This is a genomic window from Mixta intestinalis (assembly GCF_009914055.1).
GTDB lineage: Bacteria > Pseudomonadota > Gammaproteobacteria > Enterobacterales > Enterobacteriaceae > Mixta > Mixta intestinalis.
Genome location: NZ_CP028271.1, coordinates 57,672 through 115,342, shown reverse-complemented (window position 1 = coordinate 115,342; position 57,671 = coordinate 57,672). Strand labels below are relative to the sequence as shown.

Genomic DNA, 57,671 nt, shown 5'->3' with positions numbered 1-57,671 from the left:
TGTTCTCCACCAGCTCACCGCTCTGGATAATGCCGATATTGCGACACAGCATTTCCGCCTCCTCCAGATAGTGCGTAGTGAGGATAATGGTGGTGCCCTGCTCGTTAAGTTCTTTCAGGAAGACCCACATGGAACGGCGCAGTTCGATATCCACCCCGGCGGTTGGTTCATCAAGAATCAGCAGCTTAGGCTGGTGCATTAACGCCCGCGCAATCATCAGACGCCGCTTCATACCGCCGGAAAGCATACGCGCACGTTCATTGCGTTTTCCCCAGAGATCGAGCTGGGTAAGATATTTTTCCGCGCGTTTTAGCGCGTCACGGCGTTCAACGCCATAATAGCCCGCCTGATTCACGACAATCTGCAACACAGTTTCAAACGGGTTAAAGTTAAATTCCTGCGGCACCAGCCCCAGCTGGCGCTTGGCGTTAACCACATCTTTTTCCAGGTCATAGCCGAAGACGCGAACGCGACCGCCGCTTTTGTTCACCAGCGAGCTGATGATGCCGATGGTAGTGGATTTACCGGCGCCGTTCGGCCCCAGCAGCGCATAGAAATCGCCCGCCTCAACCGCCAGATCGATCCCTTTCAGCGCCTGCACGCCGCCGGGATACGTCTTGGTGAGTTTTTCAAGTTCCAGTGCATACGTCATAGAGAAGTTGCTTACCCTGTTTTGTTTACCGTTATTTTTACCGTTTGAAATTGCCAGACGTTGTCCTATAGTACGTCAACGCATATTTGCCTGTTACAGATCGATAACCATCATGAAAGATATTGATACACTCATCAGCAACAACCGCGAATGGTCCAAATTACTGGTTGAGGAAGATCCCGGCTTTTTCGAGCGCCTGGCACTGGCGCAAAAACCCCGCTTTCTGTGGATTGGCTGCTCTGACAGCCGCGTTCCCGCAGAACGCTTAACCGGGCTTGAGCCTGGCGAGCTGTTTGTTCATCGTAACGTTGCAAACCTGGTGATCCACACCGATCTCAACTGCCTCTCCGTCGTACAGTACGCCGTAGAAGTCCTGGAGGTGGAGCACATCATCATTTGTGGACACTATGGATGCGGCGGCGTACAGGCGGCGGTTGAAAACCCCGAACTGGGGCTGATCAACAACTGGCTGCTGCATATTCGTGATTTGTGGTACAAGCATAGCTCGTTACTGGGTGAACTGCCGCCAGAGAAACGATTTGATAAGCTTTGCGAAATCAACGTTATGGAGCAGGTTTATAACCTGGGCCACTCAACTATTCTGCAATCGGCGTGGAAACGCGGACAGAAAGTCACGATTCATGGCTGGGTTTACGGCATCCATGATGGCTGCCTGCGCGATCTGAAGGTTACCGCCACCAGCCGCGAACTGCTTGAGCAACGTTACCGTCACGGCATTGCTAACCTGCTGAATCATCCGGAAAGCCATCGTTAATCAGCGAGCGGCATCATAGCCCGTCACGCAATGGCGATCTTTAATCGATTGTGCTGTCTGAGACAGCACAATCCTGCACCATTACTCTTCCAGCATCACAACTTTGCCAATATAAGGCAAATGGCGATAGCGCTGGGCGTAATCGATACCGTAACCCACCACGAATTCGTCGGGAATAGAAAAGCCGATATAGTCTACTTTCACATCCACTTCACGGCGTGAAGGCTTATCCAGCAGCGTACAAATCGCCAGCGATTTTGGCTCGCGCAGGCGCAGAATTTCGCTTACCCGGCTCAGCGTATTACCTGAGTCGATAATATCTTCCACGATCAGCACATCCTTACCGCGAATATCCTCATCCAGATCTTTCAGGATTTTCACATCGCGCGTGCTGGACATGCCGCTGCCGTAGCTGGAAGCAGTCATAAAATCGACTTCATGAGAGACATTGATTGTACGGCACAGATCGGCCATAAACATAAAGGAGCCGCGTAACAGGCCCACAAGCACCATATCGCTACCGCTGTCGCGGTAATGTTCGGTGATCTGCTGGCCCAGTTCAGCGATACGATTGCGAATCTCCGCTTCGGAGATCATAACTTCAACGGTGTGTTTCATAGCTTCAGGCTTCGTCATCTGTCGAAAGCAGCGAAGTCTATCACATTTTCGGGGCGGGATACCGCAGTCAGCTCATCGGATCGCTCTGGCAAAGCCAGACATATAGACTGCTGAACGTCTAAAAATCCCTATTTAATTATGCATTTGGTTTTAAAGTTAGAACGTTAAGTCATTTATCAGCGGCTATAGCGATATGGTAGCGTAAAGGCACGTGATGTTACCGGAACGCCAGGAGAAACGATGAGCGCCGCCCATACGAAAAAAACCCATATCGGTAATCGCCCTTTGCAGCCGGAAACCCAGATGCTGAATTATGGCTACGATCCCGCGCTGTCGGAAGGCGCGGTGAAGCCGCCAGTGTTTCTGACCTCAACGTTCGTATTTAAAAGCGCGGAAGACGGGCGCGATTTCTTCGATTACGTTTCCGGACGCCGCGAACCGCCCGCTGGCCTTTCCGGTGGCCTGGTCTACTCGCGCTTTAACCATCCCAACAGCGAAATCGTTGAAGATCGTCTGGCAGTTTATGAACGCGCCGAAAGCAGCGTGCTGTTCTCTTCCGGCATGTCGGCTATTTCCACGACGCTGCTGGCCTTTGTGAAACCGGGCGACGTGGTGCTGCACTCGCAGCCGCTGTACGGCGGTACGGAAACGCTGCTAAGCAAAACCTTTCTTCGTCTCGGCGTGGCGGCGGTCGGCTTCAGCGACGGGCTGCATGAAGAAAAGGTGCAGGAAGCCGCCGGGCAGGCGATGGCTGCCGGACGCGTTGCGGTGATTCTGATCGAAACGCCCGCTAACCCAACCAACAGCCTGGTAGATATTGCTCTGATTCGCCGCGTGGCGGAGAAAATCGGCGCGCAGCAGGGCTATCGCCCAATTATCGCCTGCGATAATACCCTGCTGGGGCCGCTTTTTCAGCGCCCGCTGGAACACGGCGCGGATATTTCGCTCTATTCGCTGACTAAATATGTCGGCGGTCACTCTGATTTAATCGCGGGCGCGGCGATGGGCAGCAAAGCGCTGATGACACAGGTGCGCGCCCTGCGCAGCGCTATTGGCACCCAGCTCGATCCGCACTCCAGCTGGATGCTGGGCCGCTCGCTGGAAACGCTGGCGCTGCGCATGGAGAAAGCTAACCGCAATGCTGAAGCGGTCGCTGATTTTTTACGTCACCATGAGAAGGTGGAAAAACTGCATTACCTGTCGTTTCTTGACGCCAGCTCCGCAGCAGGCAGAACCTTCCAGGCGCAGAGCAGCGGCGCTGGCTCAACGTTCTCGTTTGATATTCGCGGCGGCCAGGCGGCATCGTTTCGTTTCCTGAATGCGCTACAGCTGTTTAAGCTGGCGGTGAGCCTCGGCGGTACCGAATCGCTCGCCAGCCATCCGGGCAGCACTACGCATTCCGGCGTTCCCGCCGAGGTACGCCAGCGTATCGGTATCAGCGAGGCGACGATTCGTCTGTCCATCGGCATCGAGAACAGCGATGACCTCATTGAGGATTTACGGCTGGCGCTGGAGCAGGCATAGCCTGACGCGTTCCAAAAGGCTGCGTTAACAGAAAATAACAAAACTGCTGACCTGCTAAACCGGCTGGCAATATCGCACAGCTCATCCGGCAGGCCAGCAATCATCGTGGAAACGAACCAATTTCTAAATTAACATTACCGTCTGGTTATCTTAATTATACGAAGTCAACATCGATAACCTGATAGAACGCATTGCCAGTATCAGCAATTTCCCATACGGCCAGGATGACATGATAGCCGCTGCGCTGCGGCAGTTTCATTTCATGCACTGTCGGTGACGGCGGCGTCAGCTCTTCATTTTTTTCCCAGAAGGGATGAGCAGTAAGTTCATGCTGATAAAAAGGCGTTGCTTCAAACTGAGCGCGGCTTAAAGGCTGTTGCGGATTCCAGTCCTCACGGGTAATAAAATAGTTCCAGCGACGGGTTAAATGTTTAGCGCTGTAGTCCCAGGAGATCGTCATTTTTTCACCGGCATGAACCGTATGTTTTTTCCAGTGCGTACCGGGTTCATCAAGGAACTGACCAACGTCCTGGCCCGCGCTGGCAATTTTACCATCAGCTGGTGGCATATTATTCACAACATCATCGCTGACCAGGCTGTCGCGTAACCCGGCTTTGGTGGCCGGAAAAAATTTACCGGCTTCACGCTGATTTAATGCACCGTTATCCAGTTTACCTTCTTCCCAGGCAAAATAAGCGCGAGATTTCGGAGAAAAGACATGACCGTGCATAGGCATAATACCGTTAACAGTTTTATTTTTATTTTCCATTATTGAACCCTTATTAAATAAAAAATTATTTTAGTCACTTATCAAGCAAGAATTGAATTCATCTTTCATTCCGCTTGCCAAGTAAAATCCCATATTTAATTACCGGCTTCAATTTTAATAAGTATGCTAATACAAACAGAAATTATGAATAGCGCTTTCTGACTGGCATGAGTCTGGCTTTACTGGATAAAAATTATTACTCTATCTTCAGCCGTGTTTATATTGCGGCATTTTGTTTGACCCACTACAAATAAAATCCACTGTTAAAAACAAATTCTGTTTTTCTGGCAATAAGCGTTAGCAGTTACGGCGAATATTCTCTTGTGCTTCGCTATCTTCCCGCTACAGCAGCGGGAAGATAACAGACAGCGATCCCGTTTCAGGCAACGGTAAAGCCCAGCATCATGCCGGTATCCTCATGCTCCAGCAGATGACAGTGTGCCATATACGCCTGCTGTGCGCTGGCCGTATGGTTAAAGCGGATCAGCACCTCGCTGCGCCAGCCCTCAACGTGCACCATATCTTTCCAGCCCTGACGATGTGCGGCGGGCGGCTTGCCATTTTCAGAAAGAATGCGGAACTGCGCGCCGTGAATATGGAACGGGTGCAGCATCATGTCGCCCTCACCGGATATCGTCCACTTCTCCAGCTGCCCTCGTGGCACGCTGAACGCAGGTTTCGCCATATCAAACGCAACGCCGTTAATTTTATTACCGTTATGGAAATCATAGCCGGATGACTTATCCGCAGGCATACCGGCCATAGCATGAGCGCCCATGGCGTGATGTGATGAATGCGCGCCAGCCGGAGCGGACATAGCATGTCCTGCCATAGCGTGCCCCATCATTTTATGGCCCGCCATCGCCCGCTCGCCGTAACGCTGCTGTAGCGCCTGCATCCCCAGCCGATCCAGCTGCGGATCCATTGACAGCTGTAGCCAGCGCGTCGGCAGATTATCGCTGGCGGGCAGCGGCGGCAGCGTCATCAGACGATCCGGCAGCGTACCGCTGGCCATCACCCGCAGCGGCATAATATGCAGCACCGACAGCGGCACATCGAAAGGCGCGAGCGTCATCCCCATCTGTTTCACCGGCAGCGTCAGTAAATCAAACGCCTTGCCGTTGCTGGTATCCACCATCACCTCAAAGCGTTCGCCCGGCAGCAGCATCAGCGTATCAACCCTGACCGGCTCGCTCAGCAGGCCGCCATCGCTGGCGATAACATACATCGGGCGCCCATCGCTGGTGGTCAGGTTCAGCGATCGCGCATTGCAGCCGTTAAGCAGGCGCAGGCGCAGCCAGCCACGCGGCACCGCATGCTGTGGACAGGGCACGCCGTTGGTCAGCATTACATCGCCAAACCAGCCAACCGCCGCGCGCATTATGTCAAGCTGATAGTCAATGGCGCTGCCGTCTGCGGTTAGCTGCTTATCCTGCAAAATTACCGGTATATCATCCACGCCCCAGCTTTTTGGCAGCAACAGCTTCCCCGATTCATCATCACGCAATATCACCAGCCCGGCCAGCCCCTGTGCCACCTGGTAACCGGTCTGTCCGTGCTGATGTGGATGAAACCAGCAGGTCGCCGCTGGCTGATCCGGGGCGATCGCTATCCGGCGTTTTGCACCGGGCGCGATAATTGCCTGCGGGCCACCATCCACATCGCCCGGCACTTCCAGCCCGTGCCAGTGAACCGTTGTCGCCTGCGGCAGGCGATTTTCCAGCTCCACGTTCAGGGTTTTGCCGCGCGTCATCTCAATGGCCGGACCGAGCAACGCACCGTTATAACCCCAGCTGTTTACCGCTTTGCCATTCCAGCGGCTGACGCCAGCCTGCGCAATTAAACGCACCGTGCCATGTACATCAGGCGTCAACAGATCGGGAATCGGCAGCGCGGGGCGGCTTTCCGCCGCTATCGCCCGGCTGTGCCAGAAAGGAAACAGGCCCGCCGCGCTCAGCGCGGCAGTGAGTTTGAGAAAGTCGCGGCGTTGCATAATGATGGTGTCCTTTATCGCATCAAAGGACGTTATGCTAAACCCTGCCCTAACGGCAAGGTCAAGCTAAGATAATTTACTTAACCAGACAGAATACGTTGAATTTCGCCGGAAACGTCCGTAAAGCATAAAAATGGCCTGAAGCACTTCCATAACTGTGCTAACGTCAGGTGACTGCAATTTTAAGAGAATGATTATGAAGAAAGGCATCCAGGCTCTGTTGTTATCGGGGCTTCTCGGCTTCTCCTCTGCCAGCTTTGCGCTTAGTGAATCCGAAGCGGAAGATCTGGCGGATCTGACCGCCGTATTTGTCTATCTTAAAAACGACTGCGGCTATCAGGATCTGCCAGACGCTCAGATCCGCAAGGCGCTGGTCTTTTTCGCCCAGCAGAACCGTTGGGATCTGGCTAACTACGCCAGCTATAACATGAAGGCGCTGGGTGAGGATAGCTATCGCGACCTGAGCGGCATCGCCGTTTCCAACGATAAAAAATGTAAGTCGCTGGCGCGTGATTCGCTCAGCCTGTTAGCTTACGTTAAGTAATGGTTAACCTGAGACTCTCCTGATGTAAAGTTGGCCGTGCATCACCCGCCGGAGTTAGCTATGATGTGCCGCCCAATTTTCATGGCTGTTCTGAGGAGAGTCCCAACATGGCCCAAAATGAAATTTGGTATGAAACCCTTCATGCCGGCTTCGGACAATATTTCACGGTAGACAAGGTGCTTTACCGTGAGAAAACCGAGCATCAGGATCTCATCATCTTCGAAAATGCCGCCTTCGGACGCGTAATGGCACTGGACGGCGTGGTGCAGACCACCGAGCGCGACGAATTCATCTACCACGAAATGCTAACGCACGTGCCGCTGCTGGCCCACGGCAACGCCAAAAAGGTGTTGATCATCGGCGGCGGTGACGGCGGTATGCTGCGTGAAGTCAGCCGTCACACCGGGCTGGAGCAGATCACCATGGTTGAGATCGACGCAGGCGTGGTCGAGTTCTGCCGCCAGTATCTGCCAAACCACAGCGCGGGTGCCTATGACGATCCCCGTTTCCGTCTGGTGATCGATGACGGCGTGAATTTCGTCAGCCAGAGCGACGAAAAGTTTGATGTGATCATTTCCGACTGTACCGATCCGCAAGGGCCGGGCGAAAGCCTGTTTACCTCGGCGTTTTATGCAGGCTGTAAACGCTGCCTGAATGAAAACGGGATTTTCGTGGCGCAGAATGGCGTCAGCTTCCTGCAACAGGACGAAGCGGTCGGCAGTCATCGCAAGCTGAGCCACTACTTTAGCGATGTCAGCTTCTACCAGGCGGCAATCCCTACCTATTACGGCGGCATTATGACCTTCGCCTGGGCCAGCGATAATCCCGCGCTGCGTCAGATCGATCACGCCACATTACAGACGCGTTTCGCCACCGCGAACTTAACCTGCCGCTACTATAATCCGGCAATCCACACCGGCAGCTTTGCTCTGCCGCAATATCTGTTGAATGCGCTGTCGCCAGCGACCGGGCATTGATAAGGAGGTGAACTAAATTGCAAAAGTTGAAACTGCATGGCTTCAACAATCTGACAAAAAGCCTGAGTTTTTGTATCTACGACATCTGCTATGCGCACAGTGAGGCCGAACGTGACGGCTATATTGCCTATATTGATGAGCAATATAATGCCAACCGCCTGACTGAAATCCTCAGCGAAACCTGCTCAATTATCGGCGCTAACGTGCTGAACATCGCACGTCAGGATTATGAACCGCAGGGCGCGAGCGTCACCATTCTGGTCAGCGAAGAGCCGATCGATCCAAAGGATATCGATAACTCTGAGCACCCAGGCCCGCTACCAGGCTCGGTGGTCGCCCATCTTGATAAAAGCCATATCTGCGTTCACACCTACCCGGAAAGCCATCCTGAAGGCGGGCTCTGTACCTTCCGCGCCGATATCGAAGTCTCTACCTGCGGCGTGATCTCGCCGCTGAAGGCGCTGAACTACCTGATTCATCAGCTGGAATCGGATATCGTTACCGTCGATTATCGCGTGCGCGGCTTTACGCGTGACGTTAACGGCGTGAAGCACTTTATCGATCACGAGATCAATTCCATACAGAACTTTATGTCGGAGGATATGAAGGCGATGTATGACATGGTCGACGTGAACGTGTATCAGGAAAACATCTTTCACACTAAGATGTTATTGAAAGAATTCGATCTTAAACATTATCTGTTCAATACCCGACCGGAAGCGTTAAGCCCGCAGGAACACAAGCGGATTACCGATCTGTTATGGAAAGAGATGCGTGAGATCTACTATGGTCGCAATATCCCTGCCATCGGCCTGAGAACGCAGTAAACGGCGTTAATGTTGGGGGCGGTATTCGCCGCCCCGATTCATCTACAGCGCGCCAGACGCGGCTAACGTTAGCTGAAACGGTTCTCTGCTCAACCGCTCCTGCGCCTCCTCGCTTAGCCGCCGATCGGTAATCACGTCGGTTAACGTCTGCAACGGCGTTGCGCAAAACAGCGACCAGGAACCATATTTACTGCTGTCTGCCAGCAACACGCGCCGCTGGGCGTTGGCCAGCAGATCCTGCTTCAGCCCCGCTTTCTCTTCCGTCGGCGTAGTGATGCCCTTCTCCAGACTCCAGGAGTTACAGCTGACGAAAGCGATATCGGGATGGATGGCGCGCAGCAGGCGACGTCCATGTTCACCAATGCACGACTGGCTGGAATCATCGATGCGCCCGCCGATAATGGTCACCTCTATCTGGCGAAACCCAGAGAGAAACAGCGCGATATGCAGATCGGCGGTAATCACGCGCAGCGGCAGATGCGTCAGCTGGCGCGCCAGCTCCAGCATGGTGGTCCCCGCATCCAGCACTACCGCATCGCCCGCTTTTACCAGCGCAGCAGCTTCATACGCAATCGCCTGCTTTTCTGCCAGGTTGCGCTGAATTTTTTCTGAAGTCGTGGGCTGTTCAGGAATAAAGCGATTCAGCGTGACGCCGCCGTGTGTCCGGCTGATAACGCCCTCGCGATCCAGCTTGATCAGATCGCGGCGGATGGTCGCTGGCGAGGCGCAAACAGCCGTTACCAGCTGATCAACGGTAACCAGATTATGGCCTTTTAAATAATCCATAATCTGGTCGAGGCGACTTTGTCCTTTCATCTTTCCCTATGCAAGTTGCATCGCAAGTTGAATCGAGGTCGCCATGCTCTCAGACTTCGCTTTACCTGTCCAGGCAATATCAAACGCGGTGCCGTGGTCAGCCGAGGTGCGGATAAAGGGCAGCCCGGCGGTAATATTGACGCCATCGTAAAAGCCCAGCAGCTTCAGCGGAATGTGGCCCTGATCGTGATACATCGCCACCACCATATCGTACTGCCCTTCGTGACATTGCAGGTAAACGGTATCCGGTGGACAAGGACCATAAGCATCGATGCCTTTCGCCTTCATCGCTTCAATCGCCGGACCAACGATACGGATTTCTTCATCGCCGAACAGCCCGTTTTCGCCCGCGTGCGGGTTAACGCCCGCCACTGCGATACGCGGATGGGTATAGCCAACGCGACGCAGGAAAGTATCCGCCATACCGATTACCGTTTCCACGCGCGACTGGCTGAGGGTATCGAGGAACTTACGCAGCGCAATATGGGTAGACACGTGAATCACTTTCATCCGATCGGTATAGAGCACCATCGCATAATCTTTACTGCCGGTCAGCTGTGCCAGCAGTTCGGTGTGACCAGGATAGAGATGCCCGGCGGCGTGCAGCGCTTCCTTATTCAGCGGCGCGGTGGCGATAGCGTGAACCTCGCCCGCCATTGCCAGCTCGGCGGCACGGCGCACGCAGCGCCAGGCAAGATCGCCCGCCGGTGCCTGTACTTTACCGGCAACCAGCGACGCCGGATCGGCCAGCGGCTCATTGAGCACGTTAATCACGCCCGGCGTAAATTGCGCGTCGGCGACGCGATTGATTTCCCGCAGCTCAACGGGCGGCAGGTTGGCCTGCGTCATAATGCGCTTCAGCGTCTCCAGGCATCCCACCACCACCGCGGGCGCACCGTTTAATTCCCCCTCAGAAAGCGCTTTGACAATAATTTCCGGGCCGATACCGGCGGGATCGCCCATGGTTACGGCAATTGTCTTAGTGGTCACTGTACATCTCCTCAATAAACGAGAGCGCGTCACAAAGCGTACTCTCTGAACCAAAACCCCCGGCTTTGGTAATCACCGGCAGATCGTCAAGCTCGCTGTTAATAAAGCGGCCACATGGAATACAGGGCGCAACCTCCTGCTGGATGCGATAGCCCTCAGCGCCCAGCGCCTGCGCCACCGCAATAGCAATATCGCCGCCGGTCAGAAACAGGCCGCCGATGCGGGCCTGGCCGATAATTGCCAGCGTCAGTTCGCCCAGCCGCTGGCTGAGCCGTTCGCCCAGCGCCGCGCGGCTGTACCGAAACTGCTGGCTCAGCGCCTCTATTTGATGGCGATCCGTCGTGTTGCGGCTGGTGCGTAAAATACAGTGCTGTCCCACAGCCAGCTGCGCGCACGCCTGGCGCGCCAGCGCCTGAATCGCGTCCTCATCGGCCTGCAGCAGCTGCGCCGCATCCAGCTCAACCACCTGCGCGCGCTGGCTGCGCAGCGCCAGCTCAACCTGACGGCGGGTGGCTTCGCTCATCGAACCGGCAACCACCAGCACCGGTAAGGTTTGCTGCGCGGGCAGCCAGGCGCTAACCGGCAGCGCGCTGGCCAGTCCGGCTGCCCCTACCAGCAGCGGCGTTTGCGATAACGACAGCGCTACGGTGGCAATGTGGGTTAAATCCTGCTCCGTTAACGCATCCACCACTGCGATGGTGGGCGTACCTTGCTGATACTGACGCAGCAGCGCGGGCAGCTCGCCGTTGTGCAGCGACGCCAGCGTAATTTCCGTTACCGGCAATGCGCTTTGCTGCGCCAGGATAGTTTTAATCCGTGAAGCAACAATGGGCGTGCGCGGATCGCTGGCAAACTCGGTTTGTGCCAGCGGCGTGCCGTTAACCAGGCATTCGCCCTCCAGCGTGGTACGGCCCGCGCCGGGAATAGCCGCCGCCACCAGCGCCAGCGATTTGCCGCTGGCAAGCAGCGCCGCTTCGATTTCCGCGCCAACGTTGCCGCGAAAAGTGGAATCAATTTTTTTGTAGATCAGCAATTCTGGCTGCTGCCAGTTAGCCAGCGCCGCCGTTACCGCCTGTGCCGCTGCTTCAGCGTCACAGGCGCGGCTTTCGGTATTCACTACCAGCACATCGGCGCGTGCTGAAGGTTTCTGCTGTAAAGAGAACACTACTTCGGTATGCGCTCCCTTCTTTGCCAGCTGAACGCCGGTGTCGTTGGCACCGGTAAAGTCATCAGCAATGACCAGCAATTTCATAGCCTCTCCTTGTTCACTGCGTTACTGCTTCGCCAGCAGGGTGGTTGCCATCGTTCTTCATATCCCCTCGTCGTGCCAGGAAGGCTAATTCCAGACCGTGAATTGATTATATTCAATCATGATTGATTAAATGTGAGCAATCTCAAATTAATAAAAAGCGATATACCCTATAAATTTGGGCAACCGTGCACAGGCCATTTTTTGAATCTGATGAAATGTAATCATTTTCTTAAACGGCCCCGGCTTTACGAGAGGAAAAGCAGATTTTATGAACATCAACAGCACCCTTATCAGCGGCTACCAGGCGCTTAATGACATCAGCTATCTGATGCAGAACCGGCGCAACCTGCTGCTGGTGACGGATAAGAACATCATCGCGATTCCTGCGGTGGCGGAACTGATTGAACGGCTGCGCCGTCAGGCGACGACGTTCACCCTCATTGATACCGTACCGCCCGAACCAAGCCAGCACGACGTGGCCGCGCTACTGAGTGATATTGAAGGCGATCAGGTAGAGATGGTTATCGGCGTCGGCGGCGGCAGCGTTCTGGACGTGGCGAAACTGCTGTCGGTACTGCGTGCGCCGGACGCGCCGACGCTGGAGGCGTTGTTGAACGGCGTAAAACCCACCGCGCGCCTGCCTTCACTATTGATCCCTACCACCGCCGGTACCGGTTCAGAAGCCACCCCGAACGCCATTCTGGCAATTCCGGAACAGCAGACCAAAGTGGGGATTATCTCGCCGGTCATGCTGCCCGATTACGTGGCGCTGGTGCCGGAGCTAACAACCAGTATGCCGCCTCATATCGCCTCCTCCACCGGCATTGATGCGCTCTGTCATCTGATTGAATGCTTTACCGCTACGGTGGCAAACCCGGTTAGCGATAACTATGCGCTGATCGGCCTGAAAAAATTATTCGCCAGCCTGGAAACCAGCGTCGCCGAGCCGCATAACCTGGAAGCGCGACTGGATATGCTGTGGGCCTCTTATTACGGCGGCGCGGCGATTGCGCATGCCGGTACGCACCTGGTACATGCCCTCTCCTACCCGCTGGGCGGCAAATATCATCTGCCGCACGGCGTGGCAAATGCCATTCTGCTGGCCCCCTGCATGCGGGCCGTGCGCCCGGCAGCGGTGAGCAAATTCGCGCAGGCGTGGGATCTGCTGCCCAACGCCGATACCACCCTGAATGAGGAAGAAAAATCCCACGCGCTGGTGGATTATTTCGCCGCGCTGGTGCGCCGCCTGAAGCTGCCCGCCAGCCTTGAAGAGTTGGGTATTGGGGCCGATCAGCTGCCCGCACTGGTCACCTCGGCGCTGGAAGTGCAGCGCCTGATCAAGAACGTTCCCACCGAGGTTAGCGCCGACATGGTGCGGGACATCTACCTGACCCTGTTCCCAACATCGACGCAGAGGTAACGATGAAAAAGAAAATCGCAGGCGTGCTGACCGCCATTGTCACTACATTTGACGCGCAGGGCGCGTTTAACCCGGACGCCCAGCGCCAGCAGGTACGGCGTCAGCTTGACGCGGGCAACGGTATTTTCTGCGGCGGCACCAACGGCGAGTTTTTCGTGCTGAACGAGCGGGAAAAACTGCTGGTTACCGAAACCTGCGTTGATGAAACGGCGGGACGCGCACCGGTAGTGGCGCATATTGGCGAGATCTCCACGCGCGAGACCATCCGCCTGGGCCAACAGGTGGCGCGGCTGGGCGTAGACGCGGTTTCCGCCATTACGCCGTGGTTTGTGCCGCTGAAGCAGGAAGAACTGATCCGCCATTACCAACAGGTAGCAGATGCGCTGGAAGTACCGCTGTTTCTCTACAATATCCCGGCACGCACCGGCAACACGCTCCAGCCGGAAACGGTGCGCACGCTGGCAGCACATCCGAACATTATCGGCATTAAAGACAGCGCAGGCAGCTATGAAAGCCTGAGCGGATTTTTACAGGCGGCTGAAGGGCTGGACAATTTCAACGTGCTGAACGGCCCCGACTCTTTGATCCACCGTGGCTTTGTTGAGGGCTGCTCCGCCTGTATCTCCGGCCTGGCAAACGTCGCGCCGCGTGAAATCAACGCTATCTGGCGACACTTTAACGCGGGTGAGCTGGATGCTTCCCGTCAGGCACAGGAGAACGTTACCGGCCTGCGCACCGATCTCTACAGCGTCGCCTTCTCTCCCGCCGCGGTGAAAAAAGCGGTGGCGCTGCTGGGACACGATGTCGGCGAAAGCCGCTATGCGGTGCAGTTCAGCGCCGCCGATGAACAGCGGATTCGCCAGATTGTGAAGCAGTACCTGCAATAACAAAAACAAACGTCTGCATTTTTACGTGAAAAAAGAGGCCGGAATATCGGCCTCAGGGTTCATTACGTCTGAGAGAGGCAATAATGAAGGAATTTACTGCAACAGATACGTTAATCATTATAGGAATAGTGATTGCGTATATCTTATTTACCACCTGGTTAACCTGGCGTCTGCGCAGTAAAAGCGCCGGTGATTTCATGGAAGGTTCACGCGCTATGCCGGCGTTTATCGTCGGTATTATGCTGATGTCCGAATATATTGGTGCAAAATCAACTATCGGCACCGCACAGGCGGCATTTGAAAATGGCTTCGCCGCCTCCTGGTCGGTTATCGGCGCGGCGATCGGCTTTCCGCTATTCGGTATGCTGCTGGTGAAACGTATTTATAACACCGGCAAAATTACTATCTCCGGCGCAATTGCGGAGAAATATGGCACCTCCACCAAAAATATTATTTCCATCATTATGATTTACGCGCTGCTGTTGGTGAACGTCGGCAATTATGTCAGCGGCGCGGCGGCGATCTCCACGGTATTAAAAGTCAATCTGCCGGTAGCCGCCTTTATTACCGCTATCGTCAGTACCTTTTATTTCGCTTTTGGCGGAATGAAGGGGATGGCGTGGGTAACGCTGCTGCACAGCGCGATGAAATATTTCGGGATTCTGGTGATCCTCGGCGTGGCGCTGCATATGACCGGCGGCGTGTCACCGATGGTTGAACAGATGCCGAAATTTTACTGGACCTGGGATGGCAACGTCGGCGCGGGTACGATTTTCGCCTGGCTTATCGGTACTATCGGCTCGATTTTCTGTACCCAGTTCGTTATCCAGGCGATTTCCTCAACGAAAAGCGCCGCCTCAGCGAAGCGTGCTACCTGGATCGCCTTTATCTTCTGTCTGCCGATCGCTATCGCTATCGCCATTATCGGCGTAGCAGCAAAATATCTGCACCCCAACATCAACAGCCTCTACGCTCTGCCGGTCTTCCTCCAGGATATGAGTCCGTGGCTGGCAGGCCTGGTCACCACCTCGCTGGTCGCCTCCATTTTCGTGAGCGTCAGTACCGTTGCGCTGGCTATCGCCTCGCTGATCGTCAAAGATTTTTATGTGCCGATGCGTAATCCGACGCCGGAACGTGAATTTAAAATGACGCGCTGGCTGTCGCTGGCAATCGGCTTCCTGCCGCTGCTGTTTGTCCTGTTTGTCCCGGAAGTGCTTAAGCTCTCTTTCTTTACCCGCGCCATTCGTCTGTCGATTTCCGTAGTAGCGATGATGGCGTTCTACCTGCCGTTCTTTAAAAGCACGCGCGGCGCTAACGCCGGACTGATCGGTGCCTGCGTCGTAACCTCGGTGTGGTATCTGCTGGGCGATCCGTTCGGCGTCAACAATATGTATATCGCCCTGATTACCCCGGCGATCATTATGGGGCTGGATCACCTTATCCCGCAGAAACAGCCGGTAGAAAAAAACAAACGTAATATGCAAAACAGTGGAGCCTGAAATGACGCAAGCAACCCCTACTCTTCCTTTTGACGGTCAGCTTACTCAGGTTGAGGGCGATCCGCAGCGCCTGATGGCGATGCTGCCTTCCGCCTGTCCGCAAAACCATGCAGCAAACCTGCTGCCGTTACCAAACGGCGACCTGCTGTGCGTCTGGTTTGGCGGCACTCAGGAAGGCATCGCTGATATTTCGATCTATTGCTCACGTCTGAACAAGGGTGCCAGCCGCTGGAGCGAAGCGCGTAAGCTCTCTGACGATCCCAGCCGCTCTGAACAAAATCCGGTGCTGTTCCTCGCGCCGGATAATGTGCTGTGGCTGCTGTGGACCGCACAGAAGTCAGGCAATCAGGATACGGCGATCGTGCGCTATCGCCAGTCGCTGGATATGGGCAACAGCTGGGGCGAGATCGGCACGCTGCTCGATAAGCCCGGCACCTTTATCCGCCAGCCGATCGTGGTACTGCCGGACGGTGCCTGGCTGCTGCCGGTTTTCTACTGCCGTACACAGCCGGGCGAAAAATGGGTGGGCAACGATGATGTCAGCGCGGTGAAAATCTCACGCGATAACGGGCGTAGCTGGCAGGATGTGGCGGTTCCCGACAGTGTCGGCTGCGTTCATATGAATATCGTGCTGCTGAAGGACGGTTCGCTGCTGGCGCTCTATCGCAGCCGTTGGGCGGATCATATCTGGCAAAGCCGCTCAACCGACGGCGGTCAGAGCTGGAGCGCGCCACAACCTACCGAGCTGCCGAATAACAACTCTTCTATTCAGGTCACCGCGCTTGCCAATGGCGATCTCGCGCTGGTGTTCAACGCCATGAGCGCGGAAGGTGCCAGCGAACGTCGTACCTCGCTCTACGATGAGATTGAGGATGAGGAAGAAGAAGCAACGGCATCGGTTAGCGCCACTCAGCCGGTCACGCATACCGGACGTACCGCGTTCTGGGGCGCGCCGCGTGCGCCGATGACGCTGGCGATCTCGAAAGACGGCGGCAGAAGCTGGCCGTGGCAGCGCAATCTGGAGGAAGGTGACGGCTACTGCATGACGAATAACTCGCAGCAGCGCCTGAACCGCGAGCTCTCCTATCCCAGCATCAAGCAGGGGCTGGACGGCAAGCTGCATATTGCCTGGACCTGGCATCGTCAGGCAATTAAATACACCTGCGTTGATGAAAGCTGGGTAACGGGTTGAATCGCAAATAAAGGAGAAACCGATGATTACAGGCAACCTGAACGCGCTGGCGCTGGCAACGCTGCCTGATGTGCTGCACGATCTGCTGGCGCGTCCGGAATGTTCACTGGCGGCGCTCCAGGCAGCACCGGACGGACGGCTACAGCCGGAAGGTGCCAGCTGGTTCTGCAATATCGGCGACAGTGAAACCTCGCCCGCTGCCCAGCGGCATACAGAATATCACCGGCGCTGGCTGGATATTCAGGTGGTGCTGGCGGGAGAAGAGATTATTCGCTACGACGTTGCTGATGTCAGCGCAGCACCAGCGGAGGAACGCAAACCCGATCTGTTTATCCTTACACAGCCAACGCTGCGTCAGCAGCTACACCTGCAACCGGGCGACTTTGCTGTTTTCGCGCCGGGTGAGGCGCATCAGGCATTGTGTGCGGTAGATAAGCCGGCGCGGGTACGAAAAGCGGTCTTCAAAGTACCGGTTGAGATGCTACGGAGAGCGTCATGAAGCGTCATGCGCTGGTAACCGGTGCCAGCTCCGGCATCGGTCGCGCCATCGTTGAACGGCTGCTGCGCGAAGGCTGGCAGGTGACCGGACTGAGCCGCACGGCCAGCGGCGAGGCGCATCCCGCGCTGCGTAATATCGCTATCGATCTGTATGACGAGGCGGCCCTGGCCGCGCTGCTGCCCACTTTGCCTGCGCCCGATGCGTTTATTCACGCCGCCGGAATAATGCAGGCGGCAGAGCTGGGCGCGCTGGACAGCAACATCAGCAAACGGCTGTGGCATCTGCATGTACGGGTGGCGGAGTTCATTGCTAACGGTTTGATCGATCGACTCCCCGGCAACGGGCGCATCGTGCTTATCGGTAGTCGCACCTCACGCGGCGCGGCGGGACGCAGCCAGTATGTCGCGACCAAAGCGGCGATAACAGGAATGGCGCGCAGCTGGGCAGCAGAGCTGGCTCCGCGCGGCGTGACCGTTAACGTTGTGGCTCCTGGCGCGACGGAAACGCCGATGCTGAAACAGCCGGGACGGGCCAGTTCGCCACCGCAGCGCCCTCCGATCGGACGCTATATCCAGCCTGACGAAGTGGCGGCGCTGGTAAGTTTTCTGCTCTCCCACGCCGCCGCCGCGATTACCGGCCAGGAGATCGTCATTTGCGGCGGTGCCTCACTAAGCTAGCCGTGCAATATCCCGTCATTTTTATCGGTCTACAGGGCGGTGTCAGCTGCCCTGCTTTTTTAGCGTCCCTGCATAAAGGCACGCCAGGCGGCAATCACCGCCAGAAAATCTTCCATACCGCAGAAAGAGAGGCTTTCTTCATCGTAATAGCTCATCCCTTCTTCCAGCTCATCATTATCAAACTCTAGCTGATTAGCGCGAATCATCACCTCCTCGCCATTCAGTGAAAGCGTGTATTCATGTCCCTGATGCTGCCACTCACGTTCGCTACCCTTAACGCTCTGCGCAGCGGCTTCAACCTCATCCAGCAGCGCTATGTTGCCTTTAACTTCTTCGTTAAACCAGTGACCGACCGCCTCATGGCCCATACTCATACGTACCTTCACCTGGCCGGTAACGTCACGTAAAAATTCGTATTCCATCTTTCTGTCCTCAACCTCAGCGCTGGCGGGCACGGCTTCGCACCCGGTGAACCATCGCGCCCTTTGACGCGCATTATCGCAGCCCGTCCGGTAAAAAACAGCGCGTGCCGGATAAATATTGCTTCTGTCAGATAACAACGGCAGAGGCACCCCATCAGAAAACGGCGAACCAAACGCGACCACTCCACTACCTTAAGCAGAGTAAACTCAAAAAGAAAGTTCCTAGTATCGTCAGGAAATTGATTCCAGCCATTCGCAATCTAATTAGAAAGAGTGATCAATGATGCAGGCAATCTCTGAATAAGCTGAAATTATTTTGCGTTATTTGCAGCATGCTTCTCATCTGAAAATAAAAAATCGCTTCTGAATCATTCCTTAGAAAAAATGCTTTTATTAACGGCGTTCGCGCCTTATTTTATTAGCGGGACATAACTATTTTCATAACCCTCTCATCATTACCGATTATTGCTGCTGTTAATTATTTCATTCATAAGGATATGATAATGAAGTATCTTTTACGCCGCCTCTGTTGGGGCAGCGCGCTTGTTTCGCTTACGGTTAATGCCGCTATTTTTCGCCATGATATTGATACGCAGGATTACCGCGATTTTGGAGAGAATTTAGGGAAATATCGCCCCGGAGCCCAGTTCACCCCGGTATACCGTAAAGATAATACGCTGTCAGGCTATCTCGATTTTCCTATGCCCGATATGGGTATGGTAAACAGCACCGGTTACGCCACGCTTATCTCCCCTTCTTATATTGTGGGCGTCAGGCATAACGGCGGATATAAAAATTCAACATGGGGCAATAACGCCAAATACGCTACCACCTATACGCTGATTAATCGCAATAACGATCCCGCTATCGATTTTCACGTTCCGCGCCTGAATAAGGTGGTTACCGATGCAGCACCGACTCCTTACATTGGCTACAGCGAACTCTCTAAAGAGAAAAATATGTCTCGCTTTCCGTGGGTGGTACGCGTGGGTGCGGGCAAGCACGGAACGATTAACGACGATGGCAGCGAGTTACTATCGTTGTCTGCCGCCTATAAATGGAAAGCGGGCGGCACCATTTCCTCCGATGGAATGAAAATTAACTCGATGCTGCGCTGGGCGTTCTGGTCGCCAGACAGCGCCTTTAGCAGCCCGCTTTCTCTTGGTACTCAGGGCGGCGACAGCGGCAGCCCGATATTTGCCTATGATAGCCTGGATAAGCAGTGGAAACTGGTTGGGGTACACGTAGGAACCGACGGTAAAGGTTTGTACGGACGCGGTTTCTCCGCCGCGATGATTAAAGATTCATGGATTAACAGCGTCATCGCCGCCAACAGCGCTCCTGACGTAAAGGATAACGTCCAGCACGGGGATATTCACTGGAACAGCAGCGCCATTACGCAGGGAAACAGCCAGTGGCAGTGGCACGGCCTTGAGGAAAGCTACGCCAGCCGCGCCCCTTCAGCAGCCAGCAACGAGGCGCTGGATGCCACAAAAGATCTGCGTTTTGACGGCGACGGCGGCACCATTGTGCTCGATCGCGCTATTAATATGGGCGCGGGCAAGCTCCAGTTCTCCGCTGATTATCAACTGCGCAGCGCTGCCGGAGAAGATGCCACCTGGGTTGGCGGCGGCGTGGAAGTGGATAAGGATCGCACCGTGCTCTGGCAGGTTAACGGCCTGAAAGGTGATGCCCTGCATAAGATTGGCGCAGGCACGCTGCATATCAACGCCAGCGGGATGAATGCCGGTTCATTAAACGTTGGCGACGGCACCGTCATCCTCGATCAGCAGGCAGATAACGCGGGTAATAAGCAGGCGTTTTCCACCATCACGCTGGTCAGCGGGCGCGCTACGGTAGTGCTAAACAGCGCCGATCAGATCGGTAGTGATAATATTCGCTTCGGCTATCGCGGCGGCACGCTCGATCTCAACGGCAATGCGCTGAGCTTCAGCGAGATCAAACATAACGATGATGGCGCTCGTATCGTTAACCATAACACCAGCCAGGCGGCGCAGCTGACGCTAACCGGACGCCAGCAAACTTTCCTGGGTCAGCTGGGAGAAAAAGAGAGCAGCGGTCAGCTCAACCTGCATTATCGACCGGGCAAAACCAGCGATAGCCTGACGCTGGCTGGCGGCGCAATATTAAACGATCTCACCATCAGCCAGGGCACGCTACAGCTTAGCGGTCAGCAGGTTTTGCATGCCGGTAAGATTTACTACAGCGACGACTGGGATGATAAAGCGTACAACGCTGGCTCGCTGTCGGTGGCGTCTGGCACGGCGTTAACGGTAGGAGAACATGGACATCTGGATACCTCCGCCACGCTGGAGCGTGACGCCACGCTAAAACTTTACGGTCACGCTTCACTGGCAGGTAATATCGAACTGACTGACGAAAGCAGTGAACTGCATGCCGATATTGCCCAGCGCACCAGCACGCAGGGCGCGTTGACTTCGCGTATTGATGCCACGGTTAACGGCAAAGGGTGGCTGAAAAAAACCGGCGATGGCCTGCTTATCCTTAACGGCAATATCAACACCGAGGGCGGCGTCGCGCTGGACGCTGGCGAACTGGAAGTGAACGGACGGATGCAATCTACACTGTGGATGGCCGACCGCACACAGCTTTCCGGCAGCGGGCAACTGGGCTCGCTGATGATGGGCAAAGATGCATTTTTGCAGCCGGGCAAAAGCGATAAGCCTGACGAGTGGTCTACGCTGCGTATCGGGCAGCTTACCGCTGGCCTCAATAACAACCTGCTGCTCGATTCCGCTTTCAGCGCCAATGCTACCGACCGCCTGCTAATTAACGGCGATTTACAGACTGAGCGGGATAATCCTGTGCTGGTCAGCGTTAACGCCAAAGCAGCCTGGACCGACAGCGACAGCAATGCTGACGGTATTGCCGGTAATCGGGAAGGTGTATCGGTGGTTCAGGTGAGCGGTAAAGCCAGCGCCGACAGCGTTAAGCTGGCCGGAGGTTATGTCGCACGCGGCGCATGGGCCTGGGGCCTCTACGCCTTCGCGCCTGGGAAAGCGAGCGGCGATGAAAGGCTGGTCGAAGGAACGGGCAACCAGTTCTGGGATTATCGCCTGCAAAATATCATGCTGGCAGAGAACGACAATCACACGCCATCACCAGAGCAAGTGACGCCGCAGCCGGAAGAGAATCATCCACCGGTGCCGCCCTCTTCCGGAGCGGATAATCAACCTGGCAATAACCCACCTGCCCGGCCTCAGCCGGATAACACCCGCCCTTCTACAGGCAGTAAACCGCAGATGCGTCCGGCAGTGATCCCTCAGGTACCCGCTTATATCTCCATGCCTACCGCTTTTCTGCGCTATGCCGAAAATATTCAGAGCCTGATGTCATCCAGCGTGGCGGCAAGCGCCTCCGGCTTCTTTCTTTCCGGTTATAAGGGCAACGATGATTACCATTCGCCGGGCAGCTTCAGCAACTACGGTTATGATTTTGACAGCCGCTACCACGGCTGGCTGATGGGTGGGCGCTGGCAGATTATCGACGATTCACAGCAAAGCGCCACCTTTAGCCTGGGCGTGGCGAAAGGCCAGCTGAAGCTAACGCCACGTGCACGTGACGGCAGCAGCCAGGGGCAATTTGATACCCTGTCGCTGAACGGCCTGCTCAGCTGGGAAAATGAAAAAGGATTCAACCTGTCGCTGCCGCTTGGCTACCACCGCTATCATGGCTCAGTCTCCACCACGTTACGCGGTAAGGTTGCCTCACCCAGAGCTAACGGCTGGCACCTTGGCCTGGAAGCAGGAAAAACCTGGCTGGCGGGTTCACATCAGCTAACGCCGCTGGCGGGAATACGCTATCAGCGCCTCTCGCTGGATACGTTTACCGATAACGATGACGCGTTAGTTTCATGGAAAATGCACAGCATGCCGCAATTCTTCACCGGCATGAAATATCAATACCAGCTTGATTTTGCTCAATATGGTCAGCTGCGGCTGGGCAGCGATCTGCGCCTGATCCATCGTCCCGGTCATGCCAATGAAACCATTATCAGCGATGGCGTACAGCCTGCGGTCTTCGCCTCCGGTCAGGGCGGCGACAGCCTGCAAATCAGCACCGATATCGGCCTGCGTCTGAAAGAAAATCTGGAGGTCACCAGCAAGCTTCAGCATCAGCGCCGCCTGAGCAAAGAAGGCATGGAAGACTGGGGCATTATCGGTGGAGTAAACGTCACCTTCTGAGACAAAAAGTAGCCGTAAAAAAGGCGGAACCTGAGTTCCGCCTTGATCGGGATGATTAACATAACGGAGGTTTACACCGCCGTCTGGAAAATCACCTCTTTCGCTTTATCCGTGTATTGGTTCAGCTGGTTGAAGTTCAGATAGCGATAGGTATCCACCGCGGTCTTATCCACCTGCGCCATAAACTGCTGATACTCATCTGGCGTCGGCAGACGCCCCAGCAGCGATGCTACTGCCGCCAGCTCTGCTGAAGCCAGGTAGACGTTCGCACCAGTACCGAGGCGGTTCGGGAAGTTACGCGTTGAGGTCGAAACCACGGTCGCGCCATCGGCGACACGCGCCTGGTTACCCATGCAAAGCGAGCAGCCAGGGATCTCAATACGCGCCCCGCTCTTACCGAACACGCTGTAGTAACCCTCTTCGGTCAGCTGCGCCGCATCCATTTTGGTTGGCGGCGCTACCCACAGACGCGTCGGCAGCTGGCCTTTATGGCTGTCCAGCAGTTTGCCCGCCGCACGGAAGTGACCGATATTAGTCATACAGGAACCGATAAAGACTTCATCAATCTTCTCGTTCTGTACCTCAGAGAGCAGACGCGCATCGTCCGGGTCATTTGGCGCACACAGGATCGGCTCGTTGATCTCAGCCAGATCGATTTCGATCACCGCAGCGTATTCCGCATCGGCATCGCCTTCCAGCAGCTGCGGATCGGCGAGCCATTTTTCCATGCCCTGAATACGGCGTTCCAGCGTACGGCGATCGCCGTAGCCTTCCGCGATCATCCATTTCAGCAGCACGATATTAGAGTTGAGGTACTCAATAATCGGCGCTTTATCCAGCTTGATGGTACAACCGGCAGCGGAACGCTCAGCAGAGGCATCGGAAAGTTCAAACGCCTGCTCTACTTTCAGATCGGGCAGACCTTCAATCTCCAGAATGCGGCCAGAGAAGATGTTTTTCTTCCCTTTCTTCTCGACGGTCAGCAGGCCCTGTTTGATAGCGTAAAGCGGGATCGCATGTACCAGATCGCGCAGGGTGATGCCCGGCTGCATTTTACCTTTAAAGCGCACCAGCACCGATTCCGGCATATCCAGCGGCATTACGCCGGTAGCGGCAGCAAAGGCGACCAGGCCGGAACCCGCCGGGAACGAAATACCGATCGGGAAACGGGTATGGGAGTCGCCGCCTGTACCAACGGTATCCGGCAGCAGCATACGGTTCAGCCAGCTGTGGATGATGCCGTCGCCCGGACGCAGCGAAACGCCACCGCGGTTCATAATAAAGTCAGGCAGCGTGTGATGGGTTTGCACGTCAACCGGCTTCGGATAGGCGGCGGTATGGCAGAACGACTGCATCACCAGATCGGCGGAGAAGCCGAGGCAGGCCAGGTCTTTCAGCTCATCACGCGTCATCGGGCCGGTGGTATCCTGCGAGCCGACCGAGGTCATTTTCGGTTCACAATACTGGCCCGGACGAATACCATCCACGCCACAGGCGCGGCCCACCATTTTCTGCGCCAGCGAGAAGCCACGCGTGCTCTGCGCCACATCTTTCGCCTGACGGAATACATCGCTGTGCGGCAGACCCAGCGCCTCACGCGCTTTGGTGGTCAGGCCGCGACCGATAATCAGCGGGATACGGCCACCGGCACGAACTTCATCCAGTAGCACATCGGTTTTCAGCTCAAAGCTGGCCAGCAGCTCGCCGGTTTCATGATTGCGAACTTCACCTTTGTACGGGTAGATATCAATCACATCGCCCATATTCAGGTTGTTTACATCCACTTCGATCGGCAGCGCGCCCGCATCTTCCATGGTGTTGAAGAAAATTGGCGCGATTTTGCCGCCCAGCACTACGCCGCCGCCTTTTTTATTCGGCACGTAAGGGATATCGTCACCCATAAACCACAGCACCGAGTTGGTAGCGGATTTACGGGAAGAGCCGGTACCGACAACGTCACCGACATAGGCCAGCGGATAGCCTTTCGCCTGTAGCGCTTCGATCTGTTTGATCGGACCAACGACACCCGGCTCGTCCGGGACAATGCCTTCACGGGCGTTTTTCAGCATCGCCAGCGCATGCAGCGGAATATCAGGGCGCGACCACGCATCCGGTGCCGGAGAGAGATCGTCGGTGTTAGTTTCGCCGGTCACTTTGAACACCGTAACGGTAATCTTTTCTGCCAGTTTCGGGCGATTCAGATACCATTCGGCGTTCGCCCACGACTGCATTACCTGCTGCGCATGGGGATTGCCCGCTTTGGCTTTCTCTTCCACGTCGTAGAAGTTATCGAACATCAGCAGCGTATTGGACAGCGCTTTGGCAGCAATGGGGGCCAGCTTTTCGTCATCCAGCGCTTCAATCAGCGGATGGATGTTATAACCGCCCTGCATAGTACCGAGCAGTTCGATCGCTTTTTCAGGAGTTACCAGAGGGGAGGTCGTTTCGCCTTTGGCGACAGCAGCCAGGAAACCGGCTTTGACATAAGCCGCTTCATCAACGCCTGGCGGCACGCGGTTAATTAACAGATCGGACAGGAATTCTTCTTCACCCACAGGAGGGTTCTTCAGCAGTTCAACCAGCGCGGCCATTTGGGATGCATCTAAAGGTTTAGCAACGATCCCCTGGGCTGCACGCTCGGCAACGTGCTTACGGTATTCATCTAGCACGACGTTCTCCTCGCTCTCATTGTATAGGGCGTTCCGGCCACCTTTTTTCACGGCGATCTGTGGGATGCTTATGTAGGGTGGTGCACCGGTTTCGCGTCGGCCAGCATAGCAGGATTTGCCGCACTTGTTAATCTGTTTACAAAAAATCAACATCGCTCATCAAATCCCGTTCCCTGATACCACGCCTGACGCCGCATTTTTTTAATCTTATTAACGATAAAATTAATTTATGGCTAATGCCGTTTTGTTAAGGAAAAAAATGCGGTTTCTGTTGAAGTACGGTTAAGGCTGAAAATTTACCGCGCCGATAAATATTTTTATACTTAGCGCCGTTTAGTTGCTGGAGTCCCTGGTGCTTACCTGTTCAATCTAACAGACCAGCCCCCGCGGTTTGCTGACCGGCAGGCAGCGAGCTTTCGGTTCGTCTGTGTTTTGTAATTTGAGAGATGAACCCGATGCTAATCTATCGCCACGCCCTTTTCCCCCCAGGCCCTCCGTGGCCCAGTTCACTATCGCGTTATTAACGCAACGCTACGCCCAGCGCCGCTTCCTGGCTGCGCCAAATCTGCTATCGCCCGTCGGCGGTTAAGGAGACGTCATGGACGAACCCCCTTGTATGCAACGTAAAACGCGTTGCACAGGAGCCGGATAACCTTCCCCCTTTTTCTGCAACGCAGACTTATATTTTTGCCGCGATCTCATTTTGAGAGGGATCGGGGTGCGCATAATCTGGAGTAACTGAGATGACTCAGACCATTAAACTGGCAGCGCGTCAGCGCTCTGCTGCGGCCCAACGACGCCTGCCGATCGGTGAGGAAGCCGGCGTTGCCGTAGAAACTACGCTGCTGCGCCTGCAGAGCGATGAAAATGGCTTAACCTGCCAGCAGGTTGCCGAACGTCAGGCGCGCTACGGCGCTAATCAGATCGCTACTGAGCGGGCACCGCATCCGCTCCACCAGCTGCTGCTGGCGTTTAATAATCCGTTTATTTATGTCTTGCTGGGGCTGTCTGCTATCAGCTTTTTTACCGACTACTGGCTGCCGCTGCGTCAGAATGCGGAAACCGATCTGACCGGTATCGCTATTATGCTGACAATGGTATTGCTCAGCGCCCTGCTGCGTTTCTGGCAGGAGTTTCGCAATAACAAAGCGGCGGATACGCTGCGGGCAATGGTAACCACCCGCGTTAGCGTGCGGCGGCGGACAAATGACCACGCCGTAGCAGAAGTGGCGGAGGTGGCCCAGCAGGAGCTGGTGCCAGGCGATATTATTCTGCTGTCAGCGGGCGATATCGTTCCAGCTGACAGCAAACTGATCGCCACGCGCGATCTGCTGATAAGCCAGTCCGCCCTCTCCGGCGAAGCGCTGCCGGTAGAAAAATCCCATCGCCTTACGGCAACAGAAGAGACGCAGCCGCTTAACGAAAACGCGCTGTTTAACGCCGCCTCGGTTTGCCTGATGGGCACGCACGTTGTTAGCGGCACCGCTACGGCGGTAGTTGTCGCCACCGGCAATCGCACCTGGTTTGGTTCAATGGCGCACCGCTTAGTTGGCGAACGTCCCGCTACCGCCTTCGATCGCGGCGTCAACAGCGTAAGCTGGCTGCTGATTAAATTTATGGCACTGATGGTGCCTGTGGTGCTGGTGCTCAACGGCTTCAGCAAAGGCGACTGGCTTGACGCCACGCTCTTTGCGCTGGCGGTCGCGGTTGGGTTAACGCCGGAAATGCTGCCGATGATTGTCAGTACCAATCTGGCGAAAGGCGCTATAGCCATGGCGCGCCGCAAAGTAGTGATAAAGCGTCTGGAAGCAATTCAGAATCTCGGCGCTATGGATCTGCTCTGCACTGATAAAACCGGGACGCTAACTGAAGATCGTATCGTGCTCGACCGGCATCTTGATTTACAGGGCAACAGTGATGATACGGTGCTGGCGCTGGCCTGGCTGAACAGCAAGTATCAAAGCAGCCATAAAAACCTGATGGATCGCGCAGTACTGCGCTTTGCGCGGCGCTGCGAGGGGCTGCCGCAGCACTGGCGAAAAATCGATGAGCTGCCGTTTGATTTTGAACGCCGCCGCCTTTCGGTGTTGGTCGCCGATGAACGGGGCGAGCATCATTTAATCTGTAAAGGTGCGCTGGAAGAGATGCTGGCGGTATCCAGCCATCTCTGCATCAACGGCCAGCGTCTGCGGCTGGATGAGGAATGGCGCAACAGGCTGCGTGCGCAGAGTGAGCGTTTAAACGAGGAGGGTTACCGCGTGCTGCTTATCGGCAAACGGGAAACCCACGCTACTGGCTGGTATCAGCAACTCACACTCGCAGACGAGTGCGAATTAACGCTGTATGGCATGTTAACCTTTCTCGATCCGGCGAAAGAGAGTGCGGCAGCGGCGATCGGGGCGCTACAGCAGAAAGGTATTCAGATTAAGGTGCTGACCGGCGATAACCCAACCATCAGCCGCAAAATTTGTCGCGATGTCGGCCTGACGGCGGGCGAACCTTTGCTGGGCGAAGAAATTGAACGGCTTGACGATACGCAGCTGGCGCAACGCGTGACGCAGCATACGCTGTTTGCCCGTCTGACGCCGACGCAAAAAGCGCGCGTGGTTGGACTTTTGCAGCAGCAGGGCCATACGGTTGGCTTCCTCGGCGACGGCGTTAACGATGCCGCCGCGCTGCGGGCCGCCGACGTAGGTATCTCGGTCGATGGTGCCAGCGATATGGCCCGACAGGCCGCCGGTATTATTCTGCTGGAAAAAAGCCTGCTTGTGCTGGAACAGGGCGTGATCGCTGGTCGACAGACGTTCGGTAATATCATTAAATATCTGAACATTACCGCCAGCTCAAACTTTGGCAATGTTTTCTCCGTACTGGTCGCCAGCGCCTTTATTCCGTTCCTGCCGATGCTGGCTATCCAGTTACTGTTGCAGAATCTGATCTACGATGTAGCCCAGCTGGCTTTGCCCTGGGATCGGATGGATAAATCTTTTCTGCAACAGCCGCGTAAATGGGATGCTCGCAATATTGGTCGCTTTATGCTGTGGATGGGCCCGCTGTCGTCAATTTTTGATATCACCACTTTTGCGCTGATGTGGTACGTCTTCGGCGCTAACGGCAGCGAACATCAGGCGCTGTTCCAGTCCGGCTGGTTTGTTGAAGGCCTGCTTTCCCAGACGCTGGTAGTGCATATGTTGCGCACCCGCCATATTCCCTTTATTCAGGCCTGGGCCAGCCTGCCGGTGATGCTGGCAACGCTGGCGGTAGTGATAATCGGCATTACGCTGCCCTTTTCACCGCTGGCGACTACTTTTGGTTTGCAGGCGCTGCCGCTGAGCTATTTCCCGTGGCTGGTCATAACGCTGTTGGGCTACTGCCTGTTGAGCCAGGGCGTAAAAACCCTCTATATTCGTCGCTATGGTGAATGGTTCTGAAAAGAGGGACAACCGTCAGCATCAGCAGAACATCCGCATCGTTTCTCCCTGCGCAGGAACGATGCGACATCAGGCTAAACGTTAAAGAAGCGCAAAAATAAACCCGGCCGGTTAATAAGCAGCCGGGTTTAACAGCAGATGTTTTACTACCGACGGTAAAAACGCCCTTATGCCCTGTTCGCCACCTTTATCGCCGTGCTTAGCCTGCGCCAACTAAATTCATTGCTCCCGTGGTGCCAACATGCCAGCGAAAAGGGCCGACGGGCGGTTTTTTTTCGTCACCAGAACGGCATCTGTTTACAGAAACCGCTCTCACGTTCAGAAATAAAACTGAACGTCCGCCGGTTCAGAAGCCGCATGCGATCACGCCTGTTTTAAATTTTCCGGGAAATTATCAGGCAGCTCGCTGGCCGGGCAGTTGATGACGCTGTCATCGTTTTCACCCACGTCACGAATAAAAGTCAGCGTGGCGTACTCATCAATCACTTCGGTTGGATAAGCAGGACCGGCTTCCCGGTAGCTGGCCATTTCATCCAGATGCTCGTTCTGGAAGCAGACGGTTTTTTCCGGATTATTCATCACCCAGCGCGGGAAGAAGATGGTGCCATGGAACACTTTGTCGGCAAGATTGACGCTAAGGCTAACATCCGTACCGGTTGGTTCTGTCCAGGAGATTTTGTAAACGTCACCGGCCAGGCGCGCCAGATAAACGTGCTGATCTTTAACCCAGCGGTTGCCAACCAGCCCGCTATGAATGCGGTAATCGATCGTCTGGTTGTTTTTAACGTAAATTTCATAGTTCCAGCCATTATCATAGGTGTAGACCAGATGTTTACCGACTAAACCACTCAGATCGTGTTTATCGAAGCTCATAAAATTTACTCCTCTTGGTGAGAAGTCTCATTATAGCTCAACCGGTTCAGCAAGGAGTTGTAAATGCATTTGCTTTTGCCTTATATCAAACATGCTGACCTGTAGGTAAAAAAAGAAAGATATTGTTTGATAAAACATGCGGATTAATATTTTTTCTCAATTTGTAACAGTACTATTCTGTTAATACCCCCATGTATTAATCAACAAACGCCCTTAAATAAAGAAAAGCTAATATATAACCCCTGCTACGATTTAAAATAATAATCCTGTCCTGACATCTTATGATTTTGGCATTGCCTAACCTTTTATCTTTGATATTATCCGGGGCTGTTTTATTACGATGGACAGGAATGACACAGGGATATCATGAGGAAATATATTTTTGCTTTTTGTTTTATTGCCCTTCCGGTGCTGGCACAAACCGACACAATTGAAACGGCACAGGAAACGATAAGAAGTGCAATGTCAGAGCCAGCCAAAGTTCAGTTTAAATTACTTCGTCATATCAAAAATATGCGCGGAGAGGATTATATTTGCGGAGAAGTTTTTTCACCACGCGATCACAGCACCTGGCGCCCCTTTGCCTACAGATCGGGAAAATATATGATCGATGGTAGCTATAAGCTGCCTGAAGATATTAAATTTTTCACTCAATCTGGCTGCGGTGGCAAGGAGCTGGAAACCATTGGCTTAACGCGTAAGCAAGCCTCTTACATGTGCGGGATGTCGTGGGAGATGATCACGGATGTGGTGGTGTCTGGCTTAACGCTGGAAAAAGCGGCGGATAATGCGCTGGCTAAAGTTAAATCTCTCGATCCCAGGATGCCCTCTTCTCAGAAAGATCAGGTGAAAGGCATCCTGATGGACACGCTAAAAGAGATCACCTCAGATAAACACGTCATGGATGATATAAAACAACATCCTGAAGCCTCTGAAGATGTCTTTATGACTTATTGTAAAGTAAAAATGACTGAGCTTTTCCCCAGCAATTAAAGTAATTATGTCGCAATATGAAGCTCCGTTTCGACGGAGCTTTTATTGCCACCTTAAAACCAGAAATCAATTTAACCAGCCATAATCTTTCTATACGGCTGCCCCCGATTGCGCAGGGAACCTCCCTCCAGGCGGATCGTCAGCATTTTATCCCTCGCTGACGTAGAGAATACGCGCCCAAACGACATAATACGGTACATCCCCTGGTTTACCCACGATGGTACAGAAAGCCTGGTTGGCTGAGAAACTATTTCGATGCCGATAGCAAACTGCACAGTGCAGCTTTCTTCCGTGTGATAAGCACAGATATACGTTTCTGTCGACAAGTGCGGTTGCTTCTGTAAGGTGCACCTGCCGTTGCAGTGAATATTCTCGGCATTATAATGGTCGCATTGATTGGTGCCATGATTGATGATAAATTTGTTGATAAACTGAATAATGAAATCATTAGGTTGCCCCACTAACTGGTAATGAGAGAGGTAACAGTTTCCCGTTACCTCCCTTTATATAGTTTAAGTGACAGTACAGGCATATAACACATAGCATATGTCATGAAAAAAATAACAATGTAAATCAATAAATAAGAAAGATATAACGTTGCATTATTTGTAGACATGATTTTTAATAGTCTGCCTGCGGTGGTTAACTCAAAGTCCCTCAACATTAAAAGATACATACTTACTCCGTAGACTACTGGAGTAAATAAGCATGATCGCACTGCTTTATTTCTGTCGATTATTATCATCAATTCTCTGTATTTAAATATAGTTAAAAAAGTTAAAAATGCAAAAAAAAGGGGCGCTTTTGCAGTATAAATCCATAGCCTTTGTCATTACAGGATTAAATGCAGAAGTCACCGAAGGAATGTCTTGAGTGTTAGTAAAAATGTAATACAGAACAGATGATTCAGGATTAATTAGATACGTTATAAAAATTGCAAGTAACGGAAAAGAGCCAAAAAAAGCAAACGTAAATAATAGTCTATTAGCAAGGCGGTTATTTTTTCGAGCCACAATCCGACTCCTTCAATTATCGTAGAATTCATTAACTTTAAACAGGGAAATGTCAAATAGTTAAGCAACTAATGAAATTATGAATTTTCATTCCTTTTTCTGTTGACTTTCATCTGCATAAATTAAACCACCTGTTTTTTAGCAAACAGAATTCCTGGGCGCCAAACATAAACGTGACACAACTGGAGATAATCAACGCATTCTACTGACGCGGGAAGCACTCTAAAAATATATCCCCGAATTAATAGCAGTTTTCGCCAGACAAAAATGCGCCGGATATATCCCGCTTTTAAAGAGCATTAACTTATTGATTATCAACAGGCAGGAAGGAAACCAAACGCAGCCCATCAAGATCTACCGGAATACGTCTGTTTTCACCCCAGGTTTGAAAATCGAAGCCCGACTCGGTATTGGTTGCCCAGGCCATCACCACATTTCCGGTTTCTGCTAATACTGAAATCTGTTCCCATATCATGGCGCGCATACGCGCCGAGACGTCACCGACATAAACGCCCGCACGTATTTCAAGTAACCAAATCGCCAGCCTGCCGCGTAATCGCGGCGGAACATTTCCAGTTACCACAACTAACATGCTCATTGTCAGCGACTCCGATGACCGACGTCGCCTAAGGAAACGGGAAGTGGGATAGCAACAGGCAAAGCATCTTCAGGCGGCGGTGGCGGTTCAATCTCTCCCGCCGCCAGCACATCCTCAATTAAAGGAATCAGCTTTTCCAGCGTTTTACCGCTGCGGAAAATATCGCGGCAGGCAAGGCGAATTTCACGATCCGGCTCTGCGGGCTGACGGCGCGCCACTTCAAACGCCTTTGGCACCACGGTATCGAATTTGATGATATCCGCAATGTCATAGACAAATGAGAGCGGTTTGCCGGTATGAATAAAGCAGATGGCAGGCGCATAGCCTGCGGCCAGCACCGCCGCTTCCGTTATGCCATATAAACAGGAGGTCGCCGCGCTGATACATTGATTCACCGTATCGCCTTTTGCCCAATCCTTTGGATCGTAACGACGTCCGTGCCATTTAACGCCATACTGCTTTGCCAGCAGCGCATAGGTTGCGCGAACGCGGCTGCCTTCTATACCGCGTAGCTGCTCAACGGAGCGGCGAGCCGGGGCAGGTTCGCCAAAGCGTAGCTCATACATCCGGCGCACTACCTTCAGACGCAGATCCTGATCCAGCGCCAGCTTTGCCTGATAGAGCAGCTTATCCGCACGCGCGCCGCCGGGCTGCCCTGAAGCATAAACCCGCACGCCCGCTTCCCCAACCCACACCAGTAACGTTCCAACCGTAGAGGCAAGCCGGCAAGCCGCTCCGCCGCATGAGAAACTCGCGTTCCTGGCTCCAGCATAATGCAGGCCACTGAGCCTAACGGAATATGAGTACGCACGCCGTTTTTATCGATTAAGACAAATGCGCCGTCGATAACATCTATCTGCCCATATTGTAAAAAAATCATCGAGACGCGATTTTTCAACGGCACGGGGTTAAGAGGAAGCCAGCTCATCAGCGTTTTCTTTTTACCATTAACAGGCCGCAGCCCAGCGCCTTACTTTTGCCCACGCCATAAAATAAGGCCTGCTCAAATAGAGCGGGATCCGTAATACAAAGCGTGCCTTCGAAATCGACGCTGCTGAAAGTAACGGGTTTCTCCTGCGCCTTACGGATAAATTGATGTTGCCGCCAGGCTTTTACGCAAGTGCAACGTACCGATGTTTCGTCTTCATCTTCACCGGCCCACAGAGAAAACTCATCAAGCTCCGGCGCAATCAAACGAAAGCCATGCTTTTCACCCTGGTTTTCAAGCCAGCGTTGCGCTGCCTGTTGCTGCAATTCCGGCCACTGCTCCTGCGGTACGTTCTGCGCTTTCGCCTGATATTTAGCATCCATCATGACATCACTGCGCTTTTTATTACGCGTAACAACGGGGTTAGCGCGTAACTGAAAAGTCAGGGACATACCTTTTGTTAGCTGCGGATTAAAGGGCTTCGTTTCGATATTAAACAGCGCGTGCTGCGTTAGCGGCGGTACCGTGGATAAAACGAAAAAGCGGCCGTGATGATCCTGACGAAACAGGAACGGGCGCGTTTCCTGCTCAGGAAAAAGCTGCCACAGCCATTGATGGCTGGCATAAGGCGTTGCTGAATCCCATTTACTTAACATTTGCGGGGTCAGCCTGTTAAATAAAAGCTGAATACGAGACAAATACATTATTCCCTCCCCAACAGCTGTCCGTAGAAACGGGTATAGCGTCCAAACTGCCAGCGCCTGCGGCTTAACGGCTGACTGTTACTGTGCTGTTTTTGCTGGCAATCGATGCTTTGCTCATCAGGATCGTCCCAGTAACAGGCCCCAGTCGGTAGTGTAAAGCCGGTTAATTCCGCTGCCGAAAGCTTTTCAGCGGCACGGATAAACACCTCTTTTAGCGAACCGGTCATCAGGCGCGGTGCCAACGGCAATGCCAGCGGGCAAGATTTTCTCCCCAGATAGAGCGGAAAATGCGGCGAGAGTAGTTTCTCGCGCAGCTCGGCAAGCGAATAGGGGGCGTCAGGCGTGGCGCTCACCGCCACGTGCCAGTAGCCATCGCAGCGATATTCACGCTGGGAGATCAATGTTCCGACCTCCTCTGGCGCAAGGCAAAGCTCATCCCGCCGGGTGTAATAGTTATATTTTTTATTTTCCCGCGGCCCGCTGACGGTATGATAATCGCGCAGCCAGCGATCCTGGGATGCAAGCGCATGCACCGCCAGATGATAATGCTGATTAAAAACGTTCAGCCTCTGCTCTTCATCCCGGCAGATACCGACCGCTGCCGCCAGTAACCCCAGCAGAGCGGAGCGCCCCGGCACCGTGGCAGAGTGACGCACCTCACCAGGCGCTTCCTCACCCCATGAAGCAAGCGGCGAATAGAGCTGGAAAACCAAGTATTCCTTCATTATTCATCCTCACTGGCTGACAAAGGCCAGTAATTCCGCCAGCGTTCCCTTACCTTCCGGCACGTTCAGTTCTGCCCAATCGTCAGCGCACTTGCCATAAACGCGATCAAAATTATCCCGCTGCTGTTTCAGGCGCTGGATAGCTGCCGGGATCTGTTCGGCATCATATACTGGCTGGAAGAACGCCGCCGCCAGCGAACGCGGCTGCCGCTGCCCAACTTCCGCCAGCGCGTAAGAGGCATAGGCACGGGAGGCAAAGCTGTTTTGTTTACCGGTCGGCGATACGGTTAAGGCCGTTTCCGTCAGCGCGGCGATGGCGCGTTTCGCCAGCTCTTCATTGCCACCGAGGTTTTCTATCAGCAGATCGCGACTGATGCAGATATAGGTGTAAAAAAGCGCCGAGGCGAAGCCCTGCTCACCCATATGGGCGGAGCCAGCATCTTTTTCTATATCTGTATCCTTCAGATCGTCAACGGCGGTAAAGAAATCATCCTCAACCGTCACGGCGCTAACCCCCAGCGCATGGGAAACCTGACAGGCGGCCTCGACATTAAATTCCGGCGAAGAGGCCAGCATACGACCAAACAGCGCCATATCAACGGTGCGTTGCTCTTTACGCAGCAGCTTCACTTCTTCTTCATTAGGTTCACGCTTTTCGGCGATTAAGGTATCAACCAGCTGCTCGATCAATTTAATTTCATGTTTACTGAGGTGGGCTATTTGCTCTATTTCAAGTTTTTGTTCAGGCGTGGCATTTTTATCTTTTTTAAGTTTGCCAAATTGAGCGGCAATTTTTTCTGCGGCTGCCCTGGCGATTTTTTCCGCAACGCCTGCGTCGTTCATCGGCTTATAGACATATTCTATGCCCATGCGTCGCGTGCGCTTACCGATATTTCCTTTTACCGCCTCATCAAAAGTATCTGAACAGCGCCAGGCGCGCTTCAGGCTTTGCGACGATACGCGCAGGCGCTCAATGCCACCCATATAAGCGGTTTTCGGACGTCCGGAATCATCACGATTCAGATTGGCAGGCGCATAGGCAGTTAACAGATGAAGCTGAATAAAAGTCGTCATGGTTAAGTCCCTCTAAAAATGGTTATACGTCACGTGCAGTAAAAAGATATTCATTTGCCCAACGAATACGGTTTCTGGCAAAAGGATTACGGTCTTCAGGCTGATGCGCTTCGCGCCGCTGCCACTCTTCCATCCATAAGAAAATGCTATCGGCCAGCGAGAGAATATTGACACCATAATAATTGCGGAGCTTTACTGCTCTAATCAGTAACTGACAAAAGGTTTCCGGATCGCGCGCTTTTTGCAGACGTTCAAAACGCAGAGAAGACAAAATGGGTCTGGCGCTCTCAGCTTTCTCTCCAAGCTGAGCAGCAAAGCTTAATTTTTGATTCTCATATTTAATATGCACGGCAACGCTGACAAATAACGCCAGTGCCATGTCATCTATCGGACGCAGCGCCATATGTGCTATAAGTCGCTGACGAAGCACGCTATAACCCTCGCTCATCATTACGTCATAAGGAGGCTGCATGCGTTTAATCTTGGCGCGCCAGGCTCGTCCGTTACCCTCTTTGGCATAGCGTTCGGACAACATTGCGAACCAGTCGCGTATAGTCTGTTGCGCCTTTGGACTCGTAATTTTCCGCAACGCCGCGGTATCATTATTAAACACTTTTCGCCTCCTGTTCTTCTTTCGCTAATGCGATTAGATCCTCACGCATTTTTAGCTTGTAATAGCTGCCAATCAATATGCGGCGTGCTTTTATCTGGCGCAGCAGAATATCGTCCGGGCAATCAGGATCGGTTAACGCATCACGATCAAAAACCTGCAATAGATAGTTAATTAACTCGCTTTCCCAGTTACGTAATGCCTGGCGCGTTGCGAAATCTTTGCGCTGCGGATCGGCCATCAGGGCTTTTAGTAACGTGCGAAAGGCGGGTTCGGTTTCCTGCCAGAAAGCAATATCCACCATACTGAAATCAAACTTAGCCTCTTTGGGATTTTCAAACATGGCGCTTTTTAATGCATATCTGAGCAGCGTTAATGATTCCGTTGCCAGCTGTAGCACCTGAGAAATAGCATCCTGAAAACGTCGGCGTTCGGGGCGAGAGACATTAAGCAGTGGAATACGATGTTGATACCAGCAGCGCGCCTTGGCATTGTCCATATCCCAGGCAAAACACCACAGCCCGGTATCGATTTTGTCTTTATCACTGGCATAGCGCACTACTTTTGCCGACTGGCATTTATTAAATTTATCACTATATTCCAGGCTTACGCCCAGCCAGTCTTTATAACTTAGCCCTCCCGGCTGGCCTTTTAATGCCAGCCAGGGCGCGGAAGGATCCTTCAGTGCCTGACGATAAGGTGAGAGAGGATGCAGCCAGCCATCATACTGCACGCCATAATTTTTAGTGCGCATTTGCAGCAGCAGCTTTTCATGTGGCTCGCCGCATAAATCACATATGCCCGCCTGGGTATGTGAAAAATCCAGCTCAATACGGCGCGGCATGCCCCAGTACGCCTGAAGCGGATGAGCATTATCCCGCGTGACAATGTTTCCGGCTTTTTCACTGGTTTTTGTCGGCGCTAACCAGGGAAAAACCAGCGGATACTGTTCGGGTTTTAAAACCTGCTCCTGCGGTAAGACATTGAGCCACAGCTTTTTCCACAGCGGGAATTTTTCCTCTTGCAGCGGAACAACCAGCGTTGTTAACGGCCCGCCACCGCGCATCCCTACGCGATAGCCAGACCCACCCGCCGGTGAGTTGGTTTGCACCGCAAAGAGCGCCATTACCGCACAGTGCGGACAAATCTGTTCAACGCTGCCGCGTTTGACGAAATGATCCTTATTGCGCTTGAGGGTGATTCCGCCCGGTGCCTCAATCAACAGCCCCGATATCGGACTACTTTCGCTGTCCAGCGGCTCAAGGCTTTGCAGGAATGACGGTTTTTCTGCGCCGAAACGTAAGGCAGGAGAAATGGAACTCAATGACTGGATCCATTTTTCGGCATCAATACCGTTATCCCAAATCTCATCCCAGCTATCTTCATCTTCTGGCGCAACGGTGCATTGCAGCACACCGATCAGCATTTGCCACGCTGCGCCCTGGAAATCAGAACGGGGCCAGGCAACATCCATAATATTGTCATTTAACAGCTCAGACAGAGAGATTTTGGTTTTCTGCCCATCGTTCAGAATGACAGGCAGCCATTTCTCCTGGGTTAAATCCATATCGTTACTCCTGTAATGCTGGCCCAACCGGGCCAGCTGGACGTATTAACGCCTTAATCCAGTCAACAGAAATGCCATTAACAACAACATTTCTCCCTGGGTTAGCACGGTGGTGATCACCATAATGCTCCCTCATTGTTTGCTGATAACCGGGACATCCTGTTAGAATGAAGTCGCCAAACTTATCCAGGCAGATGTCCCACCTCTGACGTGGGCTCTGTTCTGGAAACTCATACCCATAGCGTCAACAGGGTCAATATACTCTGTTTTTTTACGCCATCAACTCTGCTACAAGAGAGAAGAGCTTGATGAAGAACTTTAGGCTAGCCTTGTCAATTTTGGTCTGCTAAGCTTTTCAACTCCCCATAGTTGTGGGGTTGAACCAAGAGACGAGCACGTTGCTAGTTTTGTGCTTTATTGTTCCCCGCGTAAGCGGGGATAAACCCAAAGTACATATTTTCCACATCTCTGAATCCGCATCATTTGCCATACACCTCACCCAGTATCTGTGACAAAACGCACGCTCTGCTTCGGGCTTTTCCAGGGAGATTGAACTGATGTTGCATCAGCATCTGCAACAAATATTCTGGTTGCTTATTAATTATTTCCTGAAGAGTTACGGTTTTTGCCTTTAAGGCATCAGGCTACGTACCAACAACAACGTGGCTCTTATATAACCTGTCGCCTGGATCCGCCGAACATTCTCCGACGCAAAACGAAAAACGTTTGCGCAAAAATTATTAGCATCAAATTTTTCTGTCATAACAGATAGCAGCGAAAATAAAAAATCATAAGCCTTCATTGATTGAAATAATGAAATCTACTCCGCAAATTATTTATAGTGTGAGAGAAAGCCATTTCATTCGTAAGTCATCCAGCTTACTATTTTCTATAATTCTAATATAACACTTCAGGTAAGAAACATGACAACATTAACACTCCCTGAATATTTACGTTACTGGGGAAAAACTAACAAATCTGGCAATAATAAAAATGATCCTTATCATCTTCTTGCTTATCACTGCCTTGATGTAGCCGCCTGCGGATTTTATATCGTTAAGCATAATATTTTTAACATTAAAGACATATTACGTAAATGTGGAATATCAGATAAAGACGGCGCTAACTGGATCGCCTGGCTCTTCGCCTGCCATGATATTGGCAAATTCGCCAGAGGTTTTCAAAAATTCGCTTTATTTCCAGATGCCCCACTGGTTCGTCCGATTAGTGGCATTGCGGCCTTAGAACGCCATGATACGTTAGGTTTTTATTTGTGGCATGAATTATTTAAAGAGTGGTGTAATGATGGTAATAAAATTATTGCAAATATAGAAACAGAGCAACGCGATAAATTTGAAGGTTCATTAAACACGTGGTTATCCATTAGTACAGGCCATCATGGTATTCCGCCGGATAAGAAAAATAAAAGTTCACTGGCCTTCGATGATGAAGATATTGCTACGGCGGGCCGCTTTTTGGAGGCGTTGACCCAGCTTTTCCCTTTCACCCTGCCGCAGGAATGGCAACAAAAAGAGTGCAAGAAAAATCTAAGGCAACAAAGCTGGTATTTTGCCGGAGTGATGACGCTGGCTGACTGGATGGGATCAAATGAAACCTTCTTCCCACTTATCAGCCGCCCGATGACACTGGAAGAATACTGGCCGCTCGCCTGCGAGAAAGCCCAGCGGGCACTGTTGCATGTCCCCGCACCGTCAGCGCTTAGCAGTTATAACGGACATCAGGCGCTGTTTCCTTTTATTGAAACACTGACGCCCCTCCAGCAACGGGCGGCTACGCTGGATATCTCCGCTCCCGGACCACAGCTGGTTATCATGGAAGATGTGACCGGCGCAGGTAAAACGGAAGCCGCGCTGATCCTGACGCATCGCTTAATGTCAGCACAGAAAGGTGACGGACTTTATGTTGGCCTGCCGACGATGGCAACGGCCAACGCAATGTATATGCGGCTGGCAAAGGCTTATCGTGCGCTATTCAGTGATGAAGCCAGACCCTCACTGGTGCTGGCACATGGCGGACGGGAAATGTCCTCTTCCTTTAAAGAGTCTGTATGGCAGCCCGGTGAAGGATCAACAGAAAATTATGCGCAGGACGACGCCAGCGCGCTGGCTGAGTGCCATGCCTGGTTTGCCGACTCGCGTAAAAAAGCGCTGCTTGCTGAGGTGGGTGTTGGTACGCTGGATCAGCTGCTGATGGCGGTAATGCCTTTTCGCCATCAATCATTACGGTTGCTGGGCATGGCGAATAAGATCCTGCTGCTGGATGAAGTGCACGCCTATGATGGCTATATGGTGAAACTACTGGAAGGCTTATTGCATTTCCACGCGGCACAGGGAGGCAGCGCGATTATTTTGAGCGCAACGCTGCCAGCCGGATTACGAGAGAAATTAGTTTGCGCCTTTAATGAAGGCGCAGGATTCCCCACTAAGGATATTAGCGAAGAGGCGGATTACCCCTGGCTAAGTCATCTTTCGTCCACGGGCCTTACAGAACAACCGCTGGCAACGCGCCCGGAAGTGCAGCGTACTGTCGCTATTAACTGGCTCTACGAGCGCAATAAGGCGTTGGAACTTATCTATCAGGTGGTGGAGTCTGGCGGATGCATCTGCTGGATCCGTAATACGGTTGATGAGGCACTGGAAATATTTCAAAATTTATTGAATGACAAAAGAATTCCTGAAGAGGATCTGTTGTTATTCCACAGCCGTTTCGCCTTCGCGGATCGAATGACGATTGAAGAAAAAACGCTTAGCTGGTTTGGTAAAGACGCCCCACCTTCCGAACGGAGAGGAAAAGTTTTAATCGCCACTCAGGTGGTTGAACAAAGCCTGGATCTTGATTTTGACTGGATGATTTCTGATTTAGCGCCGATTGATTTACTTATTCAGCGCGCCGGGCGCTTGCAGCGGCATACCCGCGACGCTCAGGGAAATATTAAAAATAGTTTGCCCGATGAACGCCATGCACCGGTACTACATATTCTCGCCCCGGAATGGCAGCCACAAGCAAAACAGGGATGGCTGGGACAAAACTTACGCGGCACCGGCTTCGTATATCAGGATCATGCCTGCTTATGGCGCACTCAGACGTTATTGAGAGAAACCGGAAAAATAGTGATGCCAGAAAATGCGCGCGCTTTAGTGGATGGGGTTTATGGGCAAAAAATTACCGCTCCTGCTGAACTGCAAACGCTTGCTGATTTGAATTTTGGCGAAATTCTGAGCAAGCGTTCGGTCGCTGCGCAAAACTTATTACTACGTGATAAGGGCTATGACATAAAATCCAGTGATTTTTTATGGGACAGGGATCGCGATTTTACTACCCGTCTCGGTGAAGAAAGCGTGGATATTTATCTGGCCTGGATAGATGAGGAGAATGTATTGCATCCCCTTGTTGAAGAAAGCGAATACTCATGGGAAAAAAGCCGCTTATCCATACGACTTTCCTTATGGAAGAAACTTCATGCTAGTTTTTCATTACCTGACGAAGATCTTCTTGAGCGGTTTCGTAAAAAACAGCATCGCCCAGCCGCCCAGGTTGTATTGGTATCTCCAGAGGGAGAAGCACCTTATTACAGCAGGCGCTTTGGTCTGACAGGTAGAAAAAAGAGTTTATAGTTTGAATAGCTTTCCCCGCTGAAGCGGGGAACACAATTCTTTCAGATCGTTTATGCCCTCCCCATCCGGTTTATCCCCGCTGACGCGGGGAACACCGATTTTGAAAACAGATTAATAACCATTGACGCGGTTTATCCCCGCTGACGCGAGGAACACCAGGACGTGAATTACTACCGCTCATCACCGTGCGGTTTATCCCCGCTAACGCGGGGAACACGTACAGAGAGGCGAGATTATTGAAGTCTATTTCGGTTTATCCCCGCTGACGCGGGGAACACTTGAAAAGGCTACCTGGCGCTGGAGCGGAGACCGGTTTATCCCCGCTGGCGCGGGGAACACGTGGAATAGCGGCGGCCCAGCGCATGACCCGTACGGTTTATCCCCGCTGGCGCGGGGAACACTTTTCTGTAACGGTTATTGTGACGTTCACGGTCGGTTTATCCCCGCTGGCGCGGGGAACACGTGGGCGCTCGCGGGTTAATGCAGGTTATGCCCGGTTTATCCCCGCTGGCGCGGGGAACACACCCGCATAAATAATGTCGGAATCGTCTTCCTCGGTTTATCCCCGCTGGCGCGGGGAACACAATTTATAGCCACATTCCGAGCCTGAAATTTTTGGTTTATCCCCGCTGGCGCGGGGAACACGTTAACTATCTGGGGAACACCGGACCGGCTAATGGTTTATCCCCGCTGGCGCGGGGAACACAAGCCTGCCGGATGGCCGGTAAAGAGTTTGTTCGGTTTATCCCCGCTGGCGCGGGGAACACGGCTTTTCGTACCATCCCATTTCAATCGCACCCGGTTTATCCCCGCTGGCGCGGGGAACACGCTGGTGGCTGAATATCATACGTTGCGTCGGCCGGTTTATCCCCGCTGGCGCGGGGAACACCGCCTGTCAGCGTTGTAATAAACGCCCGTTCGCGGTTTATCCCCGCTGGCGCGGGGAACACATACACAACCCCGTTAAAATTACCTGTCGAAACGGTTTATCCCCGCTGGCGCGGGGAACACAAACGCGGTCAGGATGGATATCTACGCGACGGCGGTTTATCCCCGCTGGCGCGGGGAACACTCTAAAACTATATAAATGATTTATAAGATAAAAAATAGCACCGAAAATTCCACCAATTTTTTTCAATTTTTAAAGAGCTTTAACTAACTGAAATATAAAAGCTTTAAAATTAAGACAAGTGTTTTTCTAACTTCCACCAGACTACACTCGCTTAACCCCATGATGTTATGAAAAAAATCGCTTTATCTTTTTGATGCAGCCCACATTAATGCGCTGCTTTTTTATGCAAAACACTTGTCCGTTAATACTAGGCAGTGTCATCTATCACAAAGACATAACATCATCGTAGGGTTTTATTGACAGGCGATGCTTGTTTGCAAATAAATGTATATACAACACATGACAACCGGAAGATATCACCGTGCAACTGCTATCCACCGACGTTATCTGGCGCAACGTCAGACTGGCAACACTCGATCCTACTCGTCCCGAACCTTATGGCATGCTGGAAAACCATGACCTTATTCTGCGCAACGATCGCATTCTTGCCATTACGCCTCAAGGTGAGGCCTCTGGCGGCATCGTTCACGATGGCGGTGGAAGATTGGTCACACCCGGTCTGATTGATTGCCATACTCACCTCGTTTTTGGCGGCAACCGCGCCGCAGAATGGGAGCAGCGTCTGAACGGCGTCTCTTATCAGGAGATCAGCGCTCGCGGCGGCGGCATTAACGCTACGGTAAAAGCAACCCGCGAAGCATCAGAAAGTGAACTCTTGTCGCTGGCTGCCGTTCGTCTGCAACGGCTACTGCGCGAAGGCGTAACCACCGTTGAAATTAAATCAGGCTATGGCCTTTCGTTGCAGAGCGAAGCCAAGATGCTGCGCGTAGCCCACCAGCTGGCGGAACGTTATCCGGTAGAAATCAGCCGAACGCTGCTGGCTGCGCATGCAGCACCGGCGGAATATCGTGACGATCGGGATGGCTATATCACGCTAATTTGCGAAACGCTGCTTCCCCAGCTCTGGCAGGAAGGACTATTCGAAGCGGTAGATGTCTTTTGCGAAAGCGTCGGTTTTAGTCCGCAACAGTGCGAACGTGTATTTAACGCCGCACGGCAGCACGGTATCCCGATAAAAGGCCATGTGGAACAACTGTCGCTGCTTGGCGGCGCGCAGCTGGTAAGCCGCTATCAGGGGCTTTCTGCCGATCATATTGAATACCTTGATGAACATGGCGTTAAAGCCATGAGTGCCAGCAGTACGGTAGCGGTACTGTTACCCGGTGCCTTCTATTTCTTGCGAGAAAACCGCCAGCCGCCGGTGGCAATGCTGCGTCAGCACAACGTCCCAATGGCGGTTGCAACCGATTACAACCCTGGCACCAGTCCTTTTGCCAGCCTGCATCTGGCGATGAATATGGCCTGCGTGCAGTTTGGGCTTACGCCAGAGGAAGCCTGGGCTGGGGTTACCCGCCACGCGGCGCAGGCGCTGGGACGGCAAAATACGCACGGTCAACTTAAAGCCGGATATGTAGCCGATTTCTGCCTGTGGGATGCGGATCAACCAGTGGAAATGGTGTATGAACCCGGCCGCAGCCCGCTTCACGCCCGCGTTTATCGCGGCGATATCACGTATGGGAGCGGCTTATGAAACAATGGCGCTCAGTTTCACCCGACATCTGGCAAGGGCGAGATGACACACAAGAGGCGGCAAATGCGCTGCGCCTGTTTCAGACAACCAGGCGTTATAGCGATTTTTCTCCTGAGCAGGTACAGGAGGAGATTACGCTAATCGGTTTCGAATGCGATGAAGGGGTAAAGCGCAACCACGGGCGGCCCGGCGCTGCTCAGGCACCCGATGTGCTGCGACGCTCGTTGGCTAATATGGCAAGCCATCAGGAACATCAACGCCTGGCCGATCTGGGCAATATCTTTGTCTCAGCGGATAATCTGGAAGATGCGCAGCAGACGTTACGTGAAGCGGTACTGGCCTGCCAGCGCGCAGGAAAGCGCACTTTGGTGTTAGGCGGCGGACATGAAACCGCCTGTGGGCACGGGCTTGGCGTACTGGATGCTTTCCCAAAGAAAAAGGTTGGTATCATTAATCTGGATGCGCATCTTGATTTACGCCATGCAACACACGCAACATCTGGTACTCCGTTCCGCCAGCTGGCGCAATATTGCGATACGCAACAGCGAGATTTCCGCTACGCCTGCTTCGGCTTAAGTATGGCAGCAAATACCCAGGCGCTGCTCGATGAAGCGGCAAAACGTCAGGTCACCATCGTGGAAGATTTATGCTGCCTCAACGCGCCTGAAGCGACGCTTGCCACACTGCATCAGTTTATCGCGCAGCTGGATATTATCTATCTGACGGTGGATCTTGATGTTCTTCCGGGCTGGGAAATGCCCGCCGTTTCCGCACCCGCGCCGCTCGGCCTTCCCGCTGCGATATTAATGCGGCTGATTGAGCCGATATGCCGCAGCGGTAAACTCCAGGCGGTAGATCTGGTGGAGTTTAATCCCGCTTACGATCGTGACAAACAGGGCGCTAATCTGGCGGCGCGCATCGCCTGGCAGATTGTTCGCTGGTGGGGATAAATTGCTGAATAATGACCTGAATTGGGTATACTTAGGCCTTCCCATTCAGCCTTCGTAAGGATTGCTTGCATGTTCTCGCCCCGCTCCCGATCGGCATCCGTTACCGCGCCCGTGCCGTTTTACGAAAAGGTAAAACAGGCTATCAGCCAGAAGATCAGCGCAGGCGAATGGCGTCCACACGATCGTATTCCCTCCGAGGCGGAGCTGGTGGCACAGTTCGGCTTCAGCCGCATGACGATCAACCGTGCACTGCGAGAGCTTACCGATGAAGGCTGGCTGGTGCGTTTACAGGGCGTGGGCACTTTTGTTGCAGAACCTAAAGGCCAGTCGGCGCTGTTTGAAATTCGCAGCATCGCCGATGAAATTACAGCCCGCCATCATCAGCATCGCTGTCAGGTATTAAAGCTGGAGCAAACGGATGCCAGCTTTAACCTGGCGGCATCGCTGAACGTAGCGGAAGGTACGCCGATATTTCACTCGCTGATTATTCATTTCGAAAATGATATTCCGGTTCAGATAGAAGATCGCTGCGTTAATGCGGCGGCGGCACCGGAATATCTACAGCAGGATTTCACCCATACCACGCCGCACGCTTATCTTTCGCTGGTAGCACCGCTGACGGAAGGTGAGCATATCGTAGAGGCGGTTCGGGCGCGGCCTGAAGAGTGCGCACTGTTGCAGATTGAAGAAAGTGAGCCTTGTCTGCTGATCCATCGTCGCACCTGGTCAACCCAGCATATCGTTTCCCATGCGCGCCTGCTTTTTCCCGGATCGCGCTATCGCCTACAGGGACATTTTATGTCCTGATACTATCGCTCACGCAAAAGTAAACGGATTGTGAATGCGTGACAGCGTGCGCAAAATTACGCAAAAATCCTTTTCTCATTACTTCTTGATTTTAAAATAAAAAATCTAAAACGCTATCTCTCCTGCTTTTCCCCTCCATCTTAATACACTGATTATAAAAAGTTTTATTTGTATCTTAATTGTTAAAGCAGCATTTGCGCAGATTTGTATAGACAAGTATATATGTTTGCAGTCGCGCCCTGCCTCAGCGGGCCGAAATATTAATGCAAACCCACAGGAGTGAACTGCGATGTCGCAAAGCAAATACCGCAACCAGGAGATCCGCGCCCCGCGTGGAACCACGCTCAATGCCAAAAGCTGGCTGACTGAAGCGCCGCTGCGCATGTTAATGAATAACCTCGATCCCGACGTAGCGGAAAACCCACATGAGCTGGTGGTCTATGGCGGCATCGGTCGTGCGGCCCGTAACTGGGAATGCTTCGACGCCATTATCGCCACGTTGAAAGAGCTGGAAAACGATGAAACCTTGCTGGTGCAGTCCGGCAAGCCGGTTGGCGTATTTAAAACCCATGACAATGCACCGCGCGTGCTGATTGCTAACTCCAACCTGGTCCCGCACTGGGCCACCTGGGAGCACTTTAACGAACTGGATGCCAAAGGCCTGGCAATGTATGGCCAGATGACTGCCGGAAGCTGGATCTATATCGGCAGCCAGGGGATTGTGCAGGGAACCTATGAAACCTTTGTTGAGGCGGGCCGCCAGCATTATAACGGCGACCTGACCGGACGTTGGGTATTAACCGCCGGGCTCGGTGGAATGGGCGGCGCACAGCCGCTGGCGGCTACGCTCGCGGGTGCCAGTTCACTGAATATCGAGTGCCAGCAGAGCCGTATCGATTTTCGCCTGCGTACCCGCTACGTTGATGAGCAAGCCGCTTCTCTGGATGATGCGCTGGCGCGCATTAAAAAATATACCGCCGAAGGCAGAGCGGTGTCCGTGGCGCTGTGCGGCAATGCAGCGGAGATCCTGCCGGAGCTGGTCAAACGCGGCGTGCGTCCCGATATGGTTACCGATCAAACCAGCGCGCACGATCCGCTGCACGGCTATCTGCCTGCCGGCTGGAGCTGGGATGAGTATCAACGCCGCGCTGAAAGCGAACCACAGCAGGTAATAACCGCCGCCAAACGCTCAATGGCGGAGCATGTACGGGCGATGCTGGCGTTTAAAGCGATGGGCATTCCCACTTTCGACTACGGCAATAATATCCGCCAGATGGCGAAAGAGATGGGCGTCGAAAACGCTTTCGATTTTCCAGGCTTCGTCCCTGCCTATATTCGCCCCCTTTTCTGCCGCGGCATTGGCCCTTTCCGCTGGGTAGCGCTCTCCGGCGATCCGCAGGATATCTATAAAACCGACGCCAAAGTAAAAGAACTCATCAAGGATGATAAGCATCTGCATCACTGGCTGGATATGGCGCGTGAACGCATCAGCTTCCAGGGCTTGCCTGCCCGCATCTGCTGGGTAGGACTGGAGTGGCGTCAGAAGCTGGGGCTGGCGTTTAACGAAATGGTGCGTAGCGGCGAAGTTTCCGCGCCGATTGTGATTGGGCGCGATCATCTGGATTCCGGCTCGGTAGCCAGCCCTAACCGTGAAACCGAAGCAATGCGTGACGGTTCAGACGCGGTATCCGACTGGCCGCTGCTTAACGCACTGCTCAATACCGCTGGCGGTGCCACCTGGGTTTCGCTACACCACGGCGGTGGCGTAGGCATGGGCTTCTCGCAGCATGCCGGTATGGTGATCGTCTGCGACGGCACCGATGAGGCGGCGGCACGCATCGCCCGCGTACTACACAACGATCCGGCAACTGGCGTGATGCGTCATGCCGATGCCGGTTATGAAATTGCCATTAACTGCGCGGCAGAACAGAACCTTAATCTGCCGATGATTACTGCTGCTCAGGGGAAACGCTGATATGAATCTGACACTGACTCCCGGTACGCTCACGCTGGCACAGCTGCGTGAAGTTTACAGCCAGCCGGTTACCCTGTCGCTGGATGAAAGCGCTATTCCAGCGATTAACGCCAGCGTCGCCTGCGTAAACGCCATCCTTGCTGAAGGCCGCACCGCCTACGGTATCAATACCGGCTTCGGGCTGCTGGCGCAAACCCGTATCGCCGCAGAAGAGCTGGAAGATTTACAGCGCTCCCTGGTGCTTTCGCACGCGGCTGGAATCGGCGAACCGCTGGATGACAATCTGGTTCGTCTGATGATGGTGCTGAAGATCAATAGCCTGGCGCGCGGCTTTTCGGGTATTCGCCTGAAAGTGATTCAGGCGCTGATAGCGCTGGTTAATGCGCAGGTCTGCCCTTTTATCCCGGCTAAAGGCTCAGTAGGCGCTTCAGGCGATCTCGCTCCGCTGGCCCATATGTCGTTAACGCTGCTGGGCGAAGGCAGGGCGCGCTATCAGGGTGAATGGCTTCCCTCAGCCGAGGCGCTGAAAAAAGCAGGGCTGGAGCCGATTACGCTGGCGGCAAAAGAGGGGCTGGCGCTGCTTAACGGCACCCAGACCTCTACCGCTTTTGCACTGCGTGGGCTGTTCGAAGCGGAAGATTTGTTTGCTTCCGCCGTGGTTTGCGGCGCGTTAACCACCGAGGCAGTGCTTGGCTCACGTCGCCCCTTCGATCCACGTATTCATACGGCCCGCGGCCAGCGCGGTCAAATCGACGCGGCGGCGATGTTCCGTCATCTGCTGACGGAAAGCAGCGATATCGCCAGCTCGCATGAGAATTGCAGCAAGGTTCAGGATCCCTACTCACTGCGCTGCCAACCGCAGGTAATGGGTGCCTGTCTGACACAAATTCGCCAGGCCGCCGAAGTACTGCTGACCGAGGCCAACGCCGTTTCCGATAACCCGCTGGTATTTGCCGAAGAGAATGATGTTATCTCCGGCGGTAACTTCCACGCCGAACCGGTAGCGATGGCAGCGGATAATCTGGCATTAGCGATTGCCGAAATCGGCTCACTTTCCGAACGCCGCATCGCTCTGATGATGGACAAACATATGTCGCAGCTGCCGCCGTTCCTGGTGAAAAACGGCGGCGTAAATTCCGGCTTTATGATCGCTCAGGTTACCGCCGCTGCGCTGGCCAGCGAAAACAAAGCGTTGGCGCATCCGCACAGCATTGACAGCCTGCCGACCTCCGCCAACCAGGAAGACCATGTATCAATGGCACCCGCCGCTGGCAGACGCCTGTGGGAGATGGCGGCTAATACACGGGGCGTGATCGCCGTTGAGTGGCTTGCTGCCTGTCAGGGCATCGATTTACGCGAAGGGCTTAAAACCAGCCCGCTGCTGGAGAAAGCGCGGCATATCCTGCGTGAACAGGTGGCCTATTACAGTCGCGATCGCTTTTTCGCGCCTGATATTGAATCGGCAATTGCGCTTCTTTCTGCTCGCCATTTGACGGCGCTGCTGCCTGCCGAACTGCCCAGTTATCGGTAACTGTTGTTCTCTGTACCCTGCCGGGGGAAACCCCGGCCTCTCGCATATTCGTAGTCATACAACTATTCTCAGGACCCTGATATGCAACAACAAAAACCACACCTGCTGCGTGGGCTTAGCGCTCGCCATATCCGTTTTATCGCTCTCGGTTCTGCTATAGGCACCGGGCTTTTTTATGGCTCTGCCGCCGCCATTCAGGCCGCAGGACCTGCCGTACTGCTTGCCTATCTTATAGGTGGTGTAGCGGTATTTATCGTAATGCGTGCGCTGGGAGAAATGGCGGTACGCAATCCAATATCCGGTTCATTTGGCAGCTATGCGCGCCATTACCTCGGCCCGCTGGCGGGTTTTATTACCGGCTGGACCTATACATTTGAGATGATTATTGTCTGCCTGGCAGACGTTACCGCCTTCGGCATCTATATGGGATTATGGTATCCCGACGTTCCGCGCTGGATCTGGGTATTAAGCATTATCTTTTTTATCGGTTCGCTAAATCTGTGTCACGTTCGGGTATTTGGCGAAATAGAGTTTTGGCTGTCGCTGATTAAAGTCGCGGCGATTATCGCAATGATTGCCGCTGGCATCGGCGTAATTATGTTTGGTTTCGGCCATAGTTTTCCGGCTACCGGCATTGAGAATCTCTGGTCGCATGGCGGTTTTGCGCCAGAAGGCATTGGCGGCGTTGTCGCCTCGCTTGGTATTGTGATGTTTGCGTTTGGCGGTATTGAAATTATCGGGCATTACGGCAGCGGAAGCGCGCGATCCAGAGAAAGTAATCCCGCAGGCAATTAATACCATTCCGCTGCGTGTTATCCTGTTTTATGTCTGTACGCTGTTTATTTTGATGGCGATTTTTCCCTGGAGCAGTATTGGTCAACAGGGTAGTCCCTTCGTCTTGATTTTTGACGGTTTAGGGATGCCGGGGGCAGCCAGCGTGCTGAATATTATTGTGATTAGCGCGACGATCTCAGCAATCAACAGCGATATTTTTGGTGCCGGACGCATGATGTACGGCATGGCAAATGAAGGCATGGCGCCAAAAAGCTTTTTACGCATCGCCAGTAATGGTGTGCCGTGGATGACAGTGATCGTTATGGCGGTGGCGCTGCTGGGGGCCGTGGTGCTTAATTATTTGATCCCGGAACGCGTATTTGTGCTGATCGCGTCGCTGGCAGCTTTTGCAACGATTTGGGTCTGGCTGATGATCTTGCTCTCTCATTTTGCCATGCGCCGCAGTTTGTCAGTGCAGGAGCGTGAGAATATCCGCTTTCCGGTTCCGTTCTGGCCGATAGCGCCAGTAGTAACGCTGATGTTTATGGCGCTGGTCATTGGAGTGTTAGGTGCGGTAGCAGAAACGCGTCTGGCGCTTATCGCCGGTTTGATTTGGCTGATAATATTGACGGTTATTTATTTTTGGCGGATTAAAAAGCGTCCGGTGAATATTACGCTGGAACATACTGAAAGCTAAATTATTAAAGGGAGCCTTCGGGCTTCTTTTTTATTTTATCCCCGCTGGCGCCGGGAACACGTGTACAGGTCTGACCTGATTTGTTCGAGATGCGGTTTATCCCCGCTGGCGCGGGGAACACCGTACTGCGTTCCTGTGTCATCGCGACTGAGGCGGTTTATCCCCGCTGGCGCGGGGAACACGTAAGAAGATGCACAGCCGGGAGGACAGGAGCCGGTTTATCCCCGCTGGCGCGGGGAACACGTCAGCCGTCATATTACGCAGCGCCTGCCAGGCGGTTTATCCCCGCTGGCGCGGGGAACACTCTAAAATTATATTACTGATTTATAAATAAAAAAACAGCACCTAAAAATTCACCAACCTTTCCGTATTTTTAAAGAACCCTAAGCCTTTGAAATGAAAGAAATTTTTAAAAGCTGATTTTTAATTTTTCTACTCCACCGAAACCCTTTAAAAAACAAAAGGTAAAGCGGCAATAAAAATCAAATTAGCGTTACAAACGACAATATTACCATGCAAATTTCATACGCTAATGAACACATATCTCAGATTAAAAAAACAAAGGATTTATGAAAGTTTATTTTTACTTTTAGTCAATTAACTGCGCATAGGTTATAAATGAAAACCAGAAAAGACCGTTATTTTCTTTATTATTAAGAAACCAATTAATAAAGAGCAATTAATATGATATAATTGCATAACATCCAGTTGAAATATTTAATTCATTCTCAAAAGCTCTGTTCGAAACATATATTTTTCACAATAAAAATAAGGTATTAGCCAATCCGTTATTTATAAAAAGCGCAAAAAAAACGGCCCCTTGCGGAGCCGTTATCAAACGCATTGAAACCGAAAAACGTTATTTTTTCTTCGCTTTCGGGTTTGGCAGATCGGTAATGCTGCCTTCGAAGATTTCTGCTGCCAGGCCAACCGACTCGTGCAGCGTCGGGTGTGCGTGGATAGTCAGCGCGATATCTTCTGCGTCACAGCCCATTTCGATCGCCAGGCCAATTTCACCCAGCAGCTCGCCGCCGTTAGTACCAACGATAGCGCCACCGATAATACGATGCGTTTCTTTATCGAAAATCAGCTTGGTCATGCCATCAGCGCAGTCGGAAGCGATTGCACGGCCTGATGCCGCCCACGGGAAGGTTGCTGTTTCATAGCTGATACCCTTCTCTTTCGCTTCTTTCTCAGTCAGGCCAACCCATGCTACTTCCGGCTCGGTATAGGCGATGGACGGAATAACTTTCGGATCGAAGTAATGTTTTTTACCGGCGATAACTTCTGCTGCCACGTGGCCTTCATGTACGCCTTTGTGTGCCAGCATTGGCTGACCAACAATGTCACCGATAGCGTAGATATGCGGTACGTTGGTGCGCATTTGTTTATCAACACGGATAAAGCCGCGCTCGTCAACTTCCACGCCCGCTTTGCCAGCATCGAGGTTTTTACCGTTCGGTACACGGCCAATCGCTACCAGCACTGCGTCATAACGCTGCGCTTCGGTTGGCGCTTTTTTACCTTCCATAGAAACGTAGATACCATCTTCCTTCGCTTCCACTGCGGTAACTTTAGTTTCCAGCATCAGATTGAATTTCTTGCTGATGCGTTTGGTGAAGACCTTAACCACATCCTTATCAGCCGCCGGAATCACCTGGTCGAACATCTCAACCACGTCGATTTCTGAACCCAGCGCGTGATAAACGGTCCCCATTTCCAGACCGATAATACCGCCGCCCATGACCAGCATACGCTTCGGTACTTCTTTCAGCTCCAGCGCCGCAGTAGAATCCCATACGCGCGGATCTTCATGAGGAATAAACGGCAGCTGAATTGGACGAGAGCCCGCAGCGATAATCGCGTTATCGAAATTGATCGTGGTCGCGCCGTTTTCGCCTTCAACCACCAGCGTATTCGCACCGGTAAATTTACCCAAGCCGTTAACAACTTTTACCTTACGGCCTTTCGCCATCCCGGAGAGACCACCGGTCAGCTGATTGATAACTTTCTCTTTCCAGGTACGAATTTTGTCAATGTCAGTTTGCGGCTCACCGAAAACGATGCCGTGTTCCGCCAGCGCTTTGGCTTCTTCAATCACTTTAGCAACGTGCAGCAGCGCTTTAGAAGGGATACAGCCAACGTTAAGGCAAACACCGCCCAGGGTGCTGTAACGCTCTACCAGTACGGTCTCCAGACCTAAATCCGCACAACGAAAGGCTGCAGAGTAACCTGCAGGACCTGCCCCAAGCACCACTACCTGGGTTTTAATCTCTGTACTCATCATGACCTCTTAATTGACTTTCCGGCGGGTCAGACGTCACTTACCTGATTCACAGTACGCCCTTCATCCACCGGGACGCGTTCACCGCAAGAGTTTACAGAATTGTTAACAGACTGCAAACCGCTTCGGCTCCGTAAGATCCCATTTCCTTCATTCAGGCAGGTGGAGCGTAGATGACCTGACCTGCGAGAAGGCCGGCATAAGCCGGCCTTCATCGTTGTTACATCACCAGGCGGCGGATGTCGCTCAGGGTGTTGTTGATGATGGTAATGAAGCGCGCACCATCGGCGCCATCAATTACGCGGTGATCGAAGGAGAGAGAGATCGGCAGCATCAAGCGCGGCACAAACTCTTTACCATTCCAGACCGGCTCCATTGAGGATTTAGACACGCCCAGAATGGCCACTTCCGGCGCGTTGACAATCGGCGCAAAGTGGGTAGTACCCAGACCGCCGATACTGGAGATAGTAAAACAGCCGCCCTGCATTTCGCCAGCGGTTAATTTTCCATCACGCGCTTTTTTGGAGATCGTCATCAGTTCACGTGAAAGCTCAACGATGCCTTTTTTGTTAACATCTTTGAATACCGGAACCACCAGACCGTTAGGCGTATCTACCGCCACGCCGATGTTGATATATTTCTTCAACGTCAGCTTTTGGCCATCTTCAGAAAGCGAGCTGTTGAAGCGTGGCATCTGTTCCAGCGCGGCTGCAACGGCTTTCATGATGAAGACAACCGGCGTGATCTTCACATCCAGCTTACGCTTCTCGGCTTCCACGTTCTGCTGTTTACGGAACGCTTCCAGTTCGGTGATATCGGTTTTGTCGAAGTGCGTAACGTGCGGGATCATCACCCAGTTACGGCTGAGGTTCGCACCAGAAATTTTCTGAATCCGGCCCAGCTCAACTTCTTCCACTTCACCAAACTTGCTGAAGTCTACTTTCGGCCATGGCAGCATGCCCGGCAGACCACCACCGCTTGCAGCAACAGGCGCGGATTCAGCGCGTTTTATCGCCTCTTTCACGTAAGCCTGAACGTCTTCCTTGAGGATACGTCCTTTACGACCCGTACCCTTAACTTTTGCCAGGTTAACGCCAAATTCACGAGCCAGACGGCGGATAACCGGCGTGGCATGAACGTAAGCGTCATTCTCGGCAAACTCTTCTTTGCCGGACGCTTTCGGTGCAGCAGCAGACGGGGCCGCTTTCTCAGCCTGCGGCGCTGCCGATGGTGCAGACGCTTCCTGTTTTGCTGCCGGAGCGGCGGCGGGTGCGGCACCTTCCACTTCAAACAGCATAATCAGAGAGCCGGTGCTGACTTTATCGCCGGTGTTGATTTTGATCTCTTTTACGGTACCGGCAAACGGCGCGGGCACTTCCATCGAGGCTTTGTCGCCTTCAACCACGATCAGTGACTGTTCTGCGGTGACTTTATCGCCCACTTTAACCAGCACTTCCGTGACTTCCACTTCGTCACCGCCGATATCCGGCACGTTGACTTCTTTCGTTGCTGAACCGCCAGAGGCCGCTGGCGCGCTGGCCGCTTCCTCTTTCACCTGCGGTTTCGCCGCCGCCGCGTTACCGGATGCTGCGGTTTCGAAGACCATGATTAGTGAACCGGTGCTGACTTTATCGCCAGTGCTGATTTTGATCTCTTTAACCACACCCGCGAACGGTGCCGGGACTTCCATAGAGGCTTTGTCGCCTTCAACCACAATCAGCGACTGTTCGGCTTCGATTTTATCGCCTGGTTTTACCAGCACTTCGGTCACTTCGACTTCGTCGCTGCCGATATCTGGCACATTGACATCTTTGCTTTCTGCGGCGGCTGCCGGAGCAGGCTGCGCATCCGCTTTTTTCTCAGCGGCCGGAGCCGGTGCAGCTTCCGCTGCACCTTCAGCTTCAAAAATCATAATCAGCTTGCCGGTTTCCACTTTGTCACCGGTGTTGACTTTGATCTCTTTCACTACGCCCGCCTGCGGCGAAGGCACTTCCATCGACGCTTTGTCACCTTCAACGGTGATCAGTGACTGTTCTGTTTCAACTTTGTCGCCGACCTTTACCAGGATTTCGGTGACTTCAACTTCATCCGCACCGATATCCGGTACCTTGATTTCGATAGCCATTAATCTTTACCTCTTATGCCAGACGCGGGTTGACTTTATCGGCGTCGATATTGAATTTGCTAATGGCTTCCGCCACCACTTTCTTATCGATTTCACCGCGTTTAGCCAGTTCACCCAGCGCTGCCACCACAACATAGGATGCGTCTACTTCAAAGTGGTGACGCAGATTCTCACGGCTGTCAGAACGACCGAAGCCGTCGGTGCCCAGAACACGGTAGTCGCTGGCCGGAATGTAGCTGCGCACCTGTTCGGCAAACAGTTTCATATAGTCGGTAGAGGCTACTGCCGGTGCATCGTTCATTACCTGAGCGATGTAAGGCACGCGCGCTTCTTCAGTCGGGTGCAGCATGTTCCAGCGTTCGCAGTCCTGACCATCACGCGCCAGCTCGGTGAAAGAAGTCACGCTGTAGACGTCAGAGCCGATACCGTAATCTTTCGCCAGGATTTCTGCCGCTTCACGGACGTGACGCAGAATCGCACCAGAGCCCAGCAGCTGAACTTTACCTTTGCTGCCTTCCAGCGTTTCCAGCTTGTAGATACCCTTACGGATACCCTCTTCCGCGCCCTGCGGCATCGCTGGCATATGATAGTTTTCGTTCAGCGTGGTGATGTAGTAGTAGACGTTTTCCTGCGCGTCGCCATACATACGCGTCAGGCCATCCTGCATAATCACCGCCACTTCATAGGCGAAGGCCGGATCGTAGGAGATGCAGTTCGGGATAGTCAGCGCCTGAATATGGCTGTGACCATCTTCATGCTGCAAACCTTCGCCGTTCAGCGTGGTGCGTCCTGAAGTACCACCGATCAGGAAGCCGCGCGCCTGCTGGTCACCCGCCGCCCAGCAAAGATCGCCGATGCGCTGGAAGCCGAACATGGAGTAATAGATATAGAACGGGATCATCGGCAGGTTATTGGTGCTGTAAGACGTTGCCGCCGCCAGCCAGGATGCGCCTGCGCCCAGTTCGTTGATCCCTTCCTGCAAAATCTGACCTTTCTCGTCTTCTTTGTAGTACGCCACCTGCTCACGGTCCTGCGGGGTGTACTGCTGACCGTTCGGGCTGTAGATACCGATCTGACGGAACAGGCCTTCCATACCGAAGGTACGCGCTTCATCCGCAATGATCGGCACCAGACGATCTTTGATCGACGGGTTTTTCAGCATGACGTTCAGGGCGCGAACGAAAGCGATAGTGGTAGAGATCTCTTTATTCTGCTCTTCCAGCAGCGGGCGGAAATCTTCCAGCGTCGGCATTTCCAGCTTCTCGGTGAAGTTCGGCTGACGGCTCGGCAGATAACCGCCCAGCTTCTGACGCTGACCATGCAGATAGTTGTACTCTTCCGAATCTTTTTCGAAGGTCACATACGGCAGTTTTTCCAGCTCTTCATCCGCTACCGGCACATTGAAGCGATCGCGCACGTAGCGAACGCCTTCCATGTTCATTTTCTTAACCTGGTGCGCGATGTTTTTGCCTTCGGCGGAGTTGCCCATACCATAGCCTTTAATGGTATGCGCCAGGATGACCACCGGCTTGCCTTTGGTATCCTGCGCTTTTTTCAGCGCCGCGTAGATTTTCTTCGGATCGTGACCGCCGCGGTTCAGCGCGAAGATCTCTTCGTCAGACATATCTTTCACCAGCGCAGCGGTTTCCGGATATTTACCGAAGAAGTGCTCACGCACGTAAGCGCCATCGCGGGATTTAAAGGTCTGATAGTCGCCGTCAACGGTTTCGTTCATCAGCTGGATCAGCTTGCCGCTGGTATCTTTACGCAGCAGTTCATCCCAACGGCTGCCCCAGATCACTTTGATCACTTCCCAGCCAGCGCCGCCGAAGATGCCTTCCAGCTCGTTAATGATTTTGCCGTTACCGGTTACCGGGCCATCCAGACGTTGCAGGTTACAGTTGATAACGAAAACCAGGTTATCCAGCTTCTCGCGGGTAGCGATAGTGATGGCACCTTTAGATTCCGGCTCATCCATTTCACCGTCGCCGAGGAAAGCGTAAACGGTCTGAGCAGAGGTATCTTTCAGGCCACGGTGTTCCAGATATTTCAGGAACTTCGCCTGATAGATCGCTGACAGCGGGCCAAGGCCCATGGATACGGTCGGGAACTGCCAGAATTCCGGCAGCAGTTTCGGATGCGGGTAAGAAGGCAGACCGTTACCGTGAACTTCCTGACGGAAATTGTTCATCTGCTCTTCGGTCAGGCGTCCTTCAAGGAAAGCACGTGAGTAAACGCCGGGAGAAATATGGCCCTGGAAATAAACCAGATCGCCGCCGTCTTTATCGTTACGGGCGCGGAAGAAATGGTTAAAGCAGACTTCATAAATGGTGGCAGAGGACTGGAAGGAGGAAAGGTGTCCGCCCAGCTCCAGATCTTTTTTCGAGGCGCGCAGTACCGCCATGATGGCGTTCCAGCGAATCGCAGAACGAATGCGGCGCTCCAGAGAGGCGTTGCCCGGATATTCCGGTTCATCTTCAACGGCG

At 53.2% G+C, this 57,671-nt stretch carries 39 protein-coding genes, 3 pseudogenes and 2 CRISPR repeat arrays (2 of these 44 cut by a window edge); of the genes and pseudogenes, 21 read left to right on the top strand and 21 right to left on the bottom strand.

Annotated elements, in window-relative coordinates:
* Positions 1-652, bottom strand: the 5' portion of a protein-coding gene (locus C7M51_RS00470; RefSeq protein WP_160619662.1) for an ABC transporter ATP-binding protein. Its footprint begins 275 nt before the window's first position; 652 of the gene's 927 nt are visible here — the first part of the coding sequence; it begins with the start codon at positions 650-652; its stop codon lies beyond the left edge, outside the window.
* Between the two features lie 112 nt (positions 653-764).
* Here C7M51_RS00470 and can point away from each other — a divergent pair, with 112 nt between their 5' ends.
* The gene (gene can / locus C7M51_RS00465) at positions 765-1,427 is read left to right on the top strand and encodes a carbonate dehydratase (protein WP_208852113.1); all 663 of its coding nucleotides are present in this window, start codon (positions 765-767) and stop codon (positions 1,425-1,427) included.
* A gap of 81 nt (positions 1,428-1,508) precedes the next feature.
* On the opposite strand, the gene hpt is transcribed toward can, so the two are convergent.
* Positions 1,509-2,045: a hypoxanthine phosphoribosyltransferase gene (gene hpt, locus C7M51_RS00460; RefSeq protein ID WP_160619661.1), complete on the bottom strand. Its 537-nt coding sequence runs from the start codon at positions 2,043-2,045 to the stop codon at positions 1,509-1,511.
* 240 nt (positions 2,046-2,285) lie between these two features.
* Between hpt and C7M51_RS00455 the strand changes: the two genes are divergently transcribed.
* The gene (locus C7M51_RS00455) at positions 2,286-3,569 is read left to right on the top strand and encodes a cystathionine gamma-synthase family protein (RefSeq protein WP_160619660.1); all 1,284 of its coding nucleotides are present in this window, start codon (positions 2,286-2,288) and stop codon (positions 3,567-3,569) included.
* Between the two features lie 154 nt (positions 3,570-3,723).
* Here the strand turns inward: C7M51_RS00455 and C7M51_RS00450 are convergent, their stop codons facing one another.
* Together C7M51_RS00450 and cueO are read right to left on the bottom strand one after the other, a co-directional pair.
* A complete protein-coding gene (locus C7M51_RS00450) occupies positions 3,724-4,338 on the bottom strand; it encodes a lytic polysaccharide monooxygenase auxiliary activity family 9 protein (protein ID WP_160619659.1) in 615 nt (204 codons plus the stop codon).
* A 379-nt stretch (positions 4,339-4,717) separates the two neighbouring features.
* Positions 4,718-6,331 (bottom strand): multicopper oxidase CueO, encoded by a 1,614-nt coding sequence (gene cueO, locus C7M51_RS00445; protein ID WP_160619658.1) that lies wholly within the window; start codon positions 6,329-6,331, stop codon positions 4,718-4,720.
* Between the two features lie 196 nt (positions 6,332-6,527).
* On the opposite strand from cueO, the gene C7M51_RS00440 reads away from it, so the two are divergent.
* The 3 genes from C7M51_RS00440 to speD all read left to right on the top strand — a co-directional run bounded on the left by C7M51_RS00440 (position 6,528) and on the right by speD (position 8,679).
* Positions 6,528-6,875 carry a YacC family pilotin-like protein gene (locus C7M51_RS00440; RefSeq protein WP_160619657.1) on the top strand — a complete coding sequence of 116 codons (348 nt, stop codon included), beginning with the start codon at positions 6,528-6,530 and terminating at the stop codon, positions 6,873-6,875.
* A gap of 107 nt (positions 6,876-6,982) precedes the next feature.
* Complete coding sequence (gene speE / locus C7M51_RS00435) at positions 6,983-7,852, top strand: polyamine aminopropyltransferase (protein ID WP_160619656.1); 870 nt, start codon at positions 6,983-6,985, stop codon at positions 7,850-7,852.
* A gap of 17 nt (positions 7,853-7,869) precedes the next feature.
* Positions 7,870-8,679, top strand: coding sequence for an adenosylmethionine decarboxylase (gene speD, locus C7M51_RS00430; protein ID WP_160619655.1), 810 nt, complete (start codon positions 7,870-7,872; stop codon positions 8,677-8,679).
* Positions 8,680-8,721: 42 nt separating this feature from the next.
* On the opposite strand, the gene C7M51_RS00425 is transcribed toward speD, so the two are convergent.
* Genes C7M51_RS00425 through dtnK form a run of 3 tightly spaced genes read right to left on the bottom strand, consistent with a single transcriptional unit; the run spans position 8,722 to position 11,737 of the window.
* Complete coding sequence (locus C7M51_RS00425; RefSeq protein ID WP_160619654.1) at positions 8,722-9,495, bottom strand: DeoR/GlpR family DNA-binding transcription regulator; 774 nt, start codon at positions 9,493-9,495, stop codon at positions 8,722-8,724.
* Between the two features lie 6 nt (positions 9,496-9,501).
* Positions 9,502-10,485 carry a D-threonate 4-phosphate dehydrogenase gene (locus tag C7M51_RS00420; protein WP_160619653.1) on the bottom strand — a complete coding sequence of 328 codons (984 nt, stop codon included), beginning with the start codon at positions 10,483-10,485 and terminating at the stop codon, positions 9,502-9,504.
* Positions 10,475-11,737 carry a D-threonate kinase gene (gene dtnK / locus C7M51_RS00415; RefSeq protein ID WP_160619652.1) on the bottom strand — a complete coding sequence of 421 codons (1,263 nt, stop codon included), beginning with the start codon at positions 11,735-11,737 and terminating at the stop codon, positions 10,475-10,477. Before dtnK ends, C7M51_RS00420 begins: the two co-directional genes overlap by 11 nt.
* 268 nt (positions 11,738-12,005) lie before the next feature.
* On the opposite strand from dtnK, the gene C7M51_RS00410 reads away from it, so the two are divergent.
* From C7M51_RS00410 to C7M51_RS00385, 6 genes are all read left to right on the top strand, one after another.
* Positions 12,006-13,157 (top strand): iron-containing alcohol dehydrogenase, encoded by a 1,152-nt coding sequence (locus C7M51_RS00410; RefSeq protein WP_160619651.1) that lies wholly within the window; start codon positions 12,006-12,008, stop codon positions 13,155-13,157.
* A 2-nt stretch (positions 13,158-13,159) separates the two neighbouring features.
* Positions 13,160-14,044, top strand: coding sequence for a dihydrodipicolinate synthase family protein (locus C7M51_RS00405; protein ID WP_160619650.1), 885 nt, complete (start codon positions 13,160-13,162; stop codon positions 14,042-14,044).
* 83 nt (positions 14,045-14,127) lie between these two features.
* Entirely contained in the window at positions 14,128-15,543 is a 1,416-nt protein-coding gene (locus C7M51_RS00400; protein ID WP_160619649.1) for a sodium:solute symporter family protein, read from the top strand.
* 1 nt (position 15,544) lies between these two features.
* Entirely contained in the window at positions 15,545-16,735 is a 1,191-nt protein-coding gene (locus C7M51_RS00395) for a sialidase family protein (RefSeq protein ID WP_160619648.1), read from the top strand.
* Positions 16,736-16,757: 22 nt separating this feature from the next.
* A complete protein-coding gene (locus tag C7M51_RS00390) occupies positions 16,758-17,234 on the top strand; it encodes a NanQ anomerase/TabA/YiaL family protein (protein WP_160619647.1) in 477 nt (158 codons plus the stop codon).
* Positions 17,231-17,911: an SDR family NAD(P)-dependent oxidoreductase gene (locus C7M51_RS00385; RefSeq protein ID WP_160619646.1), complete on the top strand. Its 681-nt coding sequence runs from the start codon at positions 17,231-17,233 to the stop codon at positions 17,909-17,911. Before C7M51_RS00390 ends, C7M51_RS00385 begins: the two co-directional genes overlap by 4 nt.
* Before the next feature lie 59 nt (positions 17,912-17,970).
* Here the strand turns inward: C7M51_RS00385 and yacL are convergent, their stop codons facing one another.
* On the bottom strand, positions 17,971-18,333 hold the full coding sequence (gene yacL / locus C7M51_RS00380; protein ID WP_160619645.1) for a protein YacL: 363 nt from the start codon (positions 18,331-18,333) through the stop codon (positions 17,971-17,973).
* 503 nt (positions 18,334-18,836) lie between these two features.
* Here yacL and C7M51_RS00375 point away from each other — a divergent pair.
* Positions 18,837-22,559, top strand: coding sequence for a S6 family peptidase (locus C7M51_RS00375; RefSeq protein WP_160619644.1), 3,723 nt, complete (start codon positions 18,837-18,839; stop codon positions 22,557-22,559).
* A gap of 71 nt (positions 22,560-22,630) precedes the next feature.
* Here the strand turns inward: C7M51_RS00375 and acnB are convergent, their stop codons facing one another.
* Positions 22,631-25,228, bottom strand: coding sequence for a bifunctional aconitate hydratase 2/2-methylisocitrate dehydratase (acnB, locus tag C7M51_RS00370; RefSeq protein WP_160619643.1), 2,598 nt, complete (start codon positions 25,226-25,228; stop codon positions 22,631-22,633).
* A 743-nt stretch (positions 25,229-25,971) separates the two neighbouring features.
* On the opposite strand from acnB, the gene mgtA reads away from it, so the two are divergent.
* Positions 25,972-28,659 (top strand): magnesium-translocating P-type ATPase, encoded by a 2,688-nt coding sequence (mgtA, locus tag C7M51_RS00365; protein ID WP_160619642.1) that lies wholly within the window; start codon positions 25,972-25,974, stop codon positions 28,657-28,659.
* 363 nt (positions 28,660-29,022) lie between these two features.
* Here mgtA and C7M51_RS00360 read toward each other — a convergent pair whose 3' ends face one another.
* The gene (locus C7M51_RS00360) at positions 29,023-29,532 is read right to left on the bottom strand and encodes a phenolic acid decarboxylase (protein ID WP_160619641.1); all 510 of its coding nucleotides are present in this window, start codon (positions 29,530-29,532) and stop codon (positions 29,023-29,025) included.
* Positions 29,533-29,898: 366 nt separating this feature from the next.
* Between C7M51_RS00360 and C7M51_RS00355 the strand changes: the two genes are divergently transcribed.
* Entirely contained in the window at positions 29,899-30,525 is a 627-nt protein-coding gene (locus C7M51_RS00355; RefSeq protein WP_160619640.1) for a hypothetical protein, read from the top strand.
* A 493-nt stretch (positions 30,526-31,018) separates the two neighbouring features.
* On the opposite strand, the pseudogene cui reads toward C7M51_RS00355, so the two are convergent.
* The 8 genes and pseudogenes from cui to casA all read right to left on the bottom strand — a co-directional run bounded on the left by cui (position 31,019) and on the right by casA (position 37,744).
* Positions 31,019-31,382: pseudogene (gene cui, locus C7M51_RS22665) on the bottom strand (colicin immunity protein Cui).
* A 460-nt stretch (positions 31,383-31,842) separates the two neighbouring features.
* A complete protein-coding gene (gene cas2e / locus C7M51_RS00340; RefSeq protein WP_160619638.1) occupies positions 31,843-32,136 on the bottom strand; it encodes a type I-E CRISPR-associated endoribonuclease Cas2e in 294 nt (97 codons plus the stop codon).
* A gap of 2 nt (positions 32,137-32,138) precedes the next feature.
* Positions 32,139-33,064: pseudogene (gene cas1e / locus C7M51_RS00335) on the bottom strand (type I-E CRISPR-associated endonuclease Cas1e).
* Complete coding sequence (cas6e, locus tag C7M51_RS00330) at positions 33,064-33,768, bottom strand: type I-E CRISPR-associated protein Cas6/Cse3/CasE (RefSeq protein ID WP_160619637.1); 705 nt, start codon at positions 33,766-33,768, stop codon at positions 33,064-33,066. The pseudogene cas1e and the gene cas6e overlap by 1 nt, the downstream one beginning before the upstream one ends.
* Entirely contained in the window at positions 33,768-34,493 is a 726-nt protein-coding gene (gene cas5e, locus C7M51_RS00325; RefSeq protein ID WP_160619636.1) for a type I-E CRISPR-associated protein Cas5/CasD, read from the bottom strand. Before cas5e ends, cas6e begins: the two co-directional genes overlap by 1 nt.
* 9 nt (positions 34,494-34,502) lie before the next feature.
* Entirely contained in the window at positions 34,503-35,567 is a 1,065-nt protein-coding gene (gene cas7e, locus C7M51_RS00320; protein ID WP_160619635.1) for a type I-E CRISPR-associated protein Cas7/Cse4/CasC, read from the bottom strand.
* A gap of 22 nt (positions 35,568-35,589) precedes the next feature.
* Entirely contained in the window at positions 35,590-36,180 is a 591-nt protein-coding gene (gene casB, locus C7M51_RS00315) for a type I-E CRISPR-associated protein Cse2/CasB (RefSeq protein WP_160619634.1), read from the bottom strand.
* Positions 36,173-37,744, bottom strand: a complete 1,572-nt coding sequence (casA, locus tag C7M51_RS00310) for a type I-E CRISPR-associated protein Cse1/CasA (RefSeq protein WP_160619633.1) — start codon at positions 37,742-37,744, stop codon at positions 36,173-36,175. The genes casB and casA overlap by 8 nt, the downstream gene beginning before the upstream one ends.
* 923 nt (positions 37,745-38,667) lie before the next feature.
* Here casA and cas3 point away from each other — a divergent pair.
* The 7 genes and pseudogenes from cas3 (at position 38,668) to C7M51_RS00275 (ending at position 50,776) form a co-directional block, all read left to right on the top strand.
* Positions 38,668-41,379: a CRISPR-associated helicase Cas3' gene (cas3, locus tag C7M51_RS00305; protein ID WP_160619632.1), complete on the top strand. Its 2,712-nt coding sequence runs from the start codon at positions 38,668-38,670 to the stop codon at positions 41,377-41,379.
* 66 nt (positions 41,380-41,445) lie between these two features.
* Positions 41,446-42,451: direct repeats of the CRISPR family, unit length 29 nt; unit sequence CGGTTTATCCCCGCTGGCGCGGGGAACAC.
* A gap of 361 nt (positions 42,452-42,812) precedes the next feature.
* Positions 42,813-44,042 carry an imidazolonepropionase gene (hutI, locus tag C7M51_RS00300; RefSeq protein WP_160619631.1) on the top strand — a complete coding sequence of 410 codons (1,230 nt, stop codon included), beginning with the start codon at positions 42,813-42,815 and terminating at the stop codon, positions 44,040-44,042.
* Positions 44,039-44,992, top strand: a complete 954-nt coding sequence (gene hutG / locus C7M51_RS00295; protein ID WP_160619630.1) for a formimidoylglutamase — start codon at positions 44,039-44,041, stop codon at positions 44,990-44,992. Before hutI ends, hutG begins: the two co-directional genes overlap by 4 nt.
* Positions 44,993-45,061: 69 nt before the next feature.
* Entirely contained in the window at positions 45,062-45,799 is a 738-nt protein-coding gene (locus C7M51_RS00290; protein ID WP_160619629.1) for a histidine utilization repressor, read from the top strand.
* A gap of 289 nt (positions 45,800-46,088) precedes the next feature.
* A complete protein-coding gene (gene hutU, locus C7M51_RS00285) occupies positions 46,089-47,774 on the top strand; it encodes a urocanate hydratase (protein WP_160619628.1) in 1,686 nt (561 codons plus the stop codon).
* 1 nt (position 47,775) lies between these two features.
* On the top strand, positions 47,776-49,305 hold the full coding sequence (gene hutH, locus C7M51_RS00280; protein WP_160619627.1) for a histidine ammonia-lyase: 1,530 nt from the start codon (positions 47,776-47,778) through the stop codon (positions 49,303-49,305).
* Between the two features lie 81 nt (positions 49,306-49,386).
* Positions 49,387-50,776, top strand: a pseudogene (locus C7M51_RS00275) (amino acid permease).
* A 31-nt stretch (positions 50,777-50,807) separates the two neighbouring features.
* A CRISPR array of direct repeats spans positions 50,808-51,080; the repeat unit is 29 nt; unit sequence CGGTTTATCCCCGCTGGCGCGGGGAACAC.
* Positions 51,081-51,635: 555 nt separating this feature from the next.
* On the opposite strand, the gene lpdA reads toward C7M51_RS00275, so the two are convergent.
* From lpdA to aceE, 3 genes are all read right to left on the bottom strand, one after another.
* Positions 51,636-53,060, bottom strand: coding sequence for a dihydrolipoyl dehydrogenase (gene lpdA / locus C7M51_RS00270; protein WP_160619626.1), 1,425 nt, complete (start codon positions 53,058-53,060; stop codon positions 51,636-51,638).
* A gap of 220 nt (positions 53,061-53,280) precedes the next feature.
* On the bottom strand, positions 53,281-55,185 hold the full coding sequence (aceF, locus tag C7M51_RS00265) for a pyruvate dehydrogenase complex dihydrolipoyllysine-residue acetyltransferase (RefSeq protein WP_160619625.1): 1,905 nt from the start codon (positions 55,183-55,185) through the stop codon (positions 53,281-53,283).
* A gap of 13 nt (positions 55,186-55,198) precedes the next feature.
* A protein-coding gene (gene aceE / locus C7M51_RS00260) for a pyruvate dehydrogenase (acetyl-transferring), homodimeric type (RefSeq protein ID WP_160619624.1) crosses the window boundary here: on the bottom strand, positions 55,199-57,671 show its 3' portion. The gene runs 191 nt beyond the window's last position; only the last 2,473 of its 2,664 coding nucleotides appear in the window; its start codon lies beyond the right edge, outside the window — the gene reads right to left on this strand; it ends in the stop codon at positions 55,199-55,201.

Coding starts and splice junctions, on each gene's coding strand:
- can (WP_208852113.1), top strand. CDS start 765: ATGAAAGATATTGATACACTCATCAGCAACAACCGCGAATGGTCCAAA.
- hpt (WP_160619661.1), bottom strand. CDS start 2,045: ATGAAACACACCGTTGAAGTTATGATCTCCGAAGCGGAGATTCGCAAT.
- C7M51_RS00455 (WP_160619660.1), top strand. CDS start 2,286: ATGAGCGCCGCCCATACGAAAAAAACCCATATCGGTAATCGCCCTTTG.
- C7M51_RS00450 (WP_160619659.1), bottom strand. CDS start 4,338: ATGGAAAATAAAAATAAAACTGTTAACGGTATTATGCCTATGCACGGT.
- cueO (WP_160619658.1), bottom strand. CDS start 6,331: ATGCAACGCCGCGACTTTCTCAAACTCACTGCCGCGCTGAGCGCGGCG.
- C7M51_RS00440 (WP_160619657.1), top strand. CDS start 6,528: ATGAAGAAAGGCATCCAGGCTCTGTTGTTATCGGGGCTTCTCGGCTTC.
- speE (WP_160619656.1), top strand. CDS start 6,983: ATGGCCCAAAATGAAATTTGGTATGAAACCCTTCATGCCGGCTTCGGA.
- C7M51_RS00425 (WP_160619654.1), bottom strand. CDS start 9,495: ATGAAAGGACAAAGTCGCCTCGACCAGATTATGGATTATTTAAAAGGC.
- dtnK (WP_160619652.1), bottom strand. CDS start 11,737: ATGAAATTGCTGGTCATTGCTGATGACTTTACCGGTGCCAACGACACC.
- C7M51_RS00410 (WP_160619651.1), top strand. CDS start 12,006: ATGAACATCAACAGCACCCTTATCAGCGGCTACCAGGCGCTTAATGAC.
- C7M51_RS00405 (WP_160619650.1), top strand. CDS start 13,160: ATGAAAAAGAAAATCGCAGGCGTGCTGACCGCCATTGTCACTACATTT.
- C7M51_RS00400 (WP_160619649.1), top strand. CDS start 14,128: ATGAAGGAATTTACTGCAACAGATACGTTAATCATTATAGGAATAGTG.
- C7M51_RS00395 (WP_160619648.1), top strand. CDS start 15,545: ATGACGCAAGCAACCCCTACTCTTCCTTTTGACGGTCAGCTTACTCAG.
- C7M51_RS00390 (WP_160619647.1), top strand. CDS start 16,758: ATGATTACAGGCAACCTGAACGCGCTGGCGCTGGCAACGCTGCCTGAT.
- C7M51_RS00385 (WP_160619646.1), top strand. CDS start 17,231: ATGAAGCGTCATGCGCTGGTAACCGGTGCCAGCTCCGGCATCGGTCGC.
- yacL (WP_160619645.1), bottom strand. CDS start 18,333: ATGGAATACGAATTTTTACGTGACGTTACCGGCCAGGTGAAGGTACGT.
- C7M51_RS00375 (WP_160619644.1), top strand. CDS start 18,837: ATGAAGTATCTTTTACGCCGCCTCTGTTGGGGCAGCGCGCTTGTTTCG.
- mgtA (WP_160619642.1), top strand. CDS start 25,972: ATGACTCAGACCATTAAACTGGCAGCGCGTCAGCGCTCTGCTGCGGCC.
- C7M51_RS00360 (WP_160619641.1), bottom strand. CDS start 29,532: ATGAGCTTCGATAAACACGATCTGAGTGGTTTAGTCGGTAAACATCTG.
- C7M51_RS00355 (WP_160619640.1), top strand. CDS start 29,899: ATGAGGAAATATATTTTTGCTTTTTGTTTTATTGCCCTTCCGGTGCTG.
- cas2e (WP_160619638.1), bottom strand. CDS start 32,136: ATGAGCATGTTAGTTGTGGTAACTGGAAATGTTCCGCCGCGATTACGC.
- cas6e (WP_160619637.1), bottom strand. CDS start 33,768: ATGTATTTGTCTCGTATTCAGCTTTTATTTAACAGGCTGACCCCGCAA.
- cas5e (WP_160619636.1), bottom strand. CDS start 34,493: ATGAAGGAATACTTGGTTTTCCAGCTCTATTCGCCGCTTGCTTCATGG.
- cas7e (WP_160619635.1), bottom strand. CDS start 35,567: ATGACGACTTTTATTCAGCTTCATCTGTTAACTGCCTATGCGCCTGCC.
- casA (WP_160619633.1), bottom strand. CDS start 37,744: ATGGATTTAACCCAGGAGAAATGGCTGCCTGTCATTCTGAACGATGGG.
- cas3 (WP_160619632.1), top strand. CDS start 38,668: ATGACAACATTAACACTCCCTGAATATTTACGTTACTGGGGAAAAACT.
- hutG (WP_160619630.1), top strand. CDS start 44,039: ATGAAACAATGGCGCTCAGTTTCACCCGACATCTGGCAAGGGCGAGAT.
- C7M51_RS00290 (WP_160619629.1), top strand. CDS start 45,062: ATGTTCTCGCCCCGCTCCCGATCGGCATCCGTTACCGCGCCCGTGCCG.
- hutU (WP_160619628.1), top strand. CDS start 46,089: ATGTCGCAAAGCAAATACCGCAACCAGGAGATCCGCGCCCCGCGTGGA.
- hutH (WP_160619627.1), top strand. CDS start 47,776: ATGAATCTGACACTGACTCCCGGTACGCTCACGCTGGCACAGCTGCGT.
- lpdA (WP_160619626.1), bottom strand. CDS start 53,060: ATGAGTACAGAGATTAAAACCCAGGTAGTGGTGCTTGGGGCAGGTCCT.
- aceF (WP_160619625.1), bottom strand. CDS start 55,185: ATGGCTATCGAAATCAAGGTACCGGATATCGGTGCGGATGAAGTTGAA.